This window comes from Streptomyces sp. SPB162 (genome assembly GCF_029504575.1).
Classification (GTDB): Bacteria; Actinomycetota; Actinomycetes; order Streptomycetales; family Streptomycetaceae; genus Actinacidiphila.
The window spans coordinates 6,089,203-6,146,208 of record NZ_JAQFII010000001.1; the positions used below are offsets into that span (position 1 = coordinate 6,089,203).

Annotated in this window: 51 protein-coding genes and 1 pseudogene (2 of these 52 cut by a window edge); 20 read left to right on the plus strand and 32 right to left on the minus strand. The window is 72.6% G+C overall.

What is annotated here, in order from left to right:
• On the plus strand, positions 1–465 hold the 3' portion of the coding sequence (locus M2266_RS27515) for a polyphosphate kinase 2 family protein (protein ID WP_277440598.1). 456 nt of this gene lie to the left of the window's left edge; only the last 465 of its 921 coding nucleotides appear in the window; its start codon lies beyond the left edge, outside the window; its stop codon occupies positions 463–465.
• Positions 466–477: 12 nt separating this feature from the next.
• Here M2266_RS27515 and M2266_RS27520 read toward each other — a convergent pair whose 3' ends face one another.
• On the minus strand, positions 478–666 hold the full coding sequence (locus M2266_RS27520) for a hypothetical protein (RefSeq protein WP_277441435.1): 189 nt from the start codon (positions 664–666) through the stop codon (positions 478–480).
• On the minus strand, positions 663–2,423 hold the full coding sequence (treZ, locus tag M2266_RS27525; RefSeq protein WP_277440599.1) for a malto-oligosyltrehalose trehalohydrolase: 1,761 nt from the start codon (positions 2,421–2,423) through the stop codon (positions 663–665). The genes M2266_RS27520 and treZ overlap by 4 nt, the downstream gene beginning before the upstream one ends.
• A gap of 274 nt (positions 2,424–2,697) precedes the next feature.
• Here treZ and M2266_RS27530 point away from each other — a divergent pair, with 274 nt between their 5' ends.
• Positions 2,698–3,207: a GNAT family N-acetyltransferase gene (locus tag M2266_RS27530; RefSeq protein WP_277440600.1), complete on the plus strand. Its 510-nt coding sequence runs from the start codon at positions 2,698–2,700 to the stop codon at positions 3,205–3,207.
• Here the strand turns inward: M2266_RS27530 and M2266_RS27535 are convergent.
• From M2266_RS27535 to M2266_RS27550, 4 genes are all read right to left on the minus strand, one after another.
• Positions 3,150–4,298, minus strand: a complete 1,149-nt coding sequence (locus M2266_RS27535; protein ID WP_277440601.1) for a low temperature requirement protein A — start codon at positions 4,296–4,298, stop codon at positions 3,150–3,152. The genes M2266_RS27530 and M2266_RS27535 overlap by 58 nt on opposite strands.
• A 100-nt stretch (positions 4,299–4,398) precedes the next feature.
• Positions 4,399–5,823, minus strand: coding sequence for an MFS transporter (locus M2266_RS27540; RefSeq protein ID WP_277440602.1), 1,425 nt, complete (start codon positions 5,821–5,823; stop codon positions 4,399–4,401).
• A 2-nt stretch (positions 5,824–5,825) separates the two neighbouring features.
• Positions 5,826–6,746, minus strand: coding sequence for a zinc-binding dehydrogenase (locus M2266_RS27545; RefSeq protein WP_277440603.1), 921 nt, complete (start codon positions 6,744–6,746; stop codon positions 5,826–5,828).
• Between the two features lie 132 nt (positions 6,747–6,878).
• Complete coding sequence (locus M2266_RS27550; RefSeq protein ID WP_277440604.1) at positions 6,879–7,718, minus strand: helix-turn-helix transcriptional regulator; 840 nt, start codon at positions 7,716–7,718, stop codon at positions 6,879–6,881.
• A gap of 146 nt (positions 7,719–7,864) precedes the next feature.
• Here M2266_RS27550 and M2266_RS27555 point away from each other — a divergent pair, with 146 nt between their 5' ends.
• Entirely contained in the window at positions 7,865–8,626 is a 762-nt protein-coding gene (locus M2266_RS27555; protein ID WP_277440605.1) for an SDR family oxidoreductase, read from the plus strand.
• 28 nt (positions 8,627–8,654) lie between these two features.
• Positions 8,655–9,623, plus strand: a complete 969-nt coding sequence (locus tag M2266_RS27560) for a LysR family transcriptional regulator (protein WP_277440606.1) — start codon at positions 8,655–8,657, stop codon at positions 9,621–9,623.
• On the opposite strand, the gene treY is transcribed toward M2266_RS27560, so the two are convergent.
• Positions 9,613–11,946: a malto-oligosyltrehalose synthase gene (gene treY, locus M2266_RS27565; protein WP_277440607.1), complete on the minus strand. Its 2,334-nt coding sequence runs from the start codon at positions 11,944–11,946 to the stop codon at positions 9,613–9,615. The genes M2266_RS27560 and treY overlap by 11 nt on opposite strands.
• Positions 11,947–11,997: 51 nt before the next feature.
• Complete coding sequence (gene glgX, locus M2266_RS27570; RefSeq protein ID WP_277440608.1) at positions 11,998–14,118, minus strand: glycogen debranching protein GlgX; 2,121 nt, start codon at positions 14,116–14,118, stop codon at positions 11,998–12,000.
• A 286-nt stretch (positions 14,119–14,404) separates the two neighbouring features.
• On the opposite strand from glgX, the gene M2266_RS27575 reads away from it, so the two are divergent.
• A complete protein-coding gene (locus M2266_RS27575) occupies positions 14,405–15,646 on the plus strand; it encodes an SAV2148 family HEPN domain-containing protein (RefSeq protein WP_277441383.1) in 1,242 nt (413 codons plus the stop codon).
• Positions 15,647–15,726: 80 nt separating this feature from the next.
• A pseudogene (locus M2266_RS27580) lies at positions 15,727–16,507 on the plus strand (3'-5' exonuclease).
• A 101-nt stretch (positions 16,508–16,608) separates the two neighbouring features.
• Here the strand turns inward: M2266_RS27580 and M2266_RS27585 are convergent.
• Positions 16,609–17,508: an aminoglycoside phosphotransferase family protein gene (locus M2266_RS27585; protein WP_277440609.1), complete on the minus strand. Its 900-nt coding sequence runs from the start codon at positions 17,506–17,508 to the stop codon at positions 16,609–16,611.
• 211 nt (positions 17,509–17,719) lie between these two features.
• Between M2266_RS27585 and M2266_RS27590 the strand changes: the two genes are divergently transcribed.
• The 3 genes from M2266_RS27590 to M2266_RS27600 are packed head-to-tail and all read left to right on the plus strand — an operon-like array spanning position 17,720 to position 20,786.
• On the plus strand, positions 17,720–18,625 hold the full coding sequence (locus M2266_RS27590) for a sugar ABC transporter permease (protein WP_277440610.1): 906 nt from the start codon (positions 17,720–17,722) through the stop codon (positions 18,623–18,625).
• A 17-nt stretch (positions 18,626–18,642) separates the two neighbouring features.
• A complete protein-coding gene (locus M2266_RS27595) occupies positions 18,643–19,476 on the plus strand; it encodes a carbohydrate ABC transporter permease (RefSeq protein ID WP_277441384.1) in 834 nt (277 codons plus the stop codon).
• Positions 19,476–20,786: a sugar ABC transporter substrate-binding protein gene (locus M2266_RS27600; RefSeq protein WP_277440611.1), complete on the plus strand. Its 1,311-nt coding sequence runs from the start codon at positions 19,476–19,478 to the stop codon at positions 20,784–20,786. The genes M2266_RS27595 and M2266_RS27600 overlap by 1 nt, the downstream gene beginning before the upstream one ends.
• A 78-nt stretch (positions 20,787–20,864) precedes the next feature.
• On the opposite strand, the gene M2266_RS27605 is transcribed toward M2266_RS27600, so the two are convergent.
• Positions 20,865–23,108 (minus strand): MMPL family transporter, encoded by a 2,244-nt coding sequence (locus tag M2266_RS27605; protein WP_277440612.1) that lies wholly within the window; start codon positions 23,106–23,108, stop codon positions 20,865–20,867.
• Positions 23,109–23,459: 351 nt separating this feature from the next.
• Between M2266_RS27605 and M2266_RS27610 the strand changes: the two genes are divergently transcribed.
• Positions 23,460–26,105 carry a fibronectin type III domain-containing protein gene (locus M2266_RS27610; RefSeq protein ID WP_277440613.1) on the plus strand — a complete coding sequence of 882 codons (2,646 nt, stop codon included), beginning with the start codon at positions 23,460–23,462 and terminating at the stop codon, positions 26,103–26,105.
• Between the two features lie 7 nt (positions 26,106–26,112).
• Here the strand turns inward: M2266_RS27610 and M2266_RS27615 are convergent, their stop codons facing one another.
• From M2266_RS27615 to M2266_RS27665, 12 genes are all read right to left on the minus strand, one after another.
• Positions 26,113–26,910: a sirohydrochlorin chelatase gene (locus M2266_RS27615; RefSeq protein WP_277440614.1), complete on the minus strand. Its 798-nt coding sequence runs from the start codon at positions 26,908–26,910 to the stop codon at positions 26,113–26,115.
• Positions 26,911–27,831 (minus strand): ABC transporter permease, encoded by a 921-nt coding sequence (locus M2266_RS27620; RefSeq protein WP_277440615.1) that lies wholly within the window; start codon positions 27,829–27,831, stop codon positions 26,911–26,913. It lies immediately after the preceding gene.
• On the minus strand, positions 27,818–28,627 hold the full coding sequence (locus tag M2266_RS27625; RefSeq protein ID WP_277440616.1) for an ABC transporter ATP-binding protein: 810 nt from the start codon (positions 28,625–28,627) through the stop codon (positions 27,818–27,820). Before M2266_RS27625 ends, M2266_RS27620 begins: the two co-directional genes overlap by 14 nt.
• Positions 28,628–28,744: 117 nt before the next feature.
• Positions 28,745–29,869: an aliphatic sulfonate ABC transporter substrate-binding protein gene (locus M2266_RS27630; protein WP_277440617.1), complete on the minus strand. Its 1,125-nt coding sequence runs from the start codon at positions 29,867–29,869 to the stop codon at positions 28,745–28,747.
• A 211-nt stretch (positions 29,870–30,080) separates the two neighbouring features.
• A complete protein-coding gene (locus tag M2266_RS27635; RefSeq protein ID WP_277440618.1) occupies positions 30,081–31,430 on the minus strand; it encodes a GTP-binding protein in 1,350 nt (449 codons plus the stop codon).
• Positions 31,431–32,357, minus strand: coding sequence for a sulfate adenylyltransferase subunit CysD (cysD, locus tag M2266_RS27640; protein ID WP_277440619.1), 927 nt, complete (start codon positions 32,355–32,357; stop codon positions 31,431–31,433). It lies immediately after the preceding gene.
• Complete coding sequence (gene cysC, locus M2266_RS27645; RefSeq protein WP_277440620.1) at positions 32,354–32,944, minus strand: adenylyl-sulfate kinase; 591 nt, start codon at positions 32,942–32,944, stop codon at positions 32,354–32,356. Before cysC ends, cysD begins: the two co-directional genes overlap by 4 nt.
• Positions 32,944–33,648 carry a phosphoadenylyl-sulfate reductase gene (locus M2266_RS27650; protein ID WP_277440621.1) on the minus strand — a complete coding sequence of 235 codons (705 nt, stop codon included), beginning with the start codon at positions 33,646–33,648 and terminating at the stop codon, positions 32,944–32,946. Before M2266_RS27650 ends, cysC begins: the two co-directional genes overlap by 1 nt.
• Positions 33,645–33,839 carry a hypothetical protein gene (locus M2266_RS27655; protein ID WP_277440622.1) on the minus strand — a complete coding sequence of 65 codons (195 nt, stop codon included), beginning with the start codon at positions 33,837–33,839 and terminating at the stop codon, positions 33,645–33,647. Before M2266_RS27655 ends, M2266_RS27650 begins: the two co-directional genes overlap by 4 nt.
• Entirely contained in the window at positions 33,836–35,533 is a 1,698-nt protein-coding gene (locus M2266_RS27660) for a nitrite/sulfite reductase (protein ID WP_277440623.1), read from the minus strand. The genes M2266_RS27655 and M2266_RS27660 overlap by 4 nt, the downstream gene beginning before the upstream one ends.
• Positions 35,534–35,700: 167 nt before the next feature.
• Positions 35,701–35,784: a putative leader peptide gene (locus M2266_RS32470; RefSeq protein WP_346780962.1), complete on the minus strand. Its 84-nt coding sequence runs from the start codon at positions 35,782–35,784 to the stop codon at positions 35,701–35,703.
• Between the two features lie 92 nt (positions 35,785–35,876).
• Positions 35,877–36,449 carry a GNAT family N-acetyltransferase gene (locus tag M2266_RS27665; protein ID WP_277440624.1) on the minus strand — a complete coding sequence of 191 codons (573 nt, stop codon included), beginning with the start codon at positions 36,447–36,449 and terminating at the stop codon, positions 35,877–35,879.
• 100 nt (positions 36,450–36,549) lie between these two features.
• On the opposite strand from M2266_RS27665, the gene M2266_RS27670 reads away from it, so the two are divergent.
• Positions 36,550–37,494, plus strand: a complete 945-nt coding sequence (locus tag M2266_RS27670) for a carbohydrate kinase (RefSeq protein ID WP_277440625.1) — start codon at positions 36,550–36,552, stop codon at positions 37,492–37,494.
• 216 nt (positions 37,495–37,710) lie between these two features.
• On the opposite strand, the gene M2266_RS27675 is transcribed toward M2266_RS27670, so the two are convergent.
• Positions 37,711–38,958 carry a helix-turn-helix domain-containing protein gene (locus M2266_RS27675; RefSeq protein ID WP_277441385.1) on the minus strand — a complete coding sequence of 416 codons (1,248 nt, stop codon included), beginning with the start codon at positions 38,956–38,958 and terminating at the stop codon, positions 37,711–37,713.
• A 382-nt stretch (positions 38,959–39,340) separates the two neighbouring features.
• Positions 39,341–40,978 carry an acyl-CoA dehydrogenase family protein gene (locus M2266_RS27680; protein ID WP_277440626.1) on the minus strand — a complete coding sequence of 546 codons (1,638 nt, stop codon included), beginning with the start codon at positions 40,976–40,978 and terminating at the stop codon, positions 39,341–39,343.
• Positions 40,979–41,099: 121 nt separating this feature from the next.
• On the opposite strand from M2266_RS27680, the gene M2266_RS27685 reads away from it, so the two are divergent.
• On the plus strand, positions 41,100–42,239 hold the full coding sequence (locus M2266_RS27685; protein WP_277440627.1) for a YihY/virulence factor BrkB family protein: 1,140 nt from the start codon (positions 41,100–41,102) through the stop codon (positions 42,237–42,239).
• Between the two features lie 56 nt (positions 42,240–42,295).
• Complete coding sequence (locus tag M2266_RS27690) at positions 42,296–42,985, plus strand: helix-turn-helix domain-containing protein (RefSeq protein WP_277440628.1); 690 nt, start codon at positions 42,296–42,298, stop codon at positions 42,983–42,985.
• Between the two features lie 19 nt (positions 42,986–43,004).
• On the opposite strand, the gene M2266_RS27695 is transcribed toward M2266_RS27690, so the two are convergent.
• On the minus strand, positions 43,005–43,412 hold the full coding sequence (locus M2266_RS27695; RefSeq protein WP_277440629.1) for a VOC family protein: 408 nt from the start codon (positions 43,410–43,412) through the stop codon (positions 43,005–43,007).
• Positions 43,413–43,694: 282 nt separating this feature from the next.
• Here M2266_RS27695 and rsgA point away from each other — a divergent pair, with 282 nt between their 5' ends.
• Positions 43,695–44,795 carry a ribosome small subunit-dependent GTPase A gene (gene rsgA / locus M2266_RS27700; protein WP_277440630.1) on the plus strand — a complete coding sequence of 367 codons (1,101 nt, stop codon included), beginning with the start codon at positions 43,695–43,697 and terminating at the stop codon, positions 44,793–44,795.
• 69 nt (positions 44,796–44,864) lie between these two features.
• Here rsgA and M2266_RS27705 read toward each other — a convergent pair whose 3' ends face one another.
• Complete coding sequence (locus M2266_RS27705) at positions 44,865–45,023, minus strand: hypothetical protein (protein ID WP_277440631.1); 159 nt, start codon at positions 45,021–45,023, stop codon at positions 44,865–44,867.
• A gap of 90 nt (positions 45,024–45,113) precedes the next feature.
• Positions 45,114–46,160, minus strand: coding sequence for a LacI family DNA-binding transcriptional regulator (locus M2266_RS27710; RefSeq protein WP_277440632.1), 1,047 nt, complete (start codon positions 46,158–46,160; stop codon positions 45,114–45,116).
• A 144-nt stretch (positions 46,161–46,304) separates the two neighbouring features.
• Here M2266_RS27710 and M2266_RS27715 point away from each other — a divergent pair, with 144 nt between their 5' ends.
• Together M2266_RS27715 and M2266_RS27720 are read left to right on the plus strand one after the other, a co-directional pair.
• Positions 46,305–47,699: an AlkA N-terminal domain-containing protein gene (locus tag M2266_RS27715; RefSeq protein ID WP_277440633.1), complete on the plus strand. Its 1,395-nt coding sequence runs from the start codon at positions 46,305–46,307 to the stop codon at positions 47,697–47,699.
• A complete protein-coding gene (locus tag M2266_RS27720; protein ID WP_277440634.1) occupies positions 47,696–48,238 on the plus strand; it encodes a methylated-DNA--[protein]-cysteine S-methyltransferase in 543 nt (180 codons plus the stop codon). Before M2266_RS27715 ends, M2266_RS27720 begins: the two co-directional genes overlap by 4 nt.
• Here M2266_RS27720 and M2266_RS27725 read toward each other — a convergent pair.
• The 3 genes from M2266_RS27725 to M2266_RS27735 form a co-directional block, all read right to left on the minus strand.
• Positions 48,212–48,634, minus strand: a complete 423-nt coding sequence (locus M2266_RS27725) for a PPOX class F420-dependent oxidoreductase (RefSeq protein ID WP_277440635.1) — start codon at positions 48,632–48,634, stop codon at positions 48,212–48,214. The genes M2266_RS27720 and M2266_RS27725 overlap by 27 nt on opposite strands.
• Positions 48,635–48,808: 174 nt before the next feature.
• Positions 48,809–49,291 carry a DUF456 domain-containing protein gene (locus tag M2266_RS27730; protein WP_277440636.1) on the minus strand — a complete coding sequence of 161 codons (483 nt, stop codon included), beginning with the start codon at positions 49,289–49,291 and terminating at the stop codon, positions 48,809–48,811.
• Between the two features lie 54 nt (positions 49,292–49,345).
• On the minus strand, positions 49,346–50,329 hold the full coding sequence (locus M2266_RS27735) for a LuxR family transcriptional regulator (RefSeq protein ID WP_277440637.1): 984 nt from the start codon (positions 50,327–50,329) through the stop codon (positions 49,346–49,348).
• A gap of 241 nt (positions 50,330–50,570) precedes the next feature.
• On the opposite strand from M2266_RS27735, the gene M2266_RS27740 reads away from it, so the two are divergent.
• The 3 genes from M2266_RS27740 (at position 50,571) to M2266_RS27750 (ending at position 54,471) form a co-directional block, all read left to right on the plus strand.
• Positions 50,571–51,962: a protein phosphatase 2C domain-containing protein gene (locus tag M2266_RS27740; RefSeq protein WP_277440638.1), complete on the plus strand. Its 1,392-nt coding sequence runs from the start codon at positions 50,571–50,573 to the stop codon at positions 51,960–51,962.
• A 184-nt stretch (positions 51,963–52,146) separates the two neighbouring features.
• Positions 52,147–53,889 (plus strand): pyruvate dehydrogenase, encoded by a 1,743-nt coding sequence (locus M2266_RS27745; RefSeq protein ID WP_277440639.1) that lies wholly within the window; start codon positions 52,147–52,149, stop codon positions 53,887–53,889.
• Between the two features lie 69 nt (positions 53,890–53,958).
• Entirely contained in the window at positions 53,959–54,471 is a 513-nt protein-coding gene (locus M2266_RS27750; RefSeq protein WP_277440640.1) for an ATP-binding protein, read from the plus strand.
• 76 nt (positions 54,472–54,547) lie between these two features.
• On the opposite strand, the gene M2266_RS27755 is transcribed toward M2266_RS27750, so the two are convergent.
• Positions 54,548–55,681 (minus strand): DUF2637 domain-containing protein, encoded by a 1,134-nt coding sequence (locus M2266_RS27755; RefSeq protein ID WP_277440641.1) that lies wholly within the window; start codon positions 55,679–55,681, stop codon positions 54,548–54,550.
• A gap of 133 nt (positions 55,682–55,814) precedes the next feature.
• A complete protein-coding gene (locus M2266_RS27760; protein WP_277440642.1) occupies positions 55,815–56,639 on the minus strand; it encodes a (2Fe-2S)-binding protein in 825 nt (274 codons plus the stop codon).
• Positions 56,640–56,690: 51 nt separating this feature from the next.
• Between M2266_RS27760 and M2266_RS27765 the strand changes: the two genes are divergently transcribed.
• Positions 56,691–57,006: the beginning of a GntR family transcriptional regulator gene (locus tag M2266_RS27765; RefSeq protein WP_277440643.1), read on the plus strand. The gene runs 458 nt beyond the window's last position; 316 of the gene's 774 nt are visible here — the first part of the coding sequence; the start codon lies at positions 56,691–56,693; the stop codon falls past the right edge of the window.

Consider the following 57,006-nt stretch of genomic DNA (forward strand, 5'->3'; position numbering starts at 1 on the left):
GGCATCTTCGACCGCTCGCACTACGAGGACGTGCTGATCGTCCGGGTCAGGAACCTGGTGCCGCGCGCCACCTGGTCCAAGCGCTACCGGACCATCAACGCGTTCGAGCAGTCGCTCGTCGACGACGGCGTCACCATCGTCAAGATCTTCCTGCACATCGGACACGACGAGCAGCGCGACCGGTTGCTGGCGCGGCTCGACAACCCGGAGAAGCACTGGAAGTTCAACATCGGCGACATCGAGGAACGGGCCCTGTGGCCCGACTACCAGAAGGCGTACGAGGTCGCGCTGGACAAGTGCTCCACCGACGCCGCGCCCTGGTACCTCGTCCCCGCCGACCGCAAGTGGTACCGCAACTGGGCGGTCAGCAAGCTGCTGCTGGAACACCTGGAGCTGATGGACCCGCGGTATCCGAAGGGCGACTTCGACGTCGACGAGTGCCGGGCGCGGCTGCTCACGACCTGACGGGAGCCGGCGCTACCCCGAACAGGCGGTGCGCTGCGCCTCCTGCCACTCGCAGAGCGGGCACATCGTCATACCGGGCTGCGAGGCCGGATACTCCGTGGGCTTGCCGCACAGCACGCAGTCGGCGCGCGGCCCGTCCCGCACGACGGGCGGGGCGGGGGCCGGCTCGGGTTCGCCGGGGTCGGCGTAGCACTCGGTCACCCGTCCACCGTACTGCGCAGGATCACGGCCGCGCGGCCGGGCAGGCGCAGCACGCGGTCGGGGCCCGGCGGGTCGCCGGGGAGCCAGGCGGCGGCGACCGAGACGGCCGCGGTCCGGTCGGCGAACGGCCCGGCGAGCGGGACGGCCGACGGTTCGTCCGAGAAGTTCACCGCGGTCAGGAAGCGCCCGCGCCGTACGGTCAGGACCTCGCCGCTGATGCCGATGTCGGGCGGCGGGGTCAGGAGCCCGGCCCCCGACAGCTCCGGCTCGGCCCGGCGCAGCGCGATCAGCTCGCGGTACCAGCCGAGCAGCCGGGCGTGCGGTTCCCGCTCCGGCTCCGACCAGTCGAGGCAGGAACGCAGACGGGTGGCGGCGTCCTGGGGGTCGGGGATGTCCTCCTCGGACCAGCCGTGCCCGGCGAACTCGCGGCGGCGGCCTCGCGTGATGGCCGCGCCCAGTTCCGCGTCGTCGTGATCGGTGAAGAACTGCCAGGGGGTGCCCGCGCCCCACTCCTCGCCCATGAAGAGCATCGGCGTGAAGGGCGAGGTGAGGACGATCGCGGCGGCGAGGGCGAGCCGATCCGGGGTGAGCCGGTCGCCGGTGGCGCGGTTGCCGACCTGGTCATGGGTCTGCGAGTAGGCCAGGAAGCGGTGCGCCGGGGTCGTCGCACGGTCCACCGGGCGGCCGTGGCACCGGCCGCGGAAGGACGAGTAGGTGCCGTCGTGGAAGAAGACGCGGGTCAGGGTCTTGGCGAGCGCGGCCAGCGGCTCGCGTGCGAAGTCGGCGTAGTAGCCCTGGGATTCACCGGTCAGCGCGGTGTGCAGGCAGTGGTGGAGGTCGTCGTTCCACTGCGCGGCCAGGCCGAGGCCGCCCGCCTCGCGGGGGGTCGTGGTGCGCGGGTCGTTGAGATCGGACTCGGCGATCAGGAACAGCGGACGGCCCAGCGACTCCGACAGCCCGTCGACCGCCGCCGCCAGTTCCTCCAGAAAGTGCCGCGCGCGCGTGTCCACGAGCGCGTGGACGGCGTCCAGCCGCAGCCCGTCGAGGTGGTAGTCGCGCAGCCAGGCCAGCGCGCTGCCGATGAGGAACGCGCGGACCTCGTCGGAGCCGGGGGCGTCGAGGTTGACGGCGTCGCCCCACGGTGTGTGGTGCCGGTCGGTGAAGTAGGGGCCGAACGGCGGGAGATAGTTGCCCGAGGGGCCGAGGTGGTTGTGGACCACGTCCAGGACGACACCGAGGCCGTGCGCGTGGGCCGCGTCCACGAACCGCTTGAGCCCGTCGGGACCCCCGTAGGGCTCGTGGACGGCCCACAGCGAGACGCCCTCGTACCCCCAGCCGTGGGTGCCGGGGAAGGGGCAGACGGGCATCAGTTCCACGTGGGTGACGCCCAGCGCGGCCAGATGCGGCAGCCGCCCGATCGCGGCGTCGAAGGTGCCCTCGCGGGTGAACGTGCCGACGTGCAGCTCGTACAGCACCGCGCCCGGCAGCGGGCGGCCGTCCCACGGCAGCGTCCAGTCGAAGGCGTCGTGGTCCACGACGGCGCCGGCGCCGTCCGGTCCTTCCGGCTGGCGGCGCGAGCGCGGATCGGGCAACGGGGGCCCGCCGTCGAGCACGTACGCGTAGCGGCCGTCCCGGCCGGCCGGCGCCTCGGTGCGCCACCAGCCGGCGCGGGCCGGATCCGCCGCCAGCGGATGGGTACGGTCACCGGTCAGTACCTCGACGCGCCCCGCGTTCGGCGCCCACACCTCGAACAGCACTTACGGCTCCTCCGCTCCGTCGGGCACGTCCGTCGGCCTGCCGGGACCCCGGGGGATCTCGGCGGACCTTCGCACCCTACGTTTTCGCGGGCGGCCGGGCACCAGGGCCCGCCCACCGTGCGGCGCGGGCCACGACGGCACCGTCGCGCGGCGCGACCCGGGTCGCTTGGGACGGCGGTCGCCGCCGTCGGCGATCATGCGGTATGACTCGCCCAGGACGGCGCGGCCGCCGGGGCCGGTCCCGGCGAGGCTGTCCAGGCACTATTTTGGCTTGATGATCCAGAGCCAGGCAGTACCCGTCGTCCGGCATGCGACCAGGTCCGACCTGCCCCGCGTCGCGGAACTCGCCATCGCCCACGCCGTCTACGAGGAGGCCGACCCGCCCGCCGCGGGTTTCGCGGAACGGCTCGCCGACGCGCTCTTCGACCGGGCGGAACCGCGGCTGATCTGCCTCGTGGCGCAGCTCGGGGACGGCTCCCTGGCCGGCTACGCGACCTGCACCCCCGAGTTCGCCACCTGGTCGGGTCACGAGTACCTGCACATGGACTGCCTCTTCCTCGACGGGGACCACCGCGGCCTGGGCCTCGGCCGGCTGCTGATCGACGCCGTCGCGGCCGAGGCGGCGGCGCTCGGCCTCGAGGAGGTGCAGTGGAACACCCCCGTCTGGAACGAGGGCGCCATTCGCTTCTACGACCGGCTCGGCGCCACCTCCCGCGAGAAGCGCCGCTACGCCTGGACGGTGCCGGCCGGTGCGGGCGCGCCGCGCGCGGTCAGCTCCTCGTAGCCGAAGCACAGCGCCAGTACCAGGACGGCGCCGCCGACCTGGGTGAGCGCCGTGAGGCGGGTGCCGAGCGGGACGGTGGCGGCGAGCAGGCCCGCGGCGCAGAGCCGGGGGAGCAGCGGACGGAGTCCGATGGCGTGGCGGTCGGCCGCATCGGCGGTGAGGAAGAGCGCGATGCCGCCCGCCAGCGCCCAGGCCTGCGCGTCGCCGAGGTGGTCGCCGGCGTGCCCGACGGCGGACTTGACGCCCGCGGCGAAGAGCAGGACGCCGAGCAGCAGTCCGTAGTGGCCGAGGTTGTAGATCCGCACAGCCGCGAAGTTCCGCTGAGCGGCGGTCAGTCGCGCCAGGGCGTGCTCGCCCCGCTCGTCGTCCCCGTGGCCGAAGTACGCCCACCACAGCCCGAGGCAGACGCAGAGCATCAGGACGGCGGCGCTGACCCGTCCCGCGGTGAGCTGGGCGTCGCCGACACCGACGCCGATCGCGATCACGGACTCGCCGAACGCCACGATCATGATGAGGCCGTGCCGCTCGACGAAGTGGCCGCAGCGGATGGTGAACTCCCCCAGGTCCACCAGCCGGGGCGTGGCGAGCAGGATGGCCAGGGACACCGTCCACAGGCCCAGTTGGACGCCTCCCCGCAGATAGCCGCCGATGACGACGAGGGCGGCGTTGAGGACGTTCAGGCCGCCCATGCGCGCCACCGAGCTGAGCGTCACGCCCGAAGCGGCGAAGGTGCCGCAGTGCACGGCTATGACGAAGAGGTAGGCGAGGCCGAAGACGACACCGCTGCCGTCGAAGGCGTGCGGGACGGCCAGCGAGATGATCAGGAAGCCGGCCATCCCGGCGAGCATCAGCCCGCGTCGGCTGGGGGTGGTGGGCGGCATCGCGTTGGTGAGCCAGATGAACGCGTCGTACATCCACCAGATCAGCGCGAGCATGATCACGACCCGCAGCAGCCCGCCCCCGTCGAGGTGGTGGGCGAGGCTGGCGGTGAGCTGGGTGACGGTGAAGACGAAGACGAGGTCGAAGAAGAGCTCCAGAGGGCTGACCCGCAGGGTCTCCTGGCCGGTGGAGTCGCGGTAGTCGGTGGTCACGCCGGTGAGTATGGGCGATCGCCGACGTGTGCGAAAACGGAACGAAGAAGTCCCGCAGGGCTGTTGCCGTACGGGACTCCTCCACGCGCCGACCGCAGGCCTACCGGCGGCGCAGACCGGCGAAGACGAGGGCCGACCCGGCCAGCACGATCACCGCGTCGACCAGCAGTGCGGCGTGGATGCCGCTGAGCACCGAACCGGTCGCGGTGGTGCGGGCGGTGGCGATCGCGCTGAGCACCGGGATGCCCATCGTGATGCCGACCTGCTGGGTCATCGAGGTGAGCCCGGTGGCCAGCCCCTGCTCGTCATCGGGCAGACCCGAGGTCGCGGTGACCATGTACCCGACGATCGCCGAGACATGGCCGAGGGCGCCCGCCGCCGAGGCGGCGAGGAGCAGGGTCAGGGCGCTGCCGCCGTCGGTGCCGAGCAGGACGAAGGCGGCGGTGGCCAGGGCCTGGACGAGCAGCCCGCAGGACAGGACGGCGCGGGTGCCGTGCCGTCCGATGAGCCGCGGGGTGGCCATTCCCCCGGCGAAGGCGGCGGCACCGAGCGCGCAGAACGCCAGACCGGTCTGCAGGGGCGAGTAGCCCAGCACCTGCTGCATGTACAGCGTCAGGAGGAAGACGACCGAGCTCTCCATGGCGAAGGTGACCAGACCGCCGAGGTTGCCCCACTTGACGGTGTGCCGGGTCAGGACCCGCAGCGGGGCGAGCGGGGCCTCGGCGCGGAGCTCGACGCGCCAGAAGGCGAGGAAGAGCGCAGCGGCGGCGGCGAGGCAGCCGAGCGCGGCAGGGTCGGTCCACCCCTGCTCGCCGGCCAGGGTGACGCCGTAGACCAGGGCGAGCAGCCCGCCGGTGACGGTGATCGCGCCGGGGACGTCGAGCTGGGAGCGGGCGCCGCGGCTCTCCTCGATCACGGCCGGGGCGGCGAACAGGACGACCAGCGCGACGGGCACGTTGAGGAAGAAGGCCCAGCGCCAGCTCAGCAGGTCGGTGAGGACACCGCCGGCGATCGCGCCGACGGTGAAGCCGGCCGACATGAGGGTGCCGTTGAGGCCCAGCGCCTTGGCCCGCAGCGGGCCCTCCGGCAGCGAGGTGGTGAGCAGCGAGAGCGCGGCGGGGGTGGCCATCGCGGAGGCCAGGCCCTGGGCGACGCGGGCGCAGAGCAGCATCTCGGGACCGGTGGCCAGCCCGCCGGCCAGCGAGCCGGCGGCCAGCAGGCCCATGCCGGCGAGCAGCATCCGGCGGCGTCCGACGAAGTCGGCGAGCCGGCCGAAGAGCAGCGTGAACCCGGCGGCGGGCAGCATCATCGCGGTGGCGATCCACTGCAGGTTCGCCCATGAGAAGCCGAGGCCGTGGCCGATGTCGGGCAGCGCCACGTTGAGGATCGAGAAGTCGACGGCGAGCATGAACTGCGAGCCGAGGAGCAGCAGGAGGACGAGGCGCTGGCGGGAGGTCATCCGCGCGGTGGCGTCCGGGCCGGCGGTGTCGACCGCGGTGGCGGGTGGCGTGGTGAGGGCGGTCATCTCTACTGTCCGATCGTGAGTACGGCGTTGCCGGCGATCCGCCGGTCGCGGAGGTCGTTGAGGGTGGCGGCGGTGTCCTGCCAGGCGGCCAGACGCCCGATCTCCGGGTGCAGCCGGTCGTTCGCCACCAGCCGGACGAGGGCGGCCAGATCGGGGCCGAACGCCTCGTCGAAGTGCTCGTAGTGGAAGTGCCGCACGGCGGCGGAGCGGGGGCCCTGGAAGAAGGCGAAGAAGCTCAGCTCGGCGGGCTCTCGGGAGGCCTGGCCGAACCAGATCAGCGTGCCGCGCGGCCGCAGCAGCGCCAAGGCCCGGGCGGTGGACGCGCCGCCCACCGACTCCAGCACCGTGTGGAAGGGGCCGCGGGCGTCGGCCAGGTCGTGGACGACGGTCGCACCGAACTCGGCGAGCCGCCTGCCGCGTTCGGGCGTCGCGGTGACGGCGGTGACCTCGGCGCCCGCGCCGACGGCCAGTTCGGTGAAGTAGTGGCCGACGCCGCCGGACGCGCCGGTGAGCAGCAGCGGATGCCCGGACACACAGCCGGTGGTGCGCAGCAACCGCAGCGCGGTGAGCCCGGCCAGCGGCAGCGCGGCCGCACGGATCGAGGAGACTCCGTCGGGCAGGACGGCGAGCGCGTCGGTGCGGACGGCCGCGTACTCGGCCCAGCCGCCGCCCGCCGGGTGGCCGACGATCCGCTGTCCGGCCCGCGGGCCCGAACCGTCCGCCGCGGCCTGGACGACCAGGCCGGCGATGTCCTTGCCGGGTCGCTGCCCGGGGCGCGGGGCGTGCAGCCGGAAGACCTCACCGCGGTTGACGGAGAACGCCTCGACCTTGACCAGCGCCTCGTCCGGCGCCGGCCGGGGCTCCTCCGCGTCGCCCAGGACCACCATGGCGTCGGGGTGCCCGGTGGGCAGCAGTGCCTTCATCGTCTGTCCCTCGATCCGGCGCGGTGCGGGTGCACCGCGCTGAGATCAAGGAAAGCCGCAGGTCAAAGGGTGTGTCCAACAGCCTTTTGGCGGTCTCGACAACCATCGGTTGTCAGCGCACCCCAGGGGGCGCTACCGCGACCGGACGGCCGGCTCCGTGGTCCAACTGGCAAGCAGCGCCAGCCGTTCGGCCGTCGTGGAGCCGGGTGCGACGGTGTACGCGACCAGCGTCTGGTCAGGGTCGCCGGGCAGCGCGAGTGTCTCGTAGCCGAACTCCAGTTCCCCGGCGACGGAGTGGGCGATCCGCTTCACCCCGTACGTCTTCTCCTTGACGAGGTGGTCGGCCCACAGCCGCCGGAACTCGTCGCTCTTGAGCGACAATTCGCCGATCAGTGCCGCCATGCGCTGGTCGTCCGGGTGCCGCCCCGCGTCCAGCCGCAGATACGCGACGGTCTCGGCGGCCACCGCGTTCCAGTCCGGGTACAGCCCGCGGGTCTGCTCGTCGAGGAAGACCGAACGGGCGATGTTGCACTCGCCGTCCGGGTACCTCGAGAACCCGCAGACGGCGTCGGCGAGCGCGTTCCACGCCAGGGCGTCCATCCGCCGCCCCAGGACGAAGGCCGGCCCGCTCATCGTGTCGAGCAGCAGCCGCAGCCCCGGCCGCACCCGCGTGCTGCCGCGCGGCGCCGCGCGGGCGGTACGGGCCGGCCGGGCCAGCGCCCGCAGGTGTTCCCGCTCGGTCTCGTCGAGCCGCAGCACCCGCGCGATCGCGTCGAGCACGGAGTCGGACACGTTCTGGCCGCGGCCCTGCTCCAGCCGGATGTAGTAGTCCACGCTCACCCCGGCGAGCTGGGCGACCTCCTCGCGGCGCAGCCCCGGCACCCGCCGCCGCCCGTGCGACGGCAGGCCCACGTCCTCGGGCTGGATACGGGCGCGGCGCGACTGCAGGAACCCGCTCAGATCTGTGTCCATGGAAAGCAGCCTAGATCGCGGGCCGAACGCGAGCCTGGTTCCGACAGACCCAGGAACAGCACAGCCCTGGGTAGGCCCCGCGACAACTCGCAGAGTGGAGCACGTCAGCAGGACACCTCGCACCACCACTTCAGGGAGCACCTCGCATGAGCTACGACAACCTCGCCGGCCGCACCGCAGTCGTCACCGGAGCCGCCAGCGGCATGGGGGAGGCCACGGCCAGGCTGCTCGCCGCGCACGGCGCCCGGGTCGCGCTGCTGGCCCGCCGCGCGGACCGGCTGGACGAACTGGCCGGGAAGATCACCGCGGCCGGCGGCCAGGCGCTGGCCGTACCGGTCGACGTCACCGACGGCGCCTCCGTGGACGCGGCCGCCGAGCGGATCCACCAGGCGTACGGAGCCGTCGACCTGGTGGTGAACTCGGCCGGCGTGATGCTGCCGAACCCGCTCGAGGACGGTCGGATCGACGAGTGGTCCCGCATGATCGACACCAATGTGACGGGCGTGCTGCGGATCATCCGCGCCTTCACCGCCGACCTCGTCGCCGCGGCGGCGGAGGGCCGGCCGGCCGACCTGGTCAACATCTCCTCGATCGGCGCGCACCTCACGTTCCCCAACTACGCCGTCTACGGAGCGACCAAGGCCGCGCTCACCCACCTGTCGACGCTGCTGCGCGCCGAACTCGGGCCGCGCGACGTGCGCGTCACCAACATCGAGCCGGGGCTGACGGACACCGAGCTCGGCGGGCACATCGACAACCAGGAGCTGTCGGCGCAGCTCGGGGGCATGTTCGACGCGATGGGCAGTTTGTCGTCGGACGATGTCGCGGACCTCATCGGGTTCGTCGCCAGCCGGCCCGCGCACGTTAACCTGCGCCAGGTGATCGTGCTGCCGACCCGGCAGGCATGAGCCGCACAGCAACGGGGGAACGTCGGCGGTGGATCTCGATCTCGCTCAGGTCAGGGCCTTCGTCGTCACGGCGCAGCGGCTGCACTTCGGACAGGCGGCCGCCGAGCTGTTCCTCAGCCAGCAGGCCCTGTCCAAGCGCATAGCCCGGCTGGAGGACGCGCTCGGGGTGCGGCTCTTCGACCGCACCGGGCACAGCGTCGGACTCACCCCCGCCGGGGAGCGGTTCCTCGGGCCCGCCCGGGACGTCGTACGGGCCGGGGAGGCCGCGGTGGCGGCCGCCCGGCACAGTGAGCGGCCGCTGCGGGTGACGGTGTGGGGCCACATGTTCGTCCCGCTGCGGACGATCCGGCTGGTCGTCGGCGAGGAGCCGGACATGGACATCGAGCTGAGCCTGCGACCCGGATTCGCGGCCGCGCTGTCCGGGCTGCGGGCCGACGAGATCGACTTCGCGCTCGGCCGCACCCACGATCTGGACGAGCCCTGGCCGCGCGCCCTGACCCGGCGGCTGGTGCGGCTGGACCCGGTCAAGGCGGTGCTCAGCCGGGACAGTCCGCTCGCCGCGGCCCCGGCGCTGCGCCCGGACGACCTGCGGACGAGCCGCCTGTGGTTCCCGGCGGCCAGGGAGAAGCTCGACTTCCTGCGGAGCTTCGTCGAACGGTTCGACATCCCCGGGGACTTCGGCGGGATCAACCTCGGCCTCGAACCCTTCCTCGACCACCTCCGGGGCCGTCCCGAGCACTTCTCCCTGCTGCCCACCGACGTGGAGATCCCGCCCGGCACGGGTCTGGTGGAGATCCCCGTGGTGGACCCGACCCCGCTCTACGCCTGGCACGTCATCTGGCGCGCGGGCGAGGGTCACCCGGCCCTGGGACCGCTCCTCGACGCCTTCGCCCGCACCGCACGGGTCCACGACTGGTTGGCCTACGACCCCGCCAGGCACTGGCTCCCCGACACCGACCGGGGAGCCCTCGGCCGGGACGGCGGCCCTACGACGTGAGCAGCGCCACCGGGTGCGTCGCGAACAGGTCCGCGACGGGGACGGTGCCGCGGTGGTGGGTGCCCGTCAGCCGGTCGGTCCAGTCGCCCGGCGGCAGGGTCAGCCCGGTGTCCCCCCATCCGCCCGCCTGTTCCAGCCCGTGCGACAGACGGGTGACGGCGGTGATCGAGCGCCCGGACCTGGCGAACGCGACACAGTGGGCGGCGGCCGGACCGGTCGCGTGCAGGGGCTCGTACGTGGCCTCGGCGCCGAACCAGTCCGGGTGCTCACGGCGCAGCAGCAGCGCGGTCGTCGTCACCAGCTCCTTCGGGCCGTCCCGCCGGTCCGCCGGCCGGTAGGGGCGGCGGTTGTCGGGATCGACGAGCAGCAGCTGGGGGTGCTCGTCGCCCTGATAGATGTCCGGCACCCCCGGCATCGTCAGCTGCAGCAGCACCGCGCCGAGCCGGTTGACCCGGGAGGGGGCCTCGATCGCGCGGGAGATGTCGGCGGTCGCGTAGTAGGTCGGCCCGGTGATCAGCTCGCGGGCGAAGGTGTCGAGCCGCTTCTCGTACGCCGTGTCCTGCTCCGTCCAGCTGGTGCGCAGCCCCGCCTCGCGCTCCGACTTCAGCAGCGTCGCGGCGACCACCTCCTCGGCGCCGTAGCTGCAGAAGACCACGGCGTACTGCCAGGCCAGGTACTCCGCGTGCCGGTCGACGAGCGCGATGCCGGCGCGGGTGAAGTAGCTGCGCAGGTGGTCCGATTCGCGGCGCAGCCAGGACCGCCACAGACCGGGGTGCTCCGAGATCGCGGCGAGCCGGGCGCGGACGTCGGCGCTGCGCTTGGTGTCGTGGGTGGACAGGACGGTGCCGGTCGCCGGCCAGTCGCGTTGCAGGCGGGCGCAGAACGCGTGGAACTCCTCCGGGGTGGTGGTGGGGTGCGCCGGGTCCCGGCCGACCTCGTTGAGCGGCAGCAGCGGGTACCAGCGGTAGAAGGCGGTGTCCTCGACGGCCTTGGCGTGCAGCGCCGAGGCGACCTGGGCGAAGCGGACCGCGAAGCCGGCGTCCGCGCCGAGCGCGAGGTCGCGGATCTCCGCCGCGGCCGGCACCCCCGCCTCACGGGCCGCGGTCTCCAGCAGGGTGACGGCCTCGGCGGGCGCGTCCTGGCCCGGCACGACGTAGGGGCGGTAGACCGGCAGCCGGACCAGCACCTCGCGGATGGCCCGGCGCAGCACCGCCGGATCCTGCCCGGGCAGCGCGCGGGCGGCGGTACGGCCGAGCCGGCTCACCTCGGCGGCCAGGTCCCGCGTCACGATCTTGTACGCGGCCCGTCGTGCGGTCGGCCCCCACTCGCCGCCCCGGTCGGCTTCCTGGCCGGTGAAGTCGGCGTAGCCCGCCGTGATCCGCTCCACCCCGACCGGATCGGCGAACAGCCCGTCGACCCGGTCCAGGGAGTCGTACCCGGTGGTCCCCGCGCAGGCCCAGTCGGCGGGCAGCGCCTCGTCGTGGCCGAGGATCTTCTCCACCACGGTCCAGCGGCCGCCGGACGCGTCGGAGAGCCGGCGCAGGTACCCGGCGGGGTCGGCGAGGCCGTCGGGGTGGTCGATGCGCAGGCCGTCCGCGACGCCGTCGTGCAGCAGCTCCAGGAGCTTGGCGTGGGTCGCGTCGAAGACCTCCGGGTCCTCGACGCGGACCGCGATCAGGTCGGAAATGGTGAAGAAGCGCCGGTAGTTGAGATCGGTCCTGGCCTCGCGCCAGTGGGCCGGCCGGTACCACTGGGCGTCCAGCAGCTCGCGCAGCGGCAGCGCCTCGGTGCCGGCGCGCAGCGGGAACGCGTGGTCGTAGTAACGGAGCACCGGCTCGCCGAGCGCCGTGTCGTCCTCGACGGCCAGTTGGCCCAGCACCTCGTCGAGCGGGGCGCCCAGGACCGGCATGAGGATCTTGCCGTCCAGCGCCGCCCAGTCGATGTCGAACCACCGTGCGTAGGGGGAGTCCGTCCCTTCCCGTAGTACCGACCACAGCGGACGGCTGAGGTGTTCCGGAACGGGGACCGCCATGTGGTTGGGCACCGTGTCGAGGACGATGCCGAGGCCGTGCGCGCGGGCGGTGCGGGACAGCGCTCGCAGCCCCTCCTCGCCCCCCAGCTCCTCGCTGACGCGGGTGTGGTCGACCACGTCGTACCCGTGCGTGGAGCCGGGCGCGGCCTGGAGCACCGGGGACAGGTGCAGGTGGGAGACGCCGAGCGCGGCGAGGCGGGGCACCGCGGCCTCGGCATCGGCGAACGTGAAGTCCGGTTGCAGCTGCAGCCGGTAGGTGGCGGTGGGCACGGCGGCCGTCGGCGGGGTCATGCAGGAGTGCGTACCCCGCCGCACGGTCCTACGATCACATCGCCTCGCCGATTACGCCGGGCGTTGCAACACCACCAGGCTCCGGTCGGTCAGCTGCAGGCGGTCGCCCGCCGTCACCTTCTTCCCGCTGCCCGGCTCCACGCCCTCGGGGCGGCCGGTGTCCACGATCAGCTGCCACTCGTTCCCGTGGTCGACCGGAACCACGAACTCCATCTCCTCCGCCTGTGCGTTGACCAGCAGCAGGAAGGAGTCGTCCGTGATCCGCTCGCCGCGCGCGCCCGGCTCGGAGATCGCGCTGCCGTTGAGGAACACCACCAGCGACTTGGCGTGCGCCGCCTGCCAGTCCCGCTGGGCCATCTCCTCGCCCTCGGGGGTGAACCAGGCGATGTCGGAGAGCTCGTCGTGGGTGCCCTCCACCGGACGGCCGTGGAAGAAGCGCCGGCGGCGGAAGACCGGGTGGTCGCGCCGGAGCCAGACCATGGTGCGGATGAACTCGTGCAGCTGCTGCGCCCCGGTCTCCTCCTCCTTCGGCCACTTCACCCAGGCCAGCTCGTTGTCCTGGCAGTACGCGTTGTTGTTGCCGCGCTGGGTGCGGCCGAACTCGTCGCCGTGGGAGAGCATGGGCACGCCCTGGGACAGCATCAGGGTGGCGATGAAGTTGCGCAGCTGGCGGCCGCGCAGGGCCAGGATGTCCGGATCGTCGGTCTCGCCCTCCTCGCCGCAGTTCCACGAGCGGTTGTGGCTCTCGCCGTCGCGGTTGTCCTCGCCGTTGGCCTCGTTGTGCTTGTCGTTGTACGAGACCAGGTCGTTGAGGGTGAAGCCGTCGTGGCAGGTGACGAAGTTGATGGAGGCCAGCGGGCGGCGGCCGTCGTCCTGGTAGAGGTCGGAGGAGCCGGTCAGCCGGGAGGCGAACTCCGCGAGGGTGGCGTTCTCGCCCCGCCACAGGTCCCGGACCGTGTCGCGGAACTTGCCGTTCCACTCTGCCCAGAGCGGCGGGAAGTTGCCGACCTGGTAGCCGCCCTCGCCGACGTCCCAGGGCTCGGCGATCAGCTTGACCTGGCTGACCACCGGGTCCTGCTGCACCAGGTCGAAGAAGGACGACAGTCGGTCCACCTCGTGGAACTGCCGGGCCAGCGTCGCCGCGAGGTCGAAGCGGAACCCGTCCACGTGCATCTCGGTGACCCAGTAGCGCAGCGAGTCCATGATCATCTGTAGGACGTGCGGACTGCGCATCAGCAGGGAGTTGCCGGTGCCGGTGGTGTCCATGTAGTAGCGCTTGTCGTCGCTCAGCCGGTAGTACGAAGCGTTGTCGAGCCCCCGGAAGGAGAGCGTCGGCCCCAGGTGGCTGCCCTCGGCCGTGTGGTTGTAGACCACGTCGAGGATCACCTCGATGCCTGCGGCGTGCAGCGCCCGCACCGCCGTCTTGAACTCCAGGACCTGCTGGCCACGGTCGCCCAGCGACGAGTAGGTGTTGTGCGGGGCGAAGAAGCCGATGGTGTTGTAGCCCCAGTAGTTGTTCAGCCCCGCGTCCGCCAGCCGGTGGTCCAGCACGAACTGGTGGACCGGCATCAGCTCCAGGGTGGTGACACCCAGTTCCACCAGGTGGCCGATGACCGACGGGTGCGCGAGGGCCGCGTAGGTGCCGCGGATCTCCTCGGGCAGGTCGGGGTGGAGCATCGTCAGGCCCTTGACGTGGGCCTCGTAGATCACCATGCGGTGGTAGTCGATCCGCGGCGGTCGGTCGTCGGCCCAGTCGAAGTAGGGGTTCACCACCACCGAGGTCATGGTGTGCGGCGCCGAGTCCTGGTCGTTGCGGATCTCCGGCCGCCCGAACTGGTAGCCGTACACCGCCTCGTCCCAGTCGATCGAGCCGCTCACGGCCTTCGCATAGGGGTCCATCAGCAGTTTCGACGAGTTGCAGCGATGGCCCTTGGTCGGCTCGTACGGGCCGTGCACCCGGAACCCGTACCGCTGGCCCGGCATCACGCCCGGCAGATAGGCGTGCCGCACGAAGGCATCGGCCTCCCGCAGTTCCACGGCGGTCTCGGAGCCGTCGTCGTGCAGCAGACACAGTTCGATGCGTTCGGCTACTTCGGAGAAGAGGGCGAAGTTGGTGCCCGCGCCGTCGTACGTGGCGCCAAGGGGATATGCCGTACCCGGCCAGACTTGCATGTCGCGACTCTTCCACTCCCGGACCGGATGACGGTAGGCCGTTCGCCCGGTCACATCGTTGTCAACGCTTGCATCTTCGCGTAGATGTGGGCGCAAAAGTGCCATTTGCGCAAGTGGGATCTTCCCCGGGAGGGGTGCGGTATGTCTGCCCGTCTCCCAACAGCCGGAAACCGTAAGGGTGATGACGCGGTGCGGTTGTAGTCAAGTAGGGTCGATAGGGCTGCGGTGCCACCCGGTGGGCAGTAGCCTTCCTTGATCGTGGACGGGGGAGGGAGGCGGTGGCGTGGTGACGTCGGGAGGCCTTGTGCTCCCCAGTGGCGGGGATCAGGGAGACCGGAGCGGCGCCACAGCCGACGGTTCGCCCGGCGCGGTCACTCTCGCGCAGCCGTTGGAGATAGGGGCGGAACTGGACTGGGACGCCGACGCCTGGGCGGAGGTGCGCACCCGTGCCAGCCGCGCCGGGCGGGCATACGTCTGGCTCAACCTCGTCGAGCAGCGCCTGCGCGCCGTCGTGAACGCCGTGCTGCGCCCGATCTACGAGCCCGTGCACGGCGAGGAGTGGGTGGTCGCCGCCGCGGGCCCGGCAGGACACGAATGGGTGCAGCGCGCTGCCGCCGTCCGTGAGGTCAGCCGCCGCAAGGGCTTCCTGCTCGACCCCGCCGACGACAACATCCTCAGCTTCCTGACCCTCCCGCAGCTGCGGGAGCTCGTCGTGCAGCACTGGCCGTGCTTCGAGCCGTACTTCGACGAGCGCCGCGACCTCGAACTGGCGCTCGACGAGCTCGAGGTCGCCCGGCATGTCGTCTCCCGCAACCGCGCGCTGTCCCGCACCGTCCTGGCGCAGGCCGAACGGGCCGCCGCCCGGCTGCTGGACATCCTCGGTGCCGGGGCGGGCTACGCCGCGGCCGACCGGCTCCCCGTCGACGTCGTCGAGGAACTGGTCGCCGACCGCTACGCCGACGTCGTCGGCGTCTACTCCGACCGGGTCCGGCTCCAGCGCCAGCTGCCCGCCGAGGACCTGTTCGGCTCCGCGCACCGGCTGGACGCGATAGGCATCGGGCTGAACCTCCTCGTGCAGAACTACTCCGGCCGCCGGCTGATGCGGCTCGCGGAGACCGGCTGCCGCATCCGGCTGCTCTTCCTCAACCCCGCCAGCAGCGCCGTCCGCCGCCGGGAGCGCGAGCTGGGTCTCGGGCGCGGCGAGCTGAGCCGCTCCGTCGAGATGAACATCATGCACATGCGCCGGGTCAGGGCCCGGCTGCGCGACCCGGGCGCCTTCGAGATCCGGGTCTTCGACGAGACACCGCGCTTCACCGCGTACCTCGTCGACGGCGACAGCGCCGACGGTCTCGCCGTCGTCCAGTCCTACCTGCGGCATGCCCGCGGGATGGAGGTCCCGGTGATGGTGCTGCGCGGTCCCTCGCGCCGTGTCGTCAAGGACGACCCGCGCGGTGAGCACAGTGGACTCTTCGACGTCTACCGCGAAGAGTTCGAAGGGGTCTGGGCCGACTCCCGGCCGGTGTCCTGACCTCGGGGCGAGGGACTCACTGTCAGTGGTGCACGAGAGGATGGCAGAGCACACGGGGGACCAGTGGGAGGTAGGCGCGTATGGCATGGCATCGGGAGCTGCTGGTCGGCTTCGACCTGGAGACGACGGGGACGGATCCGCACGAGGCGCGGATCGTCACGGCCGCCGTCACCGAGGTCAAGGGCGGTGAGCCGATACGGCACCGCGAGTGGCTTGTCGACCCCGGCGTCGCCATTCCCGAGGGCGCGACCGCGATCCACGGCATCACGACCGAGCGGGCCGTGGCCGCGGGCCGCCCCGCCCGCGAGGCCGTCGCCGAGATAGCCGGCGCGCTGCGCGGGTACTGGGCGGACGGCGTCCCGGTCGTCGTCTACAACGCCCCCTTCGACCTGAGCCTGCTCGCCGCCGAGTTGCGCCGCCACGGGCTGCCCGGCCTCGGAGGCGCCCCCGGGCCGCGCCGTCGGTCCGGTCCTGGACCCGCTGGTCATGGACCGGGCGCTGGACAAGTACCGCAAGGGCAAGCGCAATCTGGAGGCCGCCTGCGCGGTGTACGGGGTGGTGCTGGACGACGCGCATGAGGCGGGAGCCGACGCCCTCGCCGCCGTCCGGGTCGCCCGCGCGCTGGGCGAGCGGTACGCGGAGGCGGGCGAGGCCGACCTCTGGGACCTGCACCGCTCCCAGATCCGCTGGTACACCGACTGGGCCACCGGCTACCAGAAATGGCTGCGCCGCGACCGCGACCCGCAAGCCGTCGTGGACGCCTCCTGGCCGCTCCGGCTGGACGCGCTGCTGCCGCAGCAGCGCGCCGCGTCCACCGGCGTCAGCCTGCTGGACGAACCGGACGTTCCGGGCCGGGGCTGACGGGCCGAGACTGACGGGCCGAGACTGACGGGCCGGGGCTGACGGGCCGGCCGGGGGCACCGGCGGCTGCCGTCGATCTTCCGGTGCGCTGTGGCCGTTGTTCAGAACGGGTACCAGCGGACGGTGGGGTCTTCGTCGCGTAGCGACGTGACCCGGCGGCGGAACTCGGCGAGTGCCGCCGGGTTCGCGGGGGCGTGCTGGGCCACCCAGGCGCAGCTCGCGGTCTCCCGCGCGCCGCGCAGCACGGCGCAGCCGTCCCACTCGCGCACGTCCCAGCCGTAGGTCGCCGTGAAGGTGTCGTAGGCGGCCGGGTCCAGCCCGTAGCGGTCCCGGCTGAGCGCCATCACCACCAGGTCGTGTTCGCGCAGGTCGGTGGAGAACGTCTCCAGGTCCACCAGGACCGGTCCGTCGGGACCGACCTGGACGTTGCGCGGCAGCGCGTCGCCGTGGATCGGGCCGCGCGGCAGGCGGGGCGTCAGCGCGGCGGCGGCCGCCGCGAACCCGTCCCGTCGGTCGCGCAGATACGCGGCGTCCGCCGGATCGATCGCCTCGCCCGCCAGGCGCAGCCAGCGCTCCACTCCGCCCAGCAGATCGCGCGGCGGCAACGTCAGAGCGGACGGGGCCGGCAGCGCGTGCACCAGTCGCAGCAGCCCGGCGAGGTCGGCGGCCCCGGCGGGACGCACCGGATCGGGCAGTCGTGCCCAGTACGTGACGGGATGTCCGTCGACCAGCCGGGCCTGCGGTGTGGCCGCCCGCACCGCCGGCACGTCGTGCTCCGCCAGCCACCCGGCGATCCGTACCTCACGCTCGGCGCGCCCGAGCAGTTCGGCGCTGCGGCCGATCTTGACGACGAGGCCGTCGCCCACCGCGAACACCGCGTTCTCACCCAGCGCCAGCAGCCGCGCCCCGGCCGCGTCCGGCGACGCGTCGGGGACCGAAGCCGCCGCCGCCAGCACGGCCCGTGCCCGTTCCTCCGTGAACGCCGTGCCCGATCGCCCCACGACTGCGCCTTCCGCCGTTCCCCGTCCGAATGATCACCGACAGTCTCCCACCTACCCGCGGACCGTGCTCCGAGGGCGCCCGCCGGGAGCCGACGTGCCGTCACATGGTCTTGACGGGCCGCCCGGGGGTCCGGACCATGACGGAGGCCCGCCGGGGCCTCGCGACGGCCGGGCGGACCGTCCGACGAGCCGCGCAAAGGAGCCGCCTGCCGTGACCCTGGCGACCGCGCCACCCAGGACCCGCCCCCGGCGACCCGACCGTGGCGTGTGGTTCCTCGTCCTCCCGGCACTGATACCGATCCTGCTGTTGAGCGTCGGACCGCTGCTGTACGGGATCGGCCTCTCGTTCACCGACTCGCAGTCGGGCCGCACCCAGCCGACGCAGTGGACCGGGCTGCAGAACTTCTCCGACCTGCTGCACGACTCCCTCTTCTGGGACTCGTTCCGGATCGGTCTGGTGTGGGCGGTCGGGGTGACCGTGCCCCAGTTCCTGCTCGCGCTCGGCCTCGCGCTGCTGCTCGACCAGCCACTGCGGATGCGCTGGCTCGCCCGCGCGCTGGCCATCGTCCCGTGGGCGATGCCGGAGGTCGTCGTCGGCATCATGTGGCGGCTGGTCTACCACCCGGACGCGGGCGTGCTCAACGAGACGCTGCGCCGACTCCACCTCGGCGACGGCACCGACTGGCTCGCCGGGCTGTCGACGGCGCTGCCCGCCGTGATCGTCGTCGGGATCTGGGCCGGGATGCCGACCACCACCGTCTCGCTCCTCGCCGGGCTGCAGAACGTGCCGCGTGAGCTGCACGAGGCCGCCGCGGTGGACGGCGCCGGTGCCTGGCGCAGGTTCCGGACCGTGACCTGGCCGGCGCTGCGGCCGGTGGCGCTCGCCATGACGGCGCTCAACTTCATCTGGAACTTCAACTCGTTCGCGCTGGTCTACGTGCTCACCAACGGCGGCCCCGGTGGCCGCACCCGGCTGCCGATGCTCTTCGCCTATGAAGAGGCCTTCCGCTACGGGCAGTTCGGCTACGCGGCGGCGATGGGCTGCGTCATGGTCGCGGTGATCTCCGTACTCCTGGCCGTGTACCTGGCCGGCCGGCTCAGGGGGGACGACCAGTGACGGCCGCCCGCAACCAGCTGATCAAGCGCCGGGCCGGCCGCACCGGCCAGTACCTCGCGCTCCTCGGCTACCTGGTCTTCCTCGGGTTCCCGCTGTTGTGGCTCGTCTCGACGGCCTTCAAGCCGCCGCGCGAGCTGGCCACCCTGCACCCCACCTGGTGGCCGAAGAACCCCACCCTCGACAACTTCCGGCAGGCCTTCGACGAGCAACCGCTGCTGCACGCGGCCCTGAACAGCCTGCTGGTCGCGGTCAGCTCCGCGGCCATCGCGGTGCTCCTCGCGACGCCGATGGCGTACGTGATGGCGCGGCACCGCTCCTGGCTGAGCCGGGCCGGCACCGGATGGGTGGTGGTCAGCCAGGCGTTCCCGTTCGTGCTGGTGATCATCCCGCTCTTCCTGATCCTCAAACGGCTGCACCTGATCAACGCACTGCCGGGCCTGGTGATGGTCTACGTCGTCTGGACGCTGCCCTTCGCGCTGTGGATGCTGACGGGGTACGTCCGGGCCGTGCCGCGCGAGCTGGAGGAGGCCGCCGCGGTGGACGGCGCCGGCCGGTTCCGCATCCTCGTCTCCGTCACCGCGCCGCTGCTCGCCCCCGGCATCGTCGCCACCGGCCTGTTCGCCTTCATCACCGCGTGGAACGAGTTCTTCTTCGCGCTGGTGCTGCTGAAAACCCCGGAGAAGCAGACCATGCCGATCATCCTCACCCACTTCATCGGCGCCGAGGGCGTGGCGGACCTCGGTCCGCTCGCCGCCGCCGCGCTGCTCGCGACCCTTCCCAGCCTGCTGCTCTTCGCGCTGATCCAGCGCAGGATCGCCGGCGGCATGCTGGCCGGGGCGGTGAAGGGCTGATGCGCCGGTCCTCCCACCGCCCGCTCGCGATGTCCGCGGCCGCGATCGGGGCCGCGCTCACCCTGCTGACGGCCGGCTGCGCGGGCGGCGGCGACAGCTCCGACGACGGGCGGATCACGCTCCGCTTCCAGAGCCTGGCCTGGCAGGAGGACTCCGTCGCCGCCAACAGGCAACTCGTCGCCGAGTGGAACCGCACCCATCCGGCCGTCAAGGTCGAGTACGTGCAGGGCAGCTGGGACAGCGTCCACGACCAGCTCCTGACGTCCTTCGAGGGCGGGGAGGCGCCGGACGTCATCCACGACGCCTCCGACGACCTCGCGGACTTCGCGTACGGCGGCGACCTCGCCGACCTGGGCGGCCTGCTTCCGCCGACCCTGCGCGACGCGATCCCGGCCGCCTCCTGGCAGACCACGACGTTCGGCAAGGGCGTCTACGGAGTGCCGTTCCTGCAGGAACCGCGCATGATCATCGCCAACCGCGCGCTGCTGGTGAAGTCCGGCGTCCGCATCCCGGCCGCCGACACCCCCTGGACGTGGGACGAGTTCCGGCAGTCCGCGAAGAAGCTGACCGGCGACGGGACCTACGGGGTCGCCTGGCCACTGAAGGAGCCGGTCAGCTCGACCCTCAACCTCTCGCTGTCCACCGGCGGCCAGATCTTCGCGCGCGGCGCCGACGGCAAGGTCACCGTTCGCTTCGACGCCGCCGACCAGGCCGTGCCGCGCGTCATCCACGACCTGGTCAACACCGATCACAGCGCGTCGCGCACCACGCTCGGCATGGGCGGCTCCGACACGCTGCCCGGATTCTTCGCCGGCAGGTACGCGATGGTCCCGCTCGGCTTCTCCTACCGCCAGCAGATCCGGCAGCAGGCCCCGAAGGGCTTCGACTGGATCGTGCTCCCCGCCCCCGCGGGGCCCGGCGGCAACCGCGCGCAGGGCGTCAGCCCGCAGACCCTCTCCGTTTCGCAGGACTGCCCGCACAAGAAGGAGGCCGTCGCGTTCATCGACTTCCTGCTGCGCACGGACAACGTCGTCCGGCTCGCCAAGGGCGACTGGATGCTTCCCACCGCCACGGCCGCCCTGCGCGACCCGGCCCTGCACACGGAGCGGAACGGCTGGTCCACCGGCACCGCGCTGGCCCCCTACCTGCGCTCCGCGCCGGCCCAGTCCGTCCGCGGCTACCCGGAGTGGAAGGACAAGGTCGCCACCCCCGCCTTCCAGGAGTACTACAGCGGCGCCATCGGCCTCGACGAACTGCGCCACCGGCTGGTCACGGACGGAAACCGCGTGCTGGCCCGCTACCAGCGGTAGCGGGCCCGCGCGCGGAAGCGGACACGAGCCGGCCCGGTCTCCCCCGTGAGAGACCGGGCCGGCAGTGGGCGGGGAGGGTCAGACGCGGGCCGCGTCGTACTCCTCGTGGGGCCGGCCGGCCGGGGGAGCCGGCGGGGCCAGGACGGCCTCGTCGTGGGTCATGTCCGGGAGCCAGCCGAGCCACTTGGGCAGGTACCAGTTGCGCTCGCCGAGCAGGGCCATGACGGCGGGGAGCAGGACCCCGCGGATGATGGTCGCGTCGATCAGGACGGCCACCGCCAGGCCGACGCCCATCTGCTTCATGCTCTGCATGGAGAGGGTTCCGAAGATGGCGAACACCGCGACCATGATGACCGCCGCGCTGGTGACGACACCCGCCGTGGTCGTGATGCCCTGCTGGATGGCGGCCTGGGTGCTGAGCCCGCGCATCCTGGCCTCACGGATCCGGGAGACCACGAAGACGTGGTAGTCCATGCTCAGTCCGAAGAGGATCACGAAGAGGAAGAGCGGCAGCCAGGCGACGACCGCGCCGGTGCCCGTGGCGCCCACCAGCCCCGCGCCCCAGCCGTGCTGGAAGACGGCGGCCAGCACACCGTAGGCCGCACCCACCGACAGCAGGTTGAGGACGATGGAGGTGGCGGCGATGGTGAGGGAGCGGAAGGACAGCAGCATCAGGACGAAGGCGAAGACGATCACGAAGGCGAAGACCGGCGGGACGCTGCTGGTGATCTTGTTGGTGAAGTCCATCGAGCCGGCCGTCTCACCGGTGATGGGCGCTTCGAGCCCCGGAACCTTGCCGAGCGTGTCGGGCCGTACCTCGTCCCGCAGTTGGACCAAACCGGCCTCGGCCTTCGCCTTGTCCGTGCCGCCCGCCAGCGGGACGTCGATCTGCGCGACGTTCTCCTTGGCGTGGACGACCACGGTGACCGGGCCCTTGCTGGCGCCCTTCGCGACCGCCTCGGCGCGGAACGCCTCGATCGCCTGCTTGACGGGGGCGGAGTTGATGTCGTCGGCCCTGACGACCACATGGGCCGGGTCGGGACCGCCGGGGAACGCCTCGTTGATGCGGTCGTAGGTCTGGATGATGGGCAGGTCGCTGCCGAGTTCCTGGTTCATCGTGAGGTTCGCGGTGTGCAGCCCGAGCGCCGGTGCGGCCACGAGGAGCAGCGCGCCGCCCGCGATGACGGTGGCGGTCTTCGGGTTGCGCAGCACCGGGGTGAGGACGGTGGTCCAGAAGCGGCTGTTGCTCGTCGCGGCGCCCTGGGGGGTGTTCTTGCGAGCACGGTTGAGGAAGGGGATGCGGCCCTTCTCGACGCGGTGGCCGAGCAGCGAGAGCAGGGCGGGCAGGACGGTCACGGAGCCGAACATGGCGACCGCGACGACCATCATGGTGGCCACGCCCATGGCCTTGAAGTCGGCGATCCCGGTGAAGAGCATGCCGGCCATCGCGACGATCACGGTGATGCCGGAGATGAGGATGGCGCGGCCCGACGTCGCCGAGGCGATCTTGATGGCGGTCTGGGCGTCGTGTCCCGCGGCCCGCTCCTCCCGCTCACGGCGCAGGTAGAACAGGCAGTAGTCGACGCCGACGGCCAGACCGACCAGCAGCATCACGGAGTTGGCGGTGTCGCTCATCGGCACCAGGTGGCTGACGACCGCGACCAGGCCGGTGGTGGCCACGAAGGCGGTCACGGCGAGGAGGACCGGCAGCAGGGCGGCGACCAGCGCGCCGAAGGCGATCAGCAGGATGCCCAGCGCGACCGGGACCGCGGAGAACTCGGCGGTCTTGAAGTCGTCGCCGAACGCGTCGCCGAGCACCTTCTGGCTGCTCGCCTCGCCGAACTCCTCGATCCGCAGGTCCCGGTACTTGGCCTGCGTTCCCGCCACCGCGTCGGTGACCTTGGTGACGCGGTCCTTGGCGGTCTCCTTGTCACCGGTCATCTCGAACCGGATCAGCGCGGACTTCTGATCCGCGGAGATCGCCTTGGTGTCGTAGGGCGAGGTGATGTCGGCGGTCTGGCCGGTGCTCTTGACCGCGGCTATGACCGCGTCCACGGCCGTGTGGACGGCGGGATCCGCGACCGTGCCGCCGGACTTGACCTGGATGAGCACCATCTCGCCCGCGGCGCCCTTGATGCCCGCGTCGTCGATGATCCCCGCCGCCTGGCTGACCTCGCCCGGCAGACCCTCCTCCTGGCTGGCGTCCACCCGGCCGGCCATCTGCCCGATGGCGAGCGCGAGGACCACGAAGACCAGCCAGCCGATCACGGCGGTCCAGCGGTGCCGGGCGCTCCAGCCACCCATCGCCGCGGCGATTCCCATTTTGCTGCCGTGTGCGCGTCCGCGACTCACGGTTCCCCCTCGTCATGGCAGCGGCACCACGCCGCTTGCTTCACCCATGACGCTAGGGGCTGGGAGGTGGGCGACCCATCAGGCTTCCAGGTGACTTGGTGGTGGGGGTTCTCCCCCATGCGGGTGAGGCTATCCCCACCCCCCGAAGACGTCGGTCCCTTACACCTATAAAGATCGCCTAAGGAAACCAAGCCCACAGTGCTCCGATGAATCGGTCAACTTTCGGCCCTCGTACGGGAGTTTGCTGCGCATTCCCTTGACCCTCGCGGGCAGTGGTCGTATGTTTCCGGCACTTACGAGGCCGATCCCCCTGGAGGGACCATGCCCGCACCCCTGAGGACCGCCCCCCTGAAACCCGTCCGCCGCAGAGCCGCGGCCGTCTGCGCCTCGCTGGTGGCCGTGGTCGCGTTCGCCACCACCGGACTCACTCCGGCCGCCGGAGCTCCGGCGGCCGCCCCACTCGATGTCCACGTCTCCCCGACCGGTGACGACCACGCCGCCGGCACCGCCAAGCACCCCGTCCGCACCCTGGAGCACGCTCGCGATCTCGTCCGCGCCCGGGTCGGACACCTCACCGCCGACCTCACCGTCCATCTGGCCCCCGGCACCTACCGGCAGTCCAAGCCGCTCGTGCTCGACGCCCGTGACTCCGGGAGCAACGGCCACCGGGTCATCTGGGACGGCGCCGGGTCCGCGGTCGTCAGCGGCGGCCGCCAGGTGACCGGCTGGCACCAGGTCGCCGGCCGGTCCGGCCTGTGGGCCGCGCCCGCGCCGAGCGGCCTGACCGACACCCGGCAGCTGTACGTCGACGGGGTGCGCGCCCAGCGCGCCCGCGGCCGGGTCCCCGTCGAACTGACCTCGACCCCCACGGGATACACGGCCTCCGCCGGCACCCTCGCCGGCTGGCGGAACATCGGCGACGCCGAGTTCGTCTACACCAGCGGCGAGACGCTGTGGAACATCGCCCGCGACGGCCTCGGCCAGTGGACCGAGCCGCGCTGCCCCATCGCCTCCGCGAGTGGCACCACGATCACGATGGCCCAGCCCTGCTGGGACAATTCCAACAAGCGTGTCGAGTTCCCGGACATCCCCGGCCGGACCGTCAGCATGGTCGGCCCCGGCAAGCTCACCAACGGCGGCCACGCCTCTTACCTCGAGAACGCGTACGAACTGCTGGACCAGCCCGGAGAGTGGTACTTCGACCGCACCGCCCGCACCGTCTACTACCTCCCGCGCCCCGGCGAGGACCCGCGGAAGGCGGACGTCGAGGCGCCGGTCGCGCAGAAGCTGATCGACGGCGGCGGAACGGCCGCCGCACCTCTGCACGACGTCGCCTTCCGGGGGCTGCAGTTCAGCTACGCGACCTGGCTGACCCCCTCCGGCCCCGGCGGCTTCTCCGAGATCCAGGCCGGTTACACGATCACCGGGCCGACGGGCTGGGCCACCCAGGGCCTGTGCCACTTCGTCGAGGGCGGCACCTGCCCGTTCGCGAACTGGACGAAGATGCCCGGCAACGTCTCGCTCGCGCACAGCCGCGCGGTCGAGTTCTCCGGTGACGTCTTCGCGCACCTCGGCGCGGCCGGGCTGGAGCTGGGCACCGGCACCGAGGACGCCCGCGTCAAGGGCAATATCTTCACCGACATCTCCGGCAACGGCCTGGAGATCGGCGGGGTCGACGGCGCCGAGCCCGCCACCGGCGTCCAGGCCACCGACAACCACCTCTACGCGTTGCCCCGCGAGTTCCACGGCGGGGTCGCGATCCTCAACGGCTACACCACGCACACCACGATCGCCCACAACCAGATCGACCACGTCGGCTACTCCGCGATCTCGCTCGGCTGGGGCGGCTGGCCCGACAAGGTCGGCTCGCCCGCGACGCCGAACGCCAGTCACGACAACGCCGTGCGCGACAACCTCATCTTCGACTACATGCAGATGCTGGACGACGGCGGCGGCATCTACACCCAGGGCCTGACCGGCACCTCGATCGCCGACGGCGAGAAGGTCACCGGCAACGTCATCCACGGCCAGTGGGGGCTGGGCAAGAGCGTCTACACCGACAACGGGTGCACGTACGAGACGGTCCAGGGCAACGTCCTGTACGGCGCCTCGTACGCCAACGTCGCGAGCCGGCACACCGACTACCGCGACGCGCTCGGCAACAACGACCCGACCCTCGTCAAGGACAACTGGTGGGAGGAGGGGACCGCCGACGGCGACAACAAGGGGCTGGTCACCACCGGCAACCGCATCATCACCGCACCGTCCGACGCGCCCGCCGAGGTCGTCGCGAACGCGGGCCTCGAACCCGCCTACCGCGGACTGCTCACCCGGCGGATCGGCGCGCTCAGCACCCCTGAGGCACCGTCACGGGTGGGCACCGACACCGGCGGCGCGACCGCGCTGACCGTCACCTTCAACCCCACCTTCGCCGACGGCGGCGCGCCGGTGACGTCCTACACGGCGCACGTGTACGACGCCGCGGGCCACGAGGCGGTGACCGTGCCGGTCACGGCCGCGGAGTTCCGCGCCCGCGGCTACCTGCGCGTCACGGGACTCAAGGCGGCCGAGCCGTACACCGTCACCGTGAGCGCGGCCAACGCCAAGGGCAGTGGGGCGGCGTCGCTGCCGTCGGCCGCTCTCGCGCCGAGCGCCGTGACGACGCTGCCGGCCGCGCCGACCGGGGCGAAACTCCGGGCCCAGGCACACGCGGCGACCGTCGTCTGGACACCGCCGGTGAACACCGGCGAGGCAGAGGTCACGGGTTACGTGATCACCGTCTCGGACGGTCGCACGATCGAGGTCACCGGCCGGGACACGCTGGTCACCCAGCCGTCGGGCAAGGGCATGTTCCGCGTCGTCGGGGGACTGACCCCGGGCACCGCGTACAAAGTCACCATCGCGGCCGTTACCGCGGCGGGGACCGGTCCTTCGGTGACCGCGAGCGGCACCACGCCGGCCGCCTGACGCGCGGTCAGGCCGAGAGCAGTATCCGGCGGGGGAGGAGGGCCCCCGCGTAGCGCTCCAGCAGCAGCTCGACGAGTTCCGGGGCCGCGCCCAGCACAGGAGCCAGGGCGTCGGCGCCGGCCTCGCGGGCGCCGCGGAATATGCGGTCGGGAAGACGGCCCGGCGCGATGACGTAGGGGGCGACGGCGATGTGCCGCACGCCCTCCGCCCGCAGTTGCCGGACCGCGTCCTCGGTCCGGGGGAGGGATGCGGAGGCGAACGCAGGCCGCACGGCGCACCAACCGGTGTGCCGCCACTCCCGCGCGATTTCAGCGATCACTGCGATCGCCTCCGGGTCGGTGGAGCCCGCCGAGGCCAGGACGACCCCCGTCGAGCGGTCGCCGGGGGTGACCCCGGCCTCGGCCAGCCGCCGCTCCAAGGCGGCGGTCAGCAGGGGCGAGGGGCCGAGGACGTCGGCCACCGCGACCCGCAGCCGCGGGTGCGCGGCGGTCGACTCGCGCAGCACGGCGGGTATGTCGGCCTTCGCGTGGAAGGCACGGGTGAGGAGCAGCGGCAGCGCGACGATGTCGCGGACCCCCTCCGCCGCGAGGCGGTCGACGACCTGCGACACGGTCGGCGCGCAGAAGTCGAGGTATGCGGTGGCGACGCGCAGCCCCGGCCGGGCCGCCCGTACCCGCTCGGTCAGCGCCTGGACGGTCGCGGCATGGCGCGGATCGCGACTGCCGTGGGCGATGATCAGAAGGGGCGGCGCGGAGCGCCACGTCGCAGGGGTGGCGGTGGGCGACGGGTGGGCGGGCCCGTTCATTCACTGGCTCCTGGACACCAGGCCGCGGCTGCGCAGCACGCGCCGCTCCAGCGGGCTGAAGATCAGCAGGTCGATGGCGATGCCGACGACGAGGATGAGGATGATGCCGAGGAAGATGCCCGGCATGTCGGACCCTTCGCGCATGTTCTCCAGGTAGCGCCCCAGGCCGGTGCCGAGGTCGGGGGAGGACGCGATGAGTTCGGCGGCCATCAGGGAGCGCCAGGAGAAGGCCCAGCCCTGCTTGAGGCCGGCCAGGTAGCCGGGCAGCGCGGCCGGCAGCAGGATGTGCCGGGCGCCGCTGACCCCGGAGGCGCCGAGCGTGCGGCCGGCGCGCAGGTAGAGCGGCGGCACCTGGTCGATGCCGGAGATCAGGCCGTTGGCGATGGAGGGCACGGCGCCGAGCAGGATGACGGCGTACATCGCGGAGTCGGTGATGCCGAGCCAGATGACCGCGGCGGGCACCCAGGCCACCGACGGCAGCGACTGCAGGCCCGACAGGATCGGCCCGATGGCGGAGCGGACGAACGGGACGCGGGCCACGACGAGCCCGATCGGGGTGCCGATGGCGACCGCGGCGAGGAAGCCCAGCAGCCCGCGCTCGACGCTGGTCCAGACGATGTCGAAGAGCTGGCCCTCGTTCCACAGCGTCATGAAGCTGCTGCCGACCGCCCGGGGGGCGGGCAGCTTGGTCTCCGGCGCGAACCCGGCCAGCACGGCGAGCTGCCACACCACGAGGACCAGCACGACCGCCGAGACCGGCGGCAGCACCTTCTTGACCAGGACCTGGGTGAACGGGGTGCGCCGGACCTGGACCGTGTCCAGGGCGTCGAGCCCGGCCTCAAGACCCGCGAGGTCCTGCGTCCGGGCGCCGGCGTCCTGCTTGGCCCCCCGGTCGTCGGGAACGGTGTCAGTGCTGGCCATGTCGGCGGATCTCCCCACGCAGTTCTTCGGTGATCTCGATGGACAGCTCGGCGACGGCGGCGTCCTCGATACGGCGCGGCTGCGGGATGTCCACGGTCCACTCGCGGGCCACCCGGCCGGGGCGCGACGTCAGCAGCACCACGCGCTCGGCGAGCCGGACGGCCTCGCGCACGTTGTGGGTGACAAACAGGACGGAGACCCCCGTCTCGGCCCAGATACGGGTGAGCTCGCCGTGCAGGACGTCCCGGGTGATGGCGTCCAGCGCCGCGAACGGCTCGTCCATCAGCAGCACGTTGGAGTCCTGGGCGAGCGCGCGGGCGAGCGCGACGCGCTGCCGCATACCGCCCGACAGCTCGTGGACGCGCTTGCCGTACGAGCCGTCAAGGCGCACCAGACTGAGCAGCCGCTCGGCCTCCGCGCGGCGTTCGGCGCGCGGCACACCGCGCAGCCGCAGCGCCAGTTCGATGTTCTTGCCGGCGGTGAGCCACGGGAAGAGCGCGTGCTCCTGGAACATCAGCGCGGGACGGCCGCCGCCCGGCACCGTGATGGTGCCCGCGGTCGGCTGGTCGAGGCCCGCGACCAGGTTGAGCAGGGTCGACTTGCCGCAGCCGGAGGCGCCGAGGAGGCAGACGAACTCACCGGGATGGACGTCGAGGGTGATGTCGTCCAGGACCGCCTGGGCGGAGCCCGGACGGCCGAAGACCTTGTGGACGTGGTCGATCCGAACGGCGGGCGCGCCGTCTGCGACGGCGGTGTCCGCGCTGTGCTGCTCGGTGGTCCTGACTGCCGTGGCCATCCGGTCACCTCCTGGTACGTGGGCGGGCGGGCGGTGCGTGCTGCGGGCCGCCGGTGTCCGACCCCTGCGGGACGGACACCGGCTGCGCGTCGTCGGGCTTCCGTGTTACAGGTCGGGCTACTGCTTGCCGAGCCCCGCCGCGTCCACCGCGGGCTTGCCCGCGGCCGCGAGGACCTTGTTGAGCAGCGTCAGGTCGTAGATCCCGGCGAGGTCGGGCTTCTTCAGCAGGCCGGCCTTGACGGCGTGGTCGGCCTCGGAGGTCAGCGACTTGGCCAGCGGGTCGTCGATGACCTGGATGCCGGCCCACGCCGGGTCGAGGATCCCGGTCGGCAGTGCCTTCTGAGTGTCCTTCTTGAGCTGGGCGTTCGCCGCGGCCTTCGCCTTGTCCGGGTTGGCCGTGATCCAGGCGTTGGTGTTCACCGAACCCCGCAGCACCGCCTCGACGACGTCCGGGTGCGCCGCCAGGAACTTCTGCGACACGATGACGTTGGTGATCACGAACTTCTTGTCGGGCCACAGGTCACGCTCGTCGAGCAGCACCTTGGCGCCCTCGGAGACGAGCTTGGACGCCGTCGGCTCCGGCACCCACGCGCCGTCGATGGAACCGGACTTGTACGCGTCGGGGGTCACCTTGTTGTCGGTGCGGAAGACGGAGACGTCGCCCTTGCCGCTCTGCGCGTCGACCTTCCAGCCCTTTTCGGCGATCCAGTTGAGGAAGGCCACGTCCTGGGTGTTGCCGAGCTGCGGGGTCGCGATCTTCTTGCCCTTGATGTCGTCCAGGGTCTTGATCTTCGCGGGGTTGACGACCAGCTTCACGCCGCCTGAGGCGGAGCCGGAGATGATCCGCAGGTTGGTGCTCTTCGACTTGGTGTAGCCGTTGATGGACGGCGAGGGGCCGATCCAGCCGATGTCGATGGAGCCGGCGTTCAGCGCCTCGATCTCGGACGGGCCCGCGTTGAAGGTCTGGGTCTTGACGGCGGTGCCGCCCAGCTCCTTCGCGAACAGGCCCTGGTTGAGGCCGACGAGCGCGGTGGCGTGGGTGAGGTTCGGGAAGTAGCCGATCTTCACCTCGTCGGCGGAGAGCTTCTTGGCACCCGAGCTGGCGACCGGGGCAGCGCCGCTGTCCTTCGTGTCGTCGGACTTCGAGCCGTACCCGCAGGCGGCGAGAGCGCCGAAGAGCAGCGGGAGGGTCGCGGCAGTGGCGATCGATCGCTTCAGGCTGCGGGTGGTTCTTGCAGACACGGGAGGTGTTCCTCTCGGAGGTCCGGAACGCGCCTAGCTCGGCGGGGCCGGAAGGTCGTCAGGTCTTCGGTGGCACGGGTGTACTCGCATGCGGTCGCGCGGTTCAGCGGTTAGAGCGCACATCGCGCCACCCCGCCCGTGCCGGCGCCGAGGAGGCCGCTGCCGACGCGGCCGCCCTCCTTGGCGAAGCCCGAATACGCCTCGGTGACCATCAGAAGTCCCACCCCTCTTGTTCCTTCTCCGCGGCGGACGCGCCGGCCGCGGCCGGCGCGGCGAACGCCTCGCCCGCCATGCCCGCGGTCAGCGTCGTGCCGTCCGCCGGGTCGATCAGCAGGAAGGAGCCCGTCAGCCGCGAGTCCGCGTAGGCGTCCAGCGGCAGCGGCTCGGCGGTGCGCAGCACGACGGCGCCGATGTCGTTGACGTCCAGCTGCGCCGGTCCCGACTCGTGCGCGAGCCCGGCCGTCAGGTTGATGCGGTACGGGAGCTCCTTGACGACGGCCTTCACCGTGCGCGTCGCGTGCTTGAGCAGCACCCGGGAGCCGACCTTGAGCGGCCGCTCGTGCAGGTGGCAGACGGTCGCCTCGACGTCCTGGGTGGTCGCCGGCGCGGAGGCGGTCGGCGCGATCAGGTCGCCGCGCGAGATGTCCAGGTCGTCGGCGAGCAGCACGGTCACCGACTGCGGCGCCCAGGCGGTGTCCACCGACTCGCCGAGGGCGTCGATACCGGTGATGGTGCTGGTCGCGCCGGACGGCAGGACCGTCACCTCGTCACCGACCCGCAGGATGCCCGAGGCGATCCGGCCCGCGTAGCCGCGGTAGTCCGGGTGCGCGGCGGTCTGCGGGCGGATCACGTACTGGACCGGGAAGCGGGCCGGGGCGTCGGTGAGGTCGGTGCCGACCTGCACCGTCTCCAGGTGCTCCAGGACGGTGGGGCCGCCGTACCAGTCCATGTTCGCGGACGCGGTCACGACGTTGTCCCCGGCGAGCGCCGAGATCGGGATCGTGGTGATGTCCGGGACGCCGAGCGACGCCGCGTACGCGGTGAACTCCTCGGCGATGGCCGCGAAGACGGGCTCCGCGTACTCCACCAGGTCCATCTTGTTGACGGCCAGCACCACGTGCGGGACGCGCAGCAGCGCGGCCACCGCGGCGTGCCGCCGGGTCTGCTCCACGACGCCGTTGCGGGCGTCGACGAGCACCACGGCCAGCTCGGCGGTCGAGGCTCCGGTGACCATGTTGCGGGTGTACTGCACGTGGCCCGGGGTGTCGGCGAGGATGAAACGGCGCCGCGGGGTGGCGAAGTACCGGTACGCCACGTCGATGGTGATGCCCTGCTCGCGCTCGGCCCGCAGGCCGTCGGTGAGCAGCGCGAGGTCCGGCGCCTCCTGGCCGCGGCGGCGCGAGGCGTGTTCGACGGCCTCCAGCTGGTCGGTCAGGACCGACTTGGAGTCGTGCAGCAGTCGACCGACCAGGGTGGACTTGCCGTCGTCTACGGAGCCGGCGGTGGCGAAGCGCAGCTGCGAGGTGGCCGCGATCTGCTCGGCGGTGGTGATGCTGGTCATTTAGAAGTACCCCTCGCGCTTGCGGTCTTCCATCGCGGCCTCGGACATCTTGTCGTCGGCGCGGGTCGCGCCCCGCTCGGTGAGCCGGGACGCGGCGATCTCCACGATGACCTGGTCGATGGTGAAGGCGTCGGAGTCCACCGCGCCGGTGCAGGACATGTCCCCGACGGTGCGGTAGCGGATGGTCCGCTTCTCGACGGTCTCGCCGGGCTTCGGGCCGCCCCAGTCGCCCGCCGTCAGCCACATGCCGCTGCGGGCGAAGACGTCCCGCTCGTGCGCGTAGTAGATCTCCGGCAGTTCGATGCCCTCGCGGGCGATGTACTGCCACACGTCCAGCTCGGTCCAGTTGGAGAGCGGGAAGACCCGGACGTGCTCGCCGGCCGCGTGCTTGCCGTTGTAGAGCTGCCACAGCTCGGGGCGCTGGCGGCGCGGGTCCCAGGCGCCGAACTCGTCGCGCAGGGAGAAGACGCGCTCCTTGGCGCGGGCCTTCTCCTCGTCGCGGCGGCCGCCGCCGAAGACCGCGTCGAACCGGCCCTCGCCGATCGCGTCGAGCAGCGGCACCGTCTGCAGCGGGTTGCGGGTCCCGTCGGGGCGCTCGCGCAGCCGGCCGTCGTCGATGTAGTCCTGCACGCTCGCCACGTGCAGGCGCAGGCCGTGCTCGGCGACCGTGCGGTCCCGGTACTCCAGCACCTCGGGGAAGTTGTGGCCGGTGTCCACGTGCAGCAGCGAGAACGGCACCGCGGCCGGCGCGAACGCCTTCAGCGCCAGGTGCAGCATGACGATGGAGTCCTTGCCGCCGGAGAAGAGGATCACCGGCCGCTCGAACTCGCCCGCGACCTCGCGGAAGATGTGCACCGCCTCGGACTCGAGCGCGTCCAGGTGGCTCAGCGCGTACGCGGATTCATTGGGTGCGGCAACGGTGGTCACAGTGCCAGTCCCCTCTCGACGAGCAGCGCCTGCAGCGCCGCGGCGGAGTCCTCGACGGTGCGCCCGTGGGTCTCGAGGCGCAGATCCGGTGCCTCGGGCGTCTCGTACGGGTCGTCGACCCCGGTGAGCCCGGAGATCTCACCGGCGGCCTGTTTCGCGTACAGCCCCTTCACATCGCGTTCCGAGCACACCTCGACCGGCGTGGCCACGTGCACCTCCAGATACGGGGTGCCCTGCTTCCGGTGGCGCCCGCGGACGGCCTCGCGGCTGTCCGCGTAGGGGGCGATGACGGGGACGAGGACCTTGATCCCATTGGAGGCCAGCAGTTCGGCGACGAAGCCGATCCGCTGCACGTTGGTGTGCCGGTCCTCGCGGGTGAAGCCGAGCCCGGCGGAGAGGAACTCGCGGATCTCGTCGCCGTCCAGCACCTCCACCCGGTGGCCCGCGTCGCGCAGCCGGTCCGCCAGCGCGAAGGCGACCGTGGTCTTGCCGGCGCTGGGCAGCCCGGTGAGCCACACCGTGGCGCCTGCCTCCCGCGGGCTCGCTGTCGCGCTCATCTCTCGCTCCTGGGATATCTGAGTGGTCATCAGCCGTGCAGCCCGCACTCGGTCTTGCCGCGGCCTGCCCAGCGGCCGGCGCGGGCGTCCTCGCCCTCCAGCACCCGGCGGGTGCACGGGGCGCAGCCGACGGACGCGTAACCGTCCATCAGCAGCGGGTTGGTCAGCACCCCGAACTCCTCGACGTACGCGTCCACGTCCGCCTGCGTCCAGCGGGCGATCGGGGAGATCTTCACCTTGCGGCGCTTCTCGTCCCAGCCGACGACCGGGGTGTTGGCGCGGGTCGGGGACTCGTCGCGGCGCAGCCCGGTGGCCCAGGCGTCGTACGCGGTCAGTCCCTCCTCCAGCGGCTTGACCTTGCGCAGCGCGCAGCACAGGTCCGGGTCACGGTCGTGCAGCTTCGGGCCGTACTGGGCGTCCTGTTCCGCGACGCTCTGTACCGGGGTCAGCGTGATCAGGTTGACGTCCATCACCGCACCCACGGCGTCGCGGGTGCCGATGGTCTCGGGGAAGTGGTAGCCGGTGTCGAGGAAGACGACGTCCACGCCGGGAAAGGCGCGGGACGCCAGGTGCGCCACGACGGCGTCCTCCATCGAGGATGTGACGCAGAAGCGCGGGCCGAACGTCTCGGCGGCCCAGCGCAGTATCTCCAGCGGGGACGCGTCCTCGAGGTCGCGGCCCGCCTGCTCGGCCAGATCGCGCAGGTCTTCGGCGGTGTGCTGTGCGGTGGTCACGACTCGCCTCCGGTCGGGGGGTTCTGGTGAAGTCCCTGGGCCAGCAGGCCGAGGAACTTCAACTGAAAGGCCCGGTTGCACGCCCGGCATTCCCAGGCGGCGCCCGATCCGTGCGGAACCTTCTCCTCGGAGGGGCGCAGATCCTCGTCCCCGCAGTACGGGCAGTAGAACGGCGCGGCGCGTTCGGTCATGACAGGGCCTCCTCGGAGGCGCGGGCGGCCCAGGTCGCGAAGCGCTCGTCACCCTCGCGCTCGTCCTCGAACCGACGCAGCACGCGCTCGACGTAGTCGCCCAGGCCGGCGGAGGTGACCTTCAGCCCGCGCACCTTGCGGCCGAAGCCGGGGTCCAGGCCGAGGCTGCCGCCCAGGTGCACCTGGAAGCCCTCGACCTGCTCGCCGTTCTCGTCGGTGACCAGCTGGCCCTTGAGACCGATGTCCGCCACCTGGATGCGGGCGCAGGAGTTGGGGCAGCCGTTGACGTTGATGGTCAGCGGCTGGTCGAAGTCCGGCAGCCGGTGCTCCAGCTCGTCGATGAGGGAGGCGCCGCGCGCCTTGGTCTCGACGATGGCCAGCTTGCAGTACTCGATGCCGGTGCAGGCCATGGTGCCGCGCCGGAACGGGGACGGCTTCACCTGGAAGCCGAGCGCCTCGAGACCGGCCACCAGCGACTCGACCCGGGACTCCGCGACGTCCAGCACGATCATCTTCTGCTCGACCGTGGTGCGCAGCCGGCCCGAGCCGTGCTCCGCCGCCAGCTCCGCGATCTTCGTCAGCGTGGAGCCGTCGATCCGGCCGACCCGCGGCGCGAAGCCCACGTAGAAGCGGCCGTCGTGCTGGCGGTGCACGCCGACGTGGTCGCGCCACTGCTGCTCGGGGTGGACGGGCGCGGGGCCGTCGATGAGCTCGCGCTTCAGGTACTCGTCCTCCAGGACCTGCCGGAACTTCTCGCTGCCCCAGTCCGCGACCAGGAACTTCAGCCGGGCGCGGTTGCGCAGCCGGCGGTACCCGTAGTCGCGGAAGATGCCGATGACACCGGCCCAGACGTCGCTGACGTCCTCCAGCGCGACCCACGCGCCGAGCCGCACGCCCAGCTTGGCGTTGGTGGACAGCCCGCCGCCGACCCACAGGTCGAAGCCGGGGCCGTGCTCGGGGTGGTTCACACCGACGAAGGCGACGTCGTTGATCTCGTGCGCCACGTCCAGCAGCGGCGAACCGGAGATCGCCGTCTTGAACTTGCGCGGGAGGTTGGAGAAGTCCTTGGAGCCGATGTAGCGCGTGTGGATCTCGTCGATCGCGGAACTGCCGTCGATGATCTCGTCGGCCGCGATCCCCGCGACCGGCGAGCCGAGGATGGTGCGCGGGGTGTCGCCGCACGCCTCGGTGGTGGACAGGCCGACGGCCTCCAGCCGGCGCCAGATCTCCGGGACGTCCTCGATCCGGATCCAGTGGTACTGGATGTTCTGCCGGTCCGTCAGGTCCGCGGTGCCGCGGGCGAACTCCTGCGAGATCTCGCCGATGACGCGCAGCTGCTCGGTGGTGAGCCGGCCGCCGTCGATGCGGACCCGCAGCATGAAGTACTCGTCGTCCAGCTCGTGCGGCTCCAGGACGGCGGTCTTGCCGCCGTCGATCCCGGGCCTGCGCTGGGTGTAGAGACCCCACCAGCGCATGCGTCCGCGGAGGTCGGCGGGGTCGATCGAGTCGAAGCCGCGCTGGGAGTAGATCGTCTCAATGCGTGTCCGCACGTTGAGACCGTCGTCGTCCTTCTTCGTCTGCTCGTTGGCGTTGAGCGGGGTGAAGTGGCCCATCGCCCACTGGCCCTCACCACGGTGGCGTCCGGCCTTGCGGCGGGCCGTGGTGTCGGCTGGTTGATCAGGAGTGGAGGCCATGGCGATGCGTCCTTCGGGCAGCGGCGAATACGTCGGTGTTAGCGCGGATGCACCCTATGGCCTGCGGAAACCTGAAAACGATCAGGGCAGTTGGCAGCGGCGGGGCGCGTGGCGCGACCTCGACACGAGAGGGTGGCGGGTTGCCGGCGCCGATCGGCGCGGCGCGATCAGATCGCCGGACAGATGGCGCTGGACACGCGGCAGAAGTCGACGTGCGGCCGACCTACCAAGGCGATTCCAGTGCGGGACATGTCGGAAGCGTGGCATGCGGGTCTCGGAGCAGTCCACCGTCGTCCAGTATGTGGACCAGAATATCCCACCTAGTGAGACGTTGTGTTCTGCGTCACTGCTCGGAGGCCCACGGTCCGAGCGGGGCTGCCTGGTCCGCTTCCTCCGCCGTCCTGGTGTCGAAGAGCCGGAAGCCGCGCCGCTCGTAGTTGGCCATCGCATACGGCCCGTCCAGGTCGCACGTGTGCACCCAGACCCGCTTCGTCGCGTCCCGCCCCGGCCACCGGCCGGCCAGGTCCCAGGCGCGGGCGGTCCCGTACGACAGCAGGTGGCCACCGATCCCGCGCCCCCGGAAGGCCGGCAGCAGCCCGAAGTACATGATCTCCACGACGCCGTCGTCCTGCGGATCGAGCTCGACGAACCCGGCCGGCGTGCCCCCCTCGTACGCGACCCACGTCTCCGAGCCCGGCCGCTCCAGATGCGCCTGCCAGCGCCCGTACGTCCAGCCCAGCCGGTCGGTCCACCGGCAGTCCGCGCCGACCGACGCGTAGAGGAACCGGCTGAAGTCGGGCGACGGCACCTCGGCGGCCACGATCCGGACCCCGTCCTCGGCGGCGGGCACGGCCGAGGGCCGCAGATCCGCGGGCGAGGTCTGTTCGAGGGACCAGGTGGTCACGCTGATGCTCATGGCCGCAGCCTAGGCGGTGGCCCCGCGCGCGGCGAAGTCCGGGAGCCGCGCCCCCGTGAGCCCTGCCGCGCACCCGCCACGGACTCGTACGCTGTCCCGCATGAGTCCGAGCCGTCCCGTCGTCGTCCTCGGCGAATGCGTCGCCGACGCCTTCGCCGCCCCCCGGTCCGGCGAGCCGGCCGCCGGGCTCGATCTGACCGTGGTCCCGGGCGGCGGCCCCGCCACCACCGCGGTCGCGCTGGCCCGCCTCGGCACGCCCACCCGGTTCCTCGGCCGGCTGTCGGGCGACGTCTTCGGGCGGCTCTTCCGCGAGCGGCTGGCCGGCTCCGGCGTCGACCTGACCGGCTGCCCGGACGCGGCCGAGTCCAGCACGCTCGCCGTGGCCGACCTCGACGGGGCCGGCCGCGCCCGCTACTCCTTCCACGCCGAGGGGACCGCCGACTGGCAGTGGACGGCGGCCGAACTGACGGCCGGCCTGCCCGCCGGCCCCGCCTGCCTGCACACCGGCTCCCTCGCCCTGGTGCGCGACCCCGGGGCGGAGCGCATCGAAGAACTCCTGGACGACCTCCACCCCCGCGCGACGATCAGCATCGACCCCAACGTCCGCCCGGGCCTCGTACCCCCCGACCGCTACCGGCAGCGGCTGCCCCGCTGGTGCCGCGCGGCCGACATCCTGCGCCTCAGCGACGACGACCTCACCCACCTGCACCCCGACACCCCGCCGGAGAAGGCCTGCGACGAGTGGCACGGCCTCGGCGTCCGCCTCGTCGTCATCACCCTCGGAGCGGCGGGCGCCCTCGCGTCCCTGGACGGGATACGGATCCACGTACCGGCCCACCCGTCCGATGTCGTCGACACCGTCGGCGCGGGCGACGCCTTCATGGCAGGCCTTCTGCACCACCTCCACTCCGCGGGCCACCTGGGCGGGCGTCTGCCCGCACTCACGTCCGAGGACGTGCAGGAGGCCGTCGTCCTCGGCACGGCAGTGGCGGCGGCCACCTGCGCGGTGCGGGGCCCGAACCCGCCGTGGCCGCACGAGTTGTAGTCCGCCTCACCGTTACGCCTCCGGCCGGGGTTCGGGCACGCCGGCCCCGCGCGGACCGGTTCGCGCCTGCGGTGGGCTTTCCCCGCCCACCTGCCCGAACCCGTCACGGACGCGCGGACGTCGGCGCCCGCCGCGAGGCGACCGCAGCCGGACCGCCCGTGGGGCGACGACGACGGAGGGCCCGGCCTGCGCACCCCGCCACCGGCCCGGACGGAGTCACATCCGCGCGGCCACGACCGCCGGCGCCACGGAACACGGCAGCAGGTCCACGACCCGAGCGGGCCGCACCACCTCCACCTCCACCCCATCCGCGAAGCGATACGGCCGATGCGCCAGCACACCCCCGAGGCTGCGGCGCAGCCTCGACAGTTCCGCGCGGACCGTCACGGTCCGCCCCGCGTCCCCGAACAGGTCCCGCGCCAGCTCAGCCGCACTCCGCCCGCCCCGGTGAAGCGCCAGCACGAACAGAAGCTCCGCGTGGCGCGGGCTGAGCTGCTGGGCCCAGCTGCCCGCCGCTCCCGAGACCGTCACCGTCCAGGCGCGCGGCCCGCTGACGTCCAGAACGACCCGGCTCGCGGGGCCCGCCGGGTCCCGGCCGTCGCCGACCCGGATCAACCATCCGCCGGGCAGCGGCTCGACCGCGCACACGCCCAGGGTCGGCAACCACATCTCGCCGGCCCGCAGGGCCGCCGGCAGCGCCACCCGATCCGGCGGCGCCATGCCGGTGACCGCGGCGGTCCAGCCGTCGCGGTCCACCGCCACGGCCGGCCGGCCCCTTCCCGCCAGCCGCGCGAGCAGCGGCGCGGCCACGGCCCGCAGCCGTTCCACGGAGGCCCAGTGCCGTTGCCGCAGCTCGCCCTCGGCGACGCGGGTCACCGCGGTCACCAGGGAGAGGGTGGCCGGGTGGATGGTGGCGGCGGGGCCGCTGACGTCCACGACGCCCAGCAGCCGGCCGTCGCGCGGATCGTGCAGGGGCGCGGCGGCGCAGGTCCACCCGTGGTGGGTCCGTACGAAGTGCTCGGAGGAGTGCACCTGGACGGGCGTGCGGGTCACCAGCGCGGTGCCGATCGCGTTGGTGCCGACCGCGTCCTCGGCCCAGGACGCGCCTTCGGCGAACCCGAGCCGGTCGGCACTCCTGCGCACCGCGAGGCTGCCGTCCCGCCACAGCACCCGGCCATCGGCGTCCGTGACCACCATGATGTGCCAGGCGACGTCGGCCACCGTCACGAGGCCCTCGCGCAGCTGCGGTATGACGTCGCCGAGCGGCGAGGACTGCCGGCGGTGTTCGAGCTCCTCGGTGGGGAGCAGGCCGGTGTGCCGGCCGACGTCCGGATCCACACCGTGCTTCCGCACCCGCCGCCAGGACTCGCTGATCACCGTGCGGGGCGTAGCGGGCGGCGGGTCGCCCGCCAGGGCGGCGTTGTGCACGCGGGCGAGCAGCCGGGCCGACTCGCGGACGCCCATGGCCCCGAGACGGCCGGGGCCGATCGGCGGGTGTGTCACTTTGCCCCCGGTTCGCCTGCTTCTCGCGATCTGCTTCCCATGGTGCCCGCCCGCCCGTCCGCGGTGCCCGGGCCATCGGCATACCCATTGCAACGAGCTGCAACCGTTGCGGGTGCGCGGGGGGCCGAAGGACAGTGACGCGGCGCCGCCGCACGGGGGCGCCGAGGTCCGTTCCACCGTACGACGCGCCACTGCGAGTCCGGCTCGATTGCCGCCGGACAGCGGGGCAGCTGAACCGGGGGTGGCGCCGAGTCGGCGCGGCGCCACCCTCTGCCACGCCGTCGCGCCCCCACCCGCCGAATCAGGCGGAGCAGCCGAACCGGCCGAACCGGCCGAGCCCCGTTCAGTCCGTGAGCGGCCGGGCGCGGTCCACGATCGAGGCGAGGTCGAGCGTGTGCGGCAGGGTGCCGAACGCGGCTCCCCAGTCGCCGCCGAGGCGCGAGGCGCAGTACGCGTCGGCCACGGCGGGCGGGGCGAACCGTACGAGCAGGGAGCCCTGGAGGATCAGGGCCATCCGTTCGACGATGCGCCGGGCTCGGGCCTCGACACCGTCCAGGTCGGCCAGTTCCGTCAGCAGGTTCTTGATGGCACCGTCCAGCCGGTGGTCCGCGCGGCGGGCCAGGCCGATCTCGGTGAGGAACGCGTTCAGGGCCATCGGATCGCGCCGCAGCACCCGCAGCACGTCCAGCGCCTGGACGTTCCCCGACCCCTCCCAGACCGAGTTCAGCGGTGACTCGCGGAACAACCGGGGCATCCCCGACTCCTCGACGTACCCGTTGCCGCCCAGGCACTCCAGCGCCTCCACCGCGACGGCCGGGCAGCGCTTGGTCACCCAGTACTTGGTGACGGCCACCGCGAGGCGCCGGAAGTGCCGCTCGTGCTCGGTGTCGATGTCGTAGGAGGCGGCGAGCCGCATCGCGGTGGTCGTGGCGGCCTCCGACTCCAGGGCGAGGTCCGCCAGAACGTTGCGCATCAGCGGCTTGTCGACGAGCGGGCCGCCGAACGCGCTGCGGTGGGTGGTGTGGTGCACCGCCTGGGCGACCGCCTGCCGCATGATGGCCGCCGAACCGACGGCGCAGTCCAGCCGGGTCGCCGCGACCATCTCGATGATGGTCGCCACCCCGCGGCCCTCCTCCCCGACCCGGCGCGCCCACGTTCCGTCGAACTCCACCTCGGAGGAGGCGTTGGAGCGGTTGCCGAGCTTGTTCTTCAGGCGCTGGATCGCGAAGACGTTGCGGGTCCCGTCCGGCAGCACCCGCGGCAGCAGGAAGCAGCTGATCCCGTCCGGTGCCTGGGCCAGCACCAGGAAGCCGTCGGACATCGGCGCCGAGCAGAACCACTTGTGGCCGGTCAGCGCGTAGGCGCCGTCCTCGGCGAGTGGCTGCGCGCGGGTGGTGTTGGCCCGGACGTCGGAGCCGCCCTGCTTCTCCGTCATCCCCATGCCGAACAGCGCGCCCGGCTTCTCGCCGGGCGCGGCGAGCCGCTGGTCGTAGATCCGTGAGCGCAGCCGCGGCTCCCATTCGGCGGCCAGCGCCGGATCGGCGCGCAGGGCGGGCACCGCCGCGTGCGTCATCGACACCGGGCAGCCGTGTCCCGCCTCGGCCTGCGACCACACCAGGAACCCGGCCGCGCGGCGCAGGTGCCCGTCGGGGCGCGACCAGGCGTCCGTCAGGCCGGCCGACACGGCGTGGCCCAGCAGCCGGTGCCAGGACGGGTGGAAGTCGACCTCGTCGACCCGGTGGCCGTACCGGTCGTGGGTGCGCAGTACCGGGGGACTGGTGTTCGCCTCCTCCCCCCACTGCTGTCCCTGGGCCGATCCTGCGGCCCGGCCCAGCTCGCCCAGTTCGCCCTGGATCTCGGCCAGCCGCTCCGGGGCCGCATGGCGCTCCACGGCCTCGACGAGGGCGGCGTCGGAGGCGTGGACGTCATATCCGACCAGCGGCGGAGGCTGGTTGGTCACCGTGTGTGTGGGGGCGCTCATGGCAGTAACCGTAGGTGTCCGCACGCGCCGGGCGGTAGGCGACGCCCCGCCGCCGCCCGGTCGGGCCGGGCGCCCGACAGGGGGTGGGACCGGGTCCGCCGGGGGCGGATACCGTAGGCGGGTGCACGCAGCGGATGGAAGAAAAGCGCGGCCTCCCGGCCGCTGGGGCAGGGCTCGGGCCCTGTACCGGAATGTGTCGAAGCGCAAGGTCGGCTGGCTGCTGCTGAAGGACACCGTCAACTCCTCCATCGAGTACCGGGTGACCGGACTCGCCGCGGAGGCGGCCTTCTTCGTCCTGCTGTCCCTGCCGCCGCTGCTGCTCGGCCTCGTCGGCGCGCTCGGCTACGTGGACACCGTCATCCGCACCGACACGATCGCGCACCTGCGGGACAACATCCTCACCGCGTCCGCCACGGTCCTGTCCGACAAGGGGGTGAACCAGCTGGTCCGCCCGCTGGTGGACAGCGTCTTCCACGGGCGGCGGCCCGATCTCATCTCGCTCGGCTTCGTGATCGCGCTCTGGTCGGGCTCCCGCGCCGTCAACGTCTTCGTCGACACCATCACGATCATGTACGGCCTGGAAGGGCACCGCGGGATCGTCAAGACCCGGCTGCTCGCCCTGCTGCTCTACATCATCGCGCTCGTCGTCGGCGCGCTGGTGCTGCCCCTGATGGTCGCGGGACCCGACGCCTTCGTGTCGGTGCTGCCGCGCAGCCAGGGCACGATCCACGTCCTCTACTGGCCGGTCGTCCTCCTGGTGTCGATCGCCTTCCTCACCACGCTCTACCACGTGTCGGTGCCCGTGCGGTCACCCTGGTACGAGGACGTGCCGGGCGCGCTGATCGCGCTCATGATGTGGGTCCTCGGCAGCTTCCTGCTGCGCATCTACCTGACCAACACCGTCGAGGGGCCGACGATCTACGGGTCGCTGGCCGCGCCCGTCGCGGTGCTCCTGTGGATCGGCATCTCGGCCTTCGCGGTGCTGGTCGGCGCCGCCGTCAACGCGGCGGTGGACCGTATCTGGCCGTCGCTCGCCACCGCCGCCGCCCGCGAGCAGAACGCCCGCGCCCTGGAGGCGGCCGCGGTGCGCGTGGTCGCCGACGCCGCCAGGCGGCGGGCCGCGGAGGACGGCCGCGACGACGACTTCGACGACGACAGTGACCTCGGCCCCGACGACCCGCCGCCCGCCGAGTTCCCCGAGCGCTGGACGCGCTTCCTGCCGCCGTCGGACGTCCGCGCGCGCCTCCGCCGCCGCGACTGACCGCGGCCCGGGCGTCCAGGTGCCCCGCTGTCCGCACGCCGGGGCAGAATGAAGGGGTGTACCAGGAGCGGTTGTCGCGGGTCGCGGGCGCGGTGCTCTGGACCCGGACCGTCGGTGCCGCGGAGGGTGGGCCCTACCGCGTGCTGCCCGACGGCTGCATGGACGTGATCTGGTGCGACGGGGAACTGCTCGTCACCGGCCCCGACACCCGCGCCCACGTGGCGCGGACCCCCGCCGGCGCGCGCTTCGCGGGGCTGCGGTTCGCGCCCGGCCGGGGGCCCGCGGTGCTGGGCGTCCCGGCGTACGAACTACGTGATCTGCGGGTGCCGTTGGACGCGGTGTGGCCGGGTGCCGCCGCCCGGCGGATCGCCGAGCGGATCGGCGACGCGGCCGATCCGGGGCGCGCCCTGGAAGACGCGGTGACCGGCGCGGCACGCGGACCCGGCACGGCGGACCGCCTGCTGGTCGCGACGGCGTCGCGGCTGGCCTCCGGCGGCACCGTGGCCGCCGCGGCGCAGGCCGCGGGGCTGGGCGAACGGCAGCTGCACCGGCGCAGCCTGGCGGCGTTCGGCTACGGCCCGAAGACGCTCGCGCGGGTCCTGCGCCTGCAGCGCGCGCTGGAACTGGCCCGCCGGGGGACCCCGTTCGCCGCGGTCGCGGTGGCGGCGGGCTACGCCGACCAGGCGCACCTCGCGCGCGAGGTGAAGGCGCTGGCCGGGGTGCCGCTCGGCGAACTCGTCCGCTGAACGGACGGATGAGGCGGAATCAGGCGGGCGGATCCGGCAGGACGGCCAGCAGGTCGACGTGGTTGCCGTCGGCGTCCAGCACGGTGGCGTAGCGCTGGCCCCAGAAGGCGTCGAACGGCGCGAGGTGCCCGGTGTAGCCGGCGCCCGTGAGATCGGCGTACACCTTGTCGACCTCCGCCGGACCGTCACACGTGAACGCCAGCCCGGCCCGGCCGCCGCCCTCCGGCGGGGCCTGCCAGTCCGGGGAGAAGGAGCGCACCACCTCCTCGGTGTCCCAGACGAGGAGCGGCCCGCCGGGAAGCGCCGCCTCGACGTGCGGCTGGCTGTCGGCCTCCGCCGGGATGTCCAGCCCGAGCCGGCGGTAGAAGGCGAGGGACGCGGCCATGTCGGAGGCGAGCAGACCGATGAACGCGAAACGAGGAGTCATGCCCGCCACGTTAGGCGCGCGACGGGCCCGCGGTCTTGAACGAATCGGACACCTGGAGGAGGTCGTAAATCGGTGGACAGTGCCTCCGGCCCGTCGTAATCTCCTGTGGACCGCGGCGGTGGAAGACCGCGGCCGGCACACATACGTGGAGGTGTATCTCGATGACTGTCTTTGCGCAGGGCGCTGCCCTCATTCCGTCGCACAGCATCCTTACCTCCGCGGTCGCCGGCTGACCACTTCCTGACCTTCAGCTCCGGGGCCGCCCTTTCGAAGGGCATTCCGTTGACCAACGGATCTGCTTCCCTGCCGTTCACCTCGTACGGCTGGGACTCCATTCTCGACACCGAATTCACCCCGTACGCCGCCCAGGGCCTGCTGCCCGGCCGGATCGTGCGGGTCGACCGCGGGCTCTGCGACGTCGTCACCCCTGACGGCACGCTGCGCGCGGACACCACCTTCGTCAACTCCTCCTCCGATCCCATGAAGCTGGCCTGCACCGGCGACTGGGTGGCCGTCGACCGGGACGCCCCGACGGGTCCCGCGGTGCGGGCGCTGCTGCCGCGCCGGACGGCGTTCGTCCGCTCGACCTCCTCCAGCCGTTCCGAGGGCCAGGTGCTGGCGGCCAACATCGATCACGCCGTGATCGCCGTGTCGCTGGCCGCCGAACTCGACCTGGGTCGGCTGGAGCGGTTCCTGTCGCTGGCCTGGGAGAGCGGCGCGCAGCCGCTCGTCGTCCTGACCAAGGCGGACCTCGCGGGCGACACGACCCATCTGCTCGCCGACGCCGAAGGTGCGGCGCCCGGTGTGCAGGTGCTCGTGGTGAGCGCCACGACCGGCGAGGGCGTCGACGTGCTCGCCGCGGTGCTGGCCGGCAGCACCTCCGTGCTCCTGGGACAGTCGGGCGCGGGCAAGTCCACGCTCACCAACGCCCTGCTGGGCCAGGAGATCCAGGAGGTCCAGGGCATCCGTGACGCCGACGGCAAGGGCCGGCACACGACCACCACACGGGATCTGCTGCCGCTGCCCACCGGCGGGGTGCTCATCGACACCCCCGGGCTGCGGGGGGTGGGGCTCTGGGACGCCGAGTCCGGTCTCTCACAGGTCTTCTCGGAGATCGAGGCGCTCTCCGCCGACTGCCGGTTCCACGACTGCGCGCATGTCGCGGAGCCCGGCTGCGCGGTGCTCGCCGCCCTGGAGGACGGCTCGCTGCCGCACCGGCGGCTGGAGAGCTATCGCAAACTCCTGCGCGAGAACGCGTGGATCGCCTCCCGCACCGACCAGCGGTTGCGCGCCGAGATGCGCCGTGACTGGAAGATGAAGGCGGCGGCGGGGCGGGCGATGTACGAGGCAAAGCGCGGCGGCGGCCACCGCAGGGAGGCCTGAGACGGCTCCGGTGCCGGGTCCCGTGACGGGCCCGGCCCGGCCGCCGAGCAGGTTGCCGTGAGCGCGAGTTCAGCCGGCGCCGTTGTGACGGCGGCGCCGGATCGCGATCGGGCTGCCCTCGCTCCAGAACGTGGCCACGACGCTCGCGATACCGAGGGCCACGATCACAATGCCGAGGATGATCGTGTAGACCATGAACGTCCTCCCGTTGGCGGGGGTGCGCACCATCACCGCACCTTCACAATCGCTGTCGTTCCGTGACCTTCCCGTTGCCCCCGGTTCCCAACCGTCCCCCGGGGTAGCAGTACTTGACCCCTGTCAGGCGGATTGCCGTCGGACCAGATGGGTGGGGGTGACCACCGAAGACAGCGGGAGGGCCCCGGGGGCGTCGCGCCGCGGGTCGAGGCTGCGCAGCAGTAGCCGGGCCATCAGCCGGCCCATCTCCTCGATGTCCTGGCGGACCGTCGTCAGCGGGGGTTCGGTCAACTGCGCGACCTGGACCATGTCGTCGAAGCCGACCAGCGCGACGTCGTCCGGCACACTGCGTCCGCGCTGCCGCAGTACCCGCAGCGCTCCCGACGCCATCAGGTCGGAGGCGGCGAAGACGCCGTCCAGGTCCGGGCAGCGGTCCAGCAGCTCGGCCATCGCGCGCTCACCGCCGTCGGGGGTGAAGTCGCCCTCGACGATCAGCGCCGGATCGGCCTGCGGGAGGATGTCGCGGAAACCGTCGAGCCGGTCGACGGACGCGGTCTGGTCGAGCGGCCCGCTGATGTGGGCGATCCGGCGGCGGCCGAGGCCCGTCAGATGGCGCACGGCGGTGCGCGCACCACCCCGGTTGTCGCAGTCCACGTAGAGCGCGTTGCGGTCCCGCTCGGTCTCCGCCCAGCCGGGCCGCCCGCCGAAGACGGTGGGGATGCCCGCCTTGCGGGCGAGCTCGGGCAGCGGGTCGTGCGCGTGCAGCGAGAAGATCAGCGCGCCGTCGACGTGGCCACCCGCGAGGTAGCGGCCCACCCGGTCGTAGTCGGCGGTGCCCTCGACCAGCAGCAGCACCAGCTGGTTGTCGTGCGCGGTCAGCTCCTTGCTGATGCCGCGGACCTGCTGGGCGAAGAACGGGTCGGAGAAGAACCGGGTCTCGGGCTCGGCGACCACGACGGCCACCGCGTCGTTGCGGCGGGTCACCAGCGTCCTGGCCGCCTGGTTCGGTACGTAGCCCAGCTCCTCGACGGCCTTCCGCACCCGCTCGACCAGCAGTGCGCGCACTCCCGCGCCGCCGTTGACCACGCGTGAGGCGGTGGCGCGGGACACCCCGGCCCGCTCGGCGACGGCCTCCAGGGTGGGGCGGGACGGGAAGGTCTGCTCGGACACTGCACGCTCCTCTGCGAGCTCGATGCGGACAGGGTATCGCTCCGGCCGACACTGGGAGAGCGCTCTCACAAGCTGTTCGACCTCCCTGGCTCCCCGTCCGATTTCCGCCAGTCCCACTCCCTTCCGTGCCGCAGACTGGGGAACATGATTGACGAAGAGACCGGATATGCGGCGGTACGCGGCCGCGACGCCCGTTTCGACGGCGTCTTCTTCTTCGCGGTCGCGACGACCGGCATCTACTGCCGTCCCAGCTGCCCGGCGGTGACGCCCAAACAGCGGAACGTCCGCTACTACCCCACGGCCGCCGCCGCCCAGAGCGGCGGCTTCCGCGCCTGCCGGCGCTGCCGCCCGGACGCCGTCCCCGGCTCCCCGGAGTGGAACGTCCGCGCCGACGTCGTGGGCCGCGCCATGCGGCTGATCGGCGACGGCGTGGTCGACCGCGAAGGCGTGGCGGGCCTGGCCGGCCGGCTCGGCTACAGCTCCCGCCAGGTCCACCGCCAGCTCACCGCCGAGGTCGGCGCGGGCCCGGTGGCGCTGGCCCGCGCGCAGCGCGCCCTGGCAGCCAGGGTGCTGCTCCAGACCACCACCCTGTCCGTCACCGACACGGCGTTCGCCGCCGGCTTCGCCAGCGTCCGCCAGTTCAACGACACCATCCGCGAGATCTACGCCCGCACCCCGAGCGAGCTGCGTGCCACCGCGCGCGCCGGCACCACCGCCGCACGCGCTGCGGAGCCCGGCTCCGCGTCCGGAGTGCCCCTGCGGCTCGCCTACCGGGGGACCTACGACGCGGCGGGGGTCTTCGACTTCCTGCGCGCCGAGCTGGTGCCCGGCATCGAGGAGATCACCGGACCGCCCGCAGCCCGCACCTACCGGCGGACCCTGCGGCTGCCGCACGGCCCCGGCGTGGCCGAGGTCGACGAACGCCACCGGGACGGCTGGCTCGACTGCCGGCTCCGTCTCGCGGACCTGCGCGACCTGACCACCGCCGTCCAGCGGGTACGCCGGCTGTTCGACCTGGACGCCGACCCGTACGCCGTCGCGGACTCGCTGCGCGGCGACCCGCTCCTCGGCCCGCTGGTCGCCGCCCGTCCCGGGCTGCGCTCACCCGGGGCGGCCGACCCCGACGAGCTCGCCGTGCGCGCCGTACTCGCCGACCCGGCCGCGGCCGCGGAGCTCGTCGCGGCCTGCGGCGACCCGCTCCCCGCGTCCGACGGCGGACTCACCCACCTGTTCCCCGAACCCGCCCGCATCGACCACCCCGCGCTGCGCCCGCTGACCGCGGCCCTCACCGCCGGCACCCTGCGCCTCGACCCGGGCGCCGACCGCGACGAGGCGGGTCGCGCGCTGTCGGCCCTGCCGGGCATCGACGCCTGGACGGCCGGATACATCCGGCTCCGCGCCCTCGGCGACCCCGACGTCGCCCTCCCCAACGAACCCCCGCTCAGCGACGCCTGGCGCCCGTGGCGGAGCTATGCCCTGCACCACCTCTGGGCCGCGGGCCACCGCGCCCGCCCCCGACTGGAGTTGACGACCACATGAGCACGCCAGCAGCCCCCGCCGCCCCCGTGACCGTAGCGCCCCGGGTGACCCCCGACGGCGGCCAGACGACCCTCTACACCACCGTCGACAGCCCCGTCGGAGAGCTGCTGCTCACCGGCGACGGCACCGCGCTCACCTCGCTCTCCGTCCCCGGCCAGCGTGGTGGCGCAACGGTCCTGCCCGGCTGGCGCCGCGAGCCCGCGGCGTTCGCCGAGGCCGAGCGTCAGCTCAAGGAGTACTTCGCGGGCGAACGCCGCACGTTCGACCTGCCGCTCGCGCCCGTGGGGTCCGCCTTCCGGCAGCGGGTGTGGAACGCCCTCGACGACGTTCCGTACGGCGCGACCGTCAGCTACCGGGGGCTCGCCGAAGCCGCCGGATCGCCCGGTGCGGTCCGCGCGATCGGCGGCGCGGTCGGATCCAACCCGCTGCTCGTCATCCGTCCCTGCCACCGCGTGATCGGCGCGGACGGCAGCCTCACCGGCTACTCCGGCGGCCTGGAACGCAAGCGGACGCTACTCACCCTGGAGGGCGTCCTCTGACACCGTCCGCCCGTGCATTCCGGCCTCGCCGCCCTCGATGCCCCAGGCGATCACCCGGCGCGGCCGGATCCGGATCACCTCCGGGCTGAGGTACGCCCCCAGGTCGTGCGGACCGACGACCTGTTCCGCCGTACCCCGGATCTCGATGCCGCGCACCACCCACGGCTTCCGGCTCACGACATCGTCGACGATCAGCGAGACCCGCGGATTGCCGGCGATGTTCCGCCACTTCTTCGTCGTTCCCAACCTGAATCCGCCGATGTCGATCAGACCGTCCTCACGCACCACGAACCCCACCGCGTTCGCCTGCGGCTGCCCCTTCGGATCCACGGTCGCCAGCCGGCCCAGCTGCTGCCCGTCCAGATACGCCCGCTCGCCCGCACTGAAAATCGTCATAGGGCCAGCCTCACACCGGGACGGGTGCGGGGCATCGGCTCATCGACCTACGCCGCTGGACCCGGACCCGTGAAACCCGACCCCGCTGGACCCGGACCCGTCAGACCCGACCCCGTTGGACCCGGACCCGTCAGACCCGACCCCGCTGAGCCCGGACCTGTCAGACCCCGGGCGTCAGCCGAGGACGACCGCGCCGAGCCACGCGCCCGCCACCAGGAGGCAGGCGAAGAGCTCGGCGAGGACGGAGCGGCCGACGGCGCGCATCGCGGTGCGGGTGGCGGTCCAGGCGCCGCCGTGGGTGCCGAGCCGGACGCGTTCCACGCCGTAGATGTACGCCACGAAGCCGATCGGCGCGCCGATGACCGGGAGGACGAAGAAGCCGAGGACGGCGCAGGAACCGGCGGCGAAGAGGTTGCGCCAGGTGAGTTCCGAGTCGCGGATGCGGCGGGCCGGCAGCAGCCACTGGACCACCTGGTTGAGCGCGAGCAGCCCGGTCGCCGTGGCGAGGACCCCCCAGGTCAGCGGGGTGTGCAGATTGGTCGCCCACCACAGGACGGCGCCCCAGCACAGCAGCGACCCGGGCACGCCGGGGACCAGCACGCCGAACAGGCCGAGCAGCATCACGACGCCGATCAGGCACAGCTGTGGGGTCCCCATGGGCTCACCCTGCCGGATGGACGCCCCGCACGCCTGCGGATATCGGCCGGCAGGTCAGCCGTGCCGGGCGATCCAGCCACGCTCGTAGGCGTGCCAGCCGAGCTGGAGCCGGGTGGTCACCCCGGCGATCTCCATGAGGTGCTTGACCCGGCGCTGCACGGTGCGCAGCCCGAGATCGAGCTGCTTGGCGACGCTGGCGTCGGTGAGCCCGGCGAGGAGCAGCGAGAGGATCTGCAGATCGACGAAGTCGGGCGCGTCCAGTGGCACCTCGTCGACGCCGAGGCCGTTCAGGCGCAGGGGCATCGCGGTACGCCACACCCCCTCGAAGAGCCCCATCAGGGATTCGAGCAGGCCACTGGCGTGCACGACCAGCGCGGCGGGCTGTCCGGTGCGGCGGGTCAGCGGCACCATGGCCATCGACCCGTCGGCCACCACCAGCTTCGTCGGGACCCGGTCGATCACCCGCACCTGCTCGTCGCGGTTCATCGCGGCGGAGAGCTCCGTGATGCCGTTCGTGCTGGTGAGGATCTCGCGTTCGATCACCACCCGGTAGGCGACGCCGCGCTCGGCGGCCTGCTCCTCGGCGCTGTTGTCCATGCCGGTTACGGCCACGGGGGTACCGGTGACGAGGGCGCAGACCTCCTTCTCCGCGCCGAGCTGCAACTGCAGGAAGCGTTGGGCGACGGCGCTCGCGCCCGTCACCACCTCCAGCAGGTCGTGGACGGCCGGTTCGGTCGCCTCGGCCCGGAACTCCGAGGCGAGCACGGCGGCCGCGAGTTCCGCCTGTTCGAGTTCGTGCCGCTGCTGCGTGAGCAGCGCGGCCAGCGCGACGCCGGGCGGCGCGGCCACCCAGCGGCCCGGCCGGGCCGAGGACTGGGCCACCAGCCCGTGCCCCTCCAGCCGCCGCAAGGTGCGTGCCGCCTCCTCCTCGGACCTGCCGAGGCGCTGCGCGAGATCGGATATCTCGGCGGCGCCGAGACCGATCAAGGCGCGGTAGGCGGACTCCTGGACGTCGTCCAGTCCTATGGCACCGAGCACGGCGCCCCCTCCCCAAGGTGGCGGGAATGAGCCACGGCGGTTTCCCGCCGCGGACATCTTCCCTGCTCACCCCCCTGTTCTGCCAGTGTGGCGGCGATGCGGGCATGACTTGGCACGAGTTGGGTCGTTTCGCACGAGCGCCGTCGGCCGACCCAACCGTGGGGGGAGGGCCGGCCGACGGGCCCGCGTCAGGTATGCGATCCACCGTTTCCAACGGCCTCTCGCGGTGGACAATAAGGGCATGAGCCAGCAGGGGGAGACGCACCCTCGTCACGAGGACGAGTGGTGGCGCCAGTTGTACGGGAGCCCGGAGCCGGGCGAACCCCAAGCGTCGGCCGAAACGGTCGACGACCATTACGCCTCGGTCCTGTCCGCCGTCGGCACCCCGGACGAACCACCTGTTCGGGACGAACCACCTGTTCGAGCGGAACCGCCCGCCGACGCGGTGCCGCCCGCTCGCGAGCCGTACGACCAGGAGACGGACGCGTACGACGACCCCGGCAGGCCGGACACCATCCGGCTCCGCCGCGCGGCCCCGGAGGGCGGGCGGCCGGGCGGCGGGGTGGTTCCCGCCGCGGGCGAGGCGTGGGGGCAGCAGGCGTACCGGCCGGCGCAACCGGCTTCGCCGAACCCGCCGGAGCCCGTCGTCCCGCCGCCGGGGAACCGGACCGGGACGCGCGCGCCGACCGCCTTCGGCGAGGGCCCGGTGACGTGGAGCGACCCGGATCCCGGCCCCGCCCCTGACCTGCCGCCCGGCTGGGCGCCGGCGGAGCCGCCCGTCGAGACGGCGCCGCCGTTCGTCGGCGACCGCCCGCCCACGTACGCGGCGGAACCGACGGCCTGGCCGGTGGCGCACCCGGACGAGCTCGACAGCCTCGTACCCGACACCGTGCTCGACGGGGCGCAGTACGGCGTCCTGACGCTGCGGACCGCCTCCGTGCGCGGCGACTCCGCGCGGTACCGGGGCCAGCCCCGGCGGGACGCGATCCTGACGGCGCGTTTCGGTGCCGGTGACGACGGCCTCCTGCTGCTGGCGGTCGCCAGCGGAGTACGGGCCTCCGACGACGCCCCCCGGGCCGCGCAGGACGCCTGCCGGTGGATCGCGGGCGCGGTCGGCCGGAGCCGGCAGCGGCTGTCCGAGGACATCCGCGCCGCCCGCCGCGGCTCGCTCAAGTCGGGACTGCACCGGCTCACCGACCGCTGCTACGGGCGGCTGCGGGCCAGGGGCGAGGACCTCGGCCTCGAGGAGGGCGAGTACACGGCCTCGCTGCGCTGCCTGCTGCTGCCGGTGGACCCGTCCTGCCGCATCCGGCTGTTCTTCGGCGTCGGGGACGGCGGGCTGTTCCGCATCCGCGACGGCAGCTGGCAGGACCTGGACCCGGTGGGCAAGGAGGCGGAGCCCGGGGAGCGCTTCCGGTTCCGCGCCTCGGTCGCGCACCCCGGCGACGCGCTGCTGCTGTGCAGCGGCGGCCTCGCCGAGCCGCTGCGCGGCGAGCCGGCCCTCGCCGCCCGCCTGGCCCACCAATGGGGCAACGGCCACCCCCCAGGCCTCACCGCCTTCCTCGCCGAGGCCCAGACCCGCGTCAAGGGCTACGCGGACGACCGCACGGCGGTGGGCGTCTGGGAGGCGTAGTGCCCTGCCGCCGGCCGGAGGGATCCCCGCTACCGCGAGGGAGGCGCCCCCGGCGGTCCCGCCGCAGGCTCGCGGCGTGGCGGTGCGGTCGCCGAGGCCCGCGCCGTAGGCGCACAAGTGGCGGGGGCGCGCCTCGCGTGGGGAGATGGGGGCAAGTCCCCGCGACGAGCGATTGGTGCGCCCGATGGCGAAGCAGACCGTGGCCGAGCAGTTCGTCGACATCCTCGTGCGCGCCGGGGTGGCGCGCATGTACGGGGTGGTCGGCGACAGCCTCAACCCCGTCGTCGACGCGATCCGGCGCAACGCGGCCATCGAATGGGTGCACGTGCGCCACGAGGAGGTGGCGGCCTTCGCGGCGGGCGCCGAGGCGCAGATCTCCGGGAAGCTGACGGCCTGCGCCGGTTCCTGCGGCCCCGGCAACGTCCACCTGCTCAACGGACTGTTCGACGCGCACCGCTCCATGGCCCCGGTGCTGGCGCTGGCCGCGCAGATCCCCAGCAGCGAGATCGGCACCGGCTACTTCCAGGAGACCCACCCGGACCAGATGTTCAAGGAGTGCAGCCACTACAGCGAGCTGATCTCCAACCCGGAGCAGATGCCCCGCGTGCTGCAGACCGCGATCCAGCACGCCATCGGCCGCGGCGGCGTCTCCGTCATCAGCCTCCCCGGCGACATCGCGGCGCAGCCCGCCCCGCAGCGCAGCATCGAGCACGCGCTCGTCACTCGCAGGCCCTCCGTCCGGCCCGGTGACGCCGAGCTCGACGCGCTCGCCCGGATGGTGGACGCCGCGGACAAGGTGACGCTGTTCTGCGGCAGCGGCACCGCCGGCGCGCACGACGAGGTGATGGCCTTCGCCGAACGGGTGAAGGCCCCCGTGGGCCACGCGCTGCGCGGCAAGGAGTGGATCCAGTTCGACAACCCGTACGACGTCGGCATGAGCGGCCTGCTCGGCTACGGTGCCGCCTACGAGGCGATGCACGAGTGCGACCTGCTGATCCTGCTGGGCACCGACTTCCCGTACAACGCCTTCCTGCCCGACGACGTGAAGATCGTGCAGGTGGACGTCCGCCCCGAGCACCTCGGCCGGCGCTCCAAGCTGGACCTGGCGGTGTGGGGCGACGTGCGCGAGACCCTGCGCTGCCTGACGCCCATGGTGCAGGTCAAGACGCGGCGCAAGTTCCTCGACCGGATGCTGAAGAAGCACAGCGACGCGCTGGAAGGCGTCGTCAAGGCGTACGCCCGCAAGGTCGAGAAGCATGTCCCGATCCATCCCGAGTACGTGGCCTCGGTCCTGGACGAAGAAGCAGCCGCCGACGCGGTCTTCACCGTCGACACCGGCATGTGCAACGTCTGGGCGGCCCGCTATCTCACCCCCAACGGCAAGCGCCGGGTGATCGGTTCGTTCACCCACGGCTCGATGGCCAACGCGATGCCGCAGGCGATCGGCGCGCAGTTCCTGGACCGCCGCCGGCAGGTCGTCGCGCTGTCCGGCGACGGCGGGTTCGCGATGCTGATGGGCGATTTCCTGACCCTGGTGCAGCATGATCTGCCGGTGAAGATCGTGCTGTTCAACAACTCCTCGCTCGGCATGGTCGAGTTGGAGATGCTGGTGGCGGGCCTGCCGGCCTCCGGAACGTCCAACCACAACCCGGACTTCGCGGCGGTGGCGCGGGCCTGTGGGGCCTACGGCGTCCGGGTGGAGAAGCCGAAGGAGCTGCGGGACGCGCTGCGCGGCGCGTTCAAGCACAAGGGGCCGGCGCTGGTGGACGTGGTCACCGACCCGAACGCGCTGTCCATCCCGCCGAAGATCACCGGCGAGCAGATCGGCGGCTTCGCGCTGTCGATGAGCAAGACCGTGCTCGACGGCGGGGTCGGCAGAATGCTGCAGATGGCCCGCTCCAACCTGCGCAACGTACCCAGGCCGTAATCTCCGCCGCGGCCCTGTTCCCCGCCGCCGGCTCTCCCTGGTCCATGACTGGACGGGCCCGGGGTGGGCATGCATCCCGACAGGGTGTTCGACGGGGACGAGGGCGGCGGCCGGAGCGGAGTGATGGAGCGTCAGCCGAAGGAAGACAGCGCACCGCGGCAGAACAGCCGCGGATCACCAGGCATCATCGAGGCGCGGGAGTTGCGGCACGACCTGCGCCGCGCGGATCTGTCGGCGATAGCCGAGACGCGCAGAATGCTGCGCGAGCAGTTGCGGCGCTGGGGTGTACCAGGACTGGTCGATATCGCCGAACTGCTGACCAGTGAACTCGTCACCAACGCGCTGCAGCACACCGACGAGGGGGCGGTATTCACGGCCACCCTCTCCGACGGACCGGTGCACCGGTTGCGCGTCGAGGTGCACGACCACGCGGGCAGGCGCCCCCGGCTGCACACGGCGAGCGAGAACGCCACGTCGGGCCGCGGGCTGCTGCTCGTGCAGGCGCTCGCCGATGCCTGGGGCGTGCGCTCACAGGGCACCGGGAAGGTCGTCTGGTTCGAGCTGGACGTCGAGACCGCCTGACCCTGCCCTGCCCCGCCCCGCCCCGCCCTGCTCGATTCGATTCGTCGACTCGACTCGACTCGATCCGGCGCGGCGTTCAGCCGTACTGCCGTTCCAGATCCTGGAGTTTGCGCTCCAGCGAGTCCAGCCGGGGAATCGTCAGGGTGTCGTCCTCGGCCGTGAGATCGACGGTGTGCGGCTGCTCCTCGGGCGTGTCGGGCGCCGGTGAGAGCGCGGGCGGCTCGGACCGCTCGGCGGAGAGCCGTGCCCAGCGCCGTTCCGAACGGGAGCGTTCCGGCTGCAGCGCGGGGCGCGGGCGCACCGGCAGTTCGGCCGTCCCGGCGGCTATGACGGGCTCCGTGGTGCCGCCGGGACCGCTGCCGCCCGAACCTCCGCTCGGCAGCTCCGGGCGACGCTCGCCCCGGTCGCGGCTCCAGCCGCGGTGCTGGCGGTTGAGCGCCCTGACCCGGGCCCGCTCCAGCCGGACGTGGTCGCGGCGGCGGACGTCGTTCACCTCTTTCTGCTTGCGGTCCTCGCGGACCTCCTCCACCGCCTCGTCGAGCGAGCGCACGTTCTCCAGCAGCATCAGCGACCAGGCGCCGTAGGTCTCCAGCGGGGCGCGCATCCAGCGAACCATCCGGATCTGCGGCAACGGACGCGGCACCAGGCCCTGTTCACGCAGTGCGGCCCGCCGGGTCTGCTTGAGCGCCCGGTCGAACAGCACCGCCGCCGACAGGGACATCCCGGCGAAGAACTGCGGGGCGCCGGCGTGCTCGATACCGCGTGGCGCGTGCACCCAGTTGAACCAGGCCGCGGCGCCCGCGAACATCCACACCAGCATCCGGGAGCCGAGCGCCGCGTCGCCGTGGCTGGCCTCGCGCACCGCGAGCACCGAGCAGAACATCGCCGCGCCGTCGAGGCCGAACGGGACCAGGTACTCCCAGCCGCCGTCGAGGTTGAGGTTCTGCCGGCCGAAGCCGACCAGGCCGTGGAAGGAGAGCGCCGCGGCGACCGCCGCGCAGCAGAAGAGCAGGACGTACGAAGCACTTCCGTAGACCGCCTCCTTGCGGCGCCGGCGCTCCTCGCTGCGCTCCCATGAATCGCTGCCGGGTACGTTCTCGTCGCCGCCGCGTGCCCGGCGGTTGCGGAGCGCGACCGCCGAGGCCGCGAGGACCGCCAGGCCCACGGCCCCCGAGAGCGCCCAGTCCAGCGATATGTCGGTAAGTCTCATGTGCGATTCCTAGCGTCGCTTCCGTCACGCACGGGCCGCGAGACGGCTCACGGGCGCCATCTTGACGAACGGCGCACGGACGTGAAGAGGTTTCGCCGGAATAGCACGCCTTTGGAGCGAAAAGTCGAACAGGTCAGCCGGTGGCGGCCAGGCGTTCGATTCGATCGGCGTCGCACGTACGCGGGCAGGTGCCACAGGTCTGGGTGGGGCGCACGGTGTAGAACAGGCAGCACGAGAGGCGGTCCCGGGTACGGGCCGGCACCCGGTCGGGGAGCGGCCGCGGCGCACGCAGGTCCCGGAATTCCGCGCCGCCGGTGTACGGGGCGGTGGTGCCCGGCAGCAGCGCCGTCAGTTCGGTCATCGCCCGCTCGCCCTCGCCGAGCAGCTCCCCGACCCGCCAGAGGCCCTCGGTGACCTCGTCCGTGGCCATGCCCCACAAGGCGCGCCTGCCGCGCCGCAGCCGGGGCCGGAAGCCGTCCAACAGGGGCGCGAGATGCTCGGCGAGCGCGGAGCGCAGCTCCAGGCGCAGCGCCTCCTCGGAGTCCACGACGCGGGCTCCGGGGAGTGCGGCGGCCGGGTCGTCCGGCAGGCAGCTGAAGTCCTGGGTGCGGACCGTGAGCCGGCCCTGGGTGCGGTGGAACGACACGTCGGAGACCGGCAGCCGCGGGACCCTGCGGTGCAGGAACCACGGGACGGTGAAGAGCAGGCAGGCCGGATAGGCGTAGCGGTGCAGGCCGAGGCCGGCGACGACATCGGGCCGGGCGCGCTTCCCGTGGTCGCGCAGTACCTGCCGGTCGTCCCAGACGAGGAACGCGTCCAGGGCTTCACCGCCCGCGGCCAGCTCGTCCGCGCGCACCCAGCCGTCGCCGCTGCGCGGCGCTTCCTCGGTGACGCGCAGCGAGGGGTACACCCCCGTCAGGCGGGCGTAGGCGGGGGCGGTGACAGGCATGGCGAGCATGGCGGACCGTCCTGAAAGGAGTTCCAAGGGAGGTAAGGCTTACCTTATCCGATGGCGCGGGGGTTTAACCTAACGGCACTACGCCACACGAGTGGTGTCGCCCCCAGACGGAAGGACCCGGTGAACGACACCGCGCCCGCGCGCCCCGCCGGAGCCACGTCCGTCCCGCCGCCGCGCGACGGCGAGCGGCGGCTGCCCGAGCGTTACTCCGTCCGCGACCAGGTGCTCAACGCGCTGCGCAGCGCGCTGGTCAGCGGGGAACTGCGGCCCGGCGACGTCTACTCGGCGCCCTCGCTCGCCGAGCGCTACGGCGTGTCGGCCACGCCGGTCCGCGAAGCCATGCAGCTGCTCGCCCGGGAGGGTGCTG

Coding starts and splice junctions, on each gene's coding strand:
- M2266_RS27530 (WP_277440600.1), top strand. CDS start 2,698: ATGATCCAGAGCCAGGCAGTACCCGTCGTCCGGCATGCGACCAGGTCC.
- M2266_RS27540 (WP_277440602.1), bottom strand. CDS start 5,823: ATGACCGCCCTCACCACGCCACCCGCCACCGCGGTCGACACCGCCGGC.
- M2266_RS27545 (WP_277440603.1), bottom strand. CDS start 6,746: ATGAAGGCACTGCTGCCCACCGGGCACCCCGACGCCATGGTGGTCCTG.
- M2266_RS27550 (WP_277440604.1), bottom strand. CDS start 7,718: ATGGACACAGATCTGAGCGGGTTCCTGCAGTCGCGCCGCGCCCGTATC.
- M2266_RS27555 (WP_277440605.1), top strand. CDS start 7,865: ATGAGCTACGACAACCTCGCCGGCCGCACCGCAGTCGTCACCGGAGCC.
- treY (WP_277440607.1), bottom strand. CDS start 11,946: ATGACCCCGCCGACGGCCGCCGTGCCCACCGCCACCTACCGGCTGCAG.
- glgX (WP_277440608.1), bottom strand. CDS start 14,118: ATGCAAGTCTGGCCGGGTACGGCATATCCCCTTGGCGCCACGTACGAC.
- M2266_RS27600 (WP_277440611.1), top strand. CDS start 19,476: ATGCGCCGGTCCTCCCACCGCCCGCTCGCGATGTCCGCGGCCGCGATC.
- M2266_RS27605 (WP_277440612.1), bottom strand. CDS start 23,108: ATGGGAATCGCCGCGGCGATGGGTGGCTGGAGCGCCCGGCACCGCTGG.
- M2266_RS27610 (WP_277440613.1), top strand. CDS start 23,460: ATGCCCGCACCCCTGAGGACCGCCCCCCTGAAACCCGTCCGCCGCAGA.
- M2266_RS27615 (WP_277440614.1), bottom strand. CDS start 26,910: ATGAACGGGCCCGCCCACCCGTCGCCCACCGCCACCCCTGCGACGTGG.
- M2266_RS27620 (WP_277440615.1), bottom strand. CDS start 27,831: ATGGCCAGCACTGACACCGTTCCCGACGACCGGGGGGCCAAGCAGGAC.
- M2266_RS27625 (WP_277440616.1), bottom strand. CDS start 28,627: ATGGCCACGGCAGTCAGGACCACCGAGCAGCACAGCGCGGACACCGCC.
- M2266_RS27635 (WP_277440618.1), bottom strand. CDS start 31,430: ATGACCAGCATCACCACCGCCGAGCAGATCGCGGCCACCTCGCAGCTG.
- cysC (WP_277440620.1), bottom strand. CDS start 32,944: ATGACCACTCAGATATCCCAGGAGCGAGAGATGAGCGCGACAGCGAGC.
- M2266_RS27655 (WP_277440622.1), bottom strand. CDS start 33,839: ATGACCGAACGCGCCGCGCCGTTCTACTGCCCGTACTGCGGGGACGAG.
- M2266_RS27660 (WP_277440623.1), bottom strand. CDS start 35,533: ATGGCCTCCACTCCTGATCAACCAGCCGACACCACGGCCCGCCGCAAG.
- M2266_RS32470 (WP_346780962.1), bottom strand. CDS start 35,784: ATGTCCCGCACTGGAATCGCCTTGGTAGGTCGGCCGCACGTCGACTTC.
- M2266_RS27665 (WP_277440624.1), bottom strand. CDS start 36,449: ATGAGCATCAGCGTGACCACCTGGTCCCTCGAACAGACCTCGCCCGCG.
- M2266_RS27670 (WP_277440625.1), top strand. CDS start 36,550: ATGAGTCCGAGCCGTCCCGTCGTCGTCCTCGGCGAATGCGTCGCCGAC.
- M2266_RS27675 (WP_277441385.1), bottom strand. CDS start 38,958: ATGGGCGTCCGCGAGTCGGCCCGGCTGCTCGCCCGCGTGCACAACGCC.
- M2266_RS27680 (WP_277440626.1), bottom strand. CDS start 40,978: ATGAGCGCCCCCACACACACGGTGACCAACCAGCCTCCGCCGCTGGTC.
- M2266_RS27695 (WP_277440629.1), bottom strand. CDS start 43,412: ATGACTCCTCGTTTCGCGTTCATCGGTCTGCTCGCCTCCGACATGGCC.
- M2266_RS27705 (WP_277440631.1), bottom strand. CDS start 45,023: ATGGTGCGCACCCCCGCCAACGGGAGGACGTTCATGGTCTACACGATC.
- M2266_RS27715 (WP_277440633.1), top strand. CDS start 46,305: ATGATTGACGAAGAGACCGGATATGCGGCGGTACGCGGCCGCGACGCC.
- M2266_RS27720 (WP_277440634.1), top strand. CDS start 47,696: ATGAGCACGCCAGCAGCCCCCGCCGCCCCCGTGACCGTAGCGCCCCGG.
- M2266_RS27725 (WP_277440635.1), bottom strand. CDS start 48,634: ATGACGATTTTCAGTGCGGGCGAGCGGGCGTATCTGGACGGGCAGCAG.
- M2266_RS27730 (WP_277440636.1), bottom strand. CDS start 49,291: ATGGGGACCCCACAGCTGTGCCTGATCGGCGTCGTGATGCTGCTCGGC.
- M2266_RS27740 (WP_277440638.1), top strand. CDS start 50,571: ATGAGCCAGCAGGGGGAGACGCACCCTCGTCACGAGGACGAGTGGTGG.
- M2266_RS27745 (WP_277440639.1), top strand. CDS start 52,147: ATGGCGAAGCAGACCGTGGCCGAGCAGTTCGTCGACATCCTCGTGCGC.
- M2266_RS27750 (WP_277440640.1), top strand. CDS start 53,959: ATGCATCCCGACAGGGTGTTCGACGGGGACGAGGGCGGCGGCCGGAGC.
- M2266_RS27755 (WP_277440641.1), bottom strand. CDS start 55,681: ATGAGACTTACCGACATATCGCTGGACTGGGCGCTCTCGGGGGCCGTG.
- M2266_RS27760 (WP_277440642.1), bottom strand. CDS start 56,639: ATGCTCGCCATGCCTGTCACCGCCCCCGCCTACGCCCGCCTGACGGGG.